This window comes from Streptomyces johnsoniae (assembly GCF_031845565.1).
GTDB classification, from domain to species: domain Bacteria; phylum Actinomycetota; class Actinomycetes; order Streptomycetales; family Streptomycetaceae; genus Streptomyces; species Streptomyces johnsoniae.
In genome coordinates, this window is record NZ_JAVREV010000026.1 from 1 (window position 1) to 57,671 (window position 57,671).

The 57,671-nt window shown below is 71.7% G+C and carries 44 protein-coding genes (1 of these 44 running past the window's edge); 17 read left to right on the top strand and 27 right to left on the bottom strand.

Features of this window, described 5'->3' with window-relative positions:
* Positions 1-28: 28 nt before the first annotated feature.
* Together RM779_RS31595 and RM779_RS31600 are read right to left on the bottom strand one after the other, a co-directional pair.
* Positions 29-262: a hypothetical protein gene (locus RM779_RS31595; RefSeq protein WP_049575784.1), complete on the bottom strand. Its 234-nt coding sequence runs from the start codon at positions 260-262 to the stop codon at positions 29-31.
* 182 nt (positions 263-444) lie between these two features.
* Complete coding sequence (locus RM779_RS31600) at positions 445-1,902, bottom strand: MFS transporter (RefSeq protein WP_311621228.1); 1,458 nt, start codon at positions 1,900-1,902, stop codon at positions 445-447.
* Between the two features lie 108 nt (positions 1,903-2,010).
* Between RM779_RS31600 and RM779_RS31605 the strand changes: the two genes are divergently transcribed.
* Entirely contained in the window at positions 2,011-2,895 is an 885-nt protein-coding gene (locus tag RM779_RS31605; RefSeq protein ID WP_311621264.1) for a helix-turn-helix transcriptional regulator, read from the top strand.
* Positions 2,896-2,953: 58 nt separating this feature from the next.
* Here the strand turns inward: RM779_RS31605 and RM779_RS31610 are convergent, their stop codons facing one another.
* From RM779_RS31610 to RM779_RS31630, 5 genes are all read right to left on the bottom strand, one after another.
* Positions 2,954-3,598 (bottom strand): histidine phosphatase family protein, encoded by a 645-nt coding sequence (locus RM779_RS31610; protein WP_077061412.1) that lies wholly within the window; start codon positions 3,596-3,598, stop codon positions 2,954-2,956.
* Positions 3,595-4,041, bottom strand: coding sequence for a ribosome silencing factor (gene rsfS, locus RM779_RS31615; protein WP_311621229.1), 447 nt, complete (start codon positions 4,039-4,041; stop codon positions 3,595-3,597). The genes RM779_RS31610 and rsfS overlap by 4 nt, the downstream gene beginning before the upstream one ends.
* Before the next feature lie 75 nt (positions 4,042-4,116).
* Positions 4,117-5,952, bottom strand: coding sequence for an LCP family protein (locus RM779_RS31620; protein ID WP_311621230.1), 1,836 nt, complete (start codon positions 5,950-5,952; stop codon positions 4,117-4,119).
* Between the two features lie 21 nt (positions 5,953-5,973).
* Complete coding sequence (gene nadD / locus RM779_RS31625) at positions 5,974-6,597, bottom strand: nicotinate-nucleotide adenylyltransferase (protein ID WP_077061410.1); 624 nt, start codon at positions 6,595-6,597, stop codon at positions 5,974-5,976.
* 7 nt (positions 6,598-6,604) lie between these two features.
* Positions 6,605-6,763, bottom strand: a complete 159-nt coding sequence (locus RM779_RS31630; protein WP_311621231.1) for a hypothetical protein — start codon at positions 6,761-6,763, stop codon at positions 6,605-6,607.
* Between the two features lie 228 nt (positions 6,764-6,991).
* Here RM779_RS31630 and RM779_RS31635 point away from each other — a divergent pair, with 228 nt between their 5' ends.
* Positions 6,992-8,170: a M48 family metallopeptidase gene (locus tag RM779_RS31635; protein ID WP_311621265.1), complete on the top strand. Its 1,179-nt coding sequence runs from the start codon at positions 6,992-6,994 to the stop codon at positions 8,168-8,170.
* On the opposite strand, the gene RM779_RS31640 is transcribed toward RM779_RS31635, so the two are convergent.
* The 5 genes from RM779_RS31640 to proB form a co-directional block, all read right to left on the bottom strand.
* Complete coding sequence (locus RM779_RS31640) at positions 8,136-9,227, bottom strand: SCO2583 family membrane protein (protein ID WP_311621232.1); 1,092 nt, start codon at positions 9,225-9,227, stop codon at positions 8,136-8,138. The genes RM779_RS31635 and RM779_RS31640 overlap by 35 nt on opposite strands.
* Before the next feature lie 175 nt (positions 9,228-9,402).
* Positions 9,403-10,035: an SCO2584 family spore wall biosynthesis protein gene (locus RM779_RS31645; protein WP_311621233.1), complete on the bottom strand. Its 633-nt coding sequence runs from the start codon at positions 10,033-10,035 to the stop codon at positions 9,403-9,405.
* Between the two features lie 49 nt (positions 10,036-10,084).
* Entirely contained in the window at positions 10,085-11,383 is a 1,299-nt protein-coding gene (locus RM779_RS31650) for a glutamate-5-semialdehyde dehydrogenase (protein WP_311621234.1), read from the bottom strand.
* Positions 11,384-11,412: 29 nt separating this feature from the next.
* The gene (locus RM779_RS31655) at positions 11,413-11,811 is read right to left on the bottom strand and encodes a hypothetical protein (protein WP_394813439.1); all 399 of its coding nucleotides are present in this window, start codon (positions 11,809-11,811) and stop codon (positions 11,413-11,415) included.
* Between the two features lie 193 nt (positions 11,812-12,004).
* Positions 12,005-13,243 (bottom strand): glutamate 5-kinase, encoded by a 1,239-nt coding sequence (gene proB, locus RM779_RS31660; protein WP_311621235.1) that lies wholly within the window; start codon positions 13,241-13,243, stop codon positions 12,005-12,007.
* 202 nt (positions 13,244-13,445) lie between these two features.
* On the opposite strand from proB, the gene RM779_RS31665 reads away from it, so the two are divergent.
* Positions 13,446-15,596 (top strand): hypothetical protein, encoded by a 2,151-nt coding sequence (locus tag RM779_RS31665; RefSeq protein WP_394813440.1) that lies wholly within the window; start codon positions 13,446-13,448, stop codon positions 15,594-15,596.
* 241 nt (positions 15,597-15,837) lie between these two features.
* Here the strand turns inward: RM779_RS31665 and RM779_RS31670 are convergent, their stop codons facing one another.
* A complete protein-coding gene (locus tag RM779_RS31670; RefSeq protein ID WP_311621236.1) occupies positions 15,838-16,482 on the bottom strand; it encodes an alpha/beta hydrolase family protein in 645 nt (214 codons plus the stop codon).
* Positions 16,483-16,561: 79 nt separating this feature from the next.
* Between RM779_RS31670 and RM779_RS31675 the strand changes: the two genes are divergently transcribed.
* Entirely contained in the window at positions 16,562-17,647 is a 1,086-nt protein-coding gene (locus RM779_RS31675; protein WP_311621237.1) for an acyltransferase family protein, read from the top strand.
* Positions 17,648-17,732: 85 nt separating this feature from the next.
* A complete protein-coding gene (locus tag RM779_RS31680; RefSeq protein ID WP_311621238.1) occupies positions 17,733-19,937 on the top strand; it encodes a protein kinase domain-containing protein in 2,205 nt (734 codons plus the stop codon).
* A 54-nt stretch (positions 19,938-19,991) separates the two neighbouring features.
* Here the strand turns inward: RM779_RS31680 and RM779_RS31685 are convergent, their stop codons facing one another.
* The 9 genes from RM779_RS31685 to RM779_RS31725 all read right to left on the bottom strand — a co-directional run bounded on the left by RM779_RS31685 (position 19,992) and on the right by RM779_RS31725 (position 34,460).
* Positions 19,992-22,763 (bottom strand): CDP-glycerol glycerophosphotransferase family protein, encoded by a 2,772-nt coding sequence (locus RM779_RS31685; protein WP_311621239.1) that lies wholly within the window; start codon positions 22,761-22,763, stop codon positions 19,992-19,994.
* Between the two features lie 6 nt (positions 22,764-22,769).
* Positions 22,770-24,866, bottom strand: a complete 2,097-nt coding sequence (locus tag RM779_RS31690) for a hypothetical protein (protein ID WP_311621240.1) — start codon at positions 24,864-24,866, stop codon at positions 22,770-22,772.
* Positions 24,863-26,368 carry a bifunctional cytidylyltransferase/SDR family oxidoreductase gene (locus RM779_RS31695; protein WP_311621268.1) on the bottom strand — a complete coding sequence of 502 codons (1,506 nt, stop codon included), beginning with the start codon at positions 26,366-26,368 and terminating at the stop codon, positions 24,863-24,865. Before RM779_RS31695 ends, RM779_RS31690 begins: the two co-directional genes overlap by 4 nt.
* Before the next feature lie 171 nt (positions 26,369-26,539).
* A complete protein-coding gene (obgE, locus tag RM779_RS31700; RefSeq protein ID WP_311621242.1) occupies positions 26,540-27,982 on the bottom strand; it encodes a GTPase ObgE in 1,443 nt (480 codons plus the stop codon).
* A gap of 180 nt (positions 27,983-28,162) precedes the next feature.
* Positions 28,163-28,420, bottom strand: coding sequence for a 50S ribosomal protein L27 (rpmA, locus tag RM779_RS31705; protein ID WP_311621243.1), 258 nt, complete (start codon positions 28,418-28,420; stop codon positions 28,163-28,165).
* Between the two features lie 14 nt (positions 28,421-28,434).
* Positions 28,435-28,755, bottom strand: coding sequence for a 50S ribosomal protein L21 (rplU, locus tag RM779_RS31710; RefSeq protein ID WP_311621244.1), 321 nt, complete (start codon positions 28,753-28,755; stop codon positions 28,435-28,437).
* Between the two features lie 232 nt (positions 28,756-28,987).
* Positions 28,988-32,821 (bottom strand): Rne/Rng family ribonuclease, encoded by a 3,834-nt coding sequence (locus RM779_RS31715; protein ID WP_311621245.1) that lies wholly within the window; start codon positions 32,819-32,821, stop codon positions 28,988-28,990.
* 197 nt (positions 32,822-33,018) lie between these two features.
* Complete coding sequence (locus RM779_RS31720; protein WP_311621246.1) at positions 33,019-33,810, bottom strand: TIGR03936 family radical SAM-associated protein; 792 nt, start codon at positions 33,808-33,810, stop codon at positions 33,019-33,021.
* Between the two features lie 104 nt (positions 33,811-33,914).
* Positions 33,915-34,460 carry a GNAT family N-acetyltransferase gene (locus RM779_RS31725; protein ID WP_311621247.1) on the bottom strand — a complete coding sequence of 182 codons (546 nt, stop codon included), beginning with the start codon at positions 34,458-34,460 and terminating at the stop codon, positions 33,915-33,917.
* A 243-nt stretch (positions 34,461-34,703) separates the two neighbouring features.
* Between RM779_RS31725 and RM779_RS31730 the strand changes: the two genes are divergently transcribed.
* Positions 34,704-34,898, top strand: coding sequence for a hypothetical protein (locus tag RM779_RS31730; protein WP_311621248.1), 195 nt, complete (start codon positions 34,704-34,706; stop codon positions 34,896-34,898).
* A gap of 266 nt (positions 34,899-35,164) precedes the next feature.
* Here RM779_RS31730 and RM779_RS31735 read toward each other — a convergent pair whose 3' ends face one another.
* A complete protein-coding gene (locus RM779_RS31735) occupies positions 35,165-35,887 on the bottom strand; it encodes a FadR/GntR family transcriptional regulator (protein ID WP_311621249.1) in 723 nt (240 codons plus the stop codon).
* 395 nt (positions 35,888-36,282) lie between these two features.
* On the opposite strand from RM779_RS31735, the gene RM779_RS31740 reads away from it, so the two are divergent.
* Positions 36,283-36,633, top strand: a complete 351-nt coding sequence (locus RM779_RS31740) for a hypothetical protein (protein WP_311621250.1) — start codon at positions 36,283-36,285, stop codon at positions 36,631-36,633.
* A 251-nt stretch (positions 36,634-36,884) separates the two neighbouring features.
* Complete coding sequence (locus RM779_RS31745; protein WP_311621251.1) at positions 36,885-38,123, top strand: glycoside hydrolase family 53 protein; 1,239 nt, start codon at positions 36,885-36,887, stop codon at positions 38,121-38,123.
* Positions 38,124-38,213: 90 nt separating this feature from the next.
* On the opposite strand, the gene RM779_RS31750 is transcribed toward RM779_RS31745, so the two are convergent.
* The 3 genes from RM779_RS31750 to RM779_RS31760 all read right to left on the bottom strand — a co-directional run bounded on the left by RM779_RS31750 (position 38,214) and on the right by RM779_RS31760 (position 41,218).
* Positions 38,214-39,125 (bottom strand): SMP-30/gluconolactonase/LRE family protein, encoded by a 912-nt coding sequence (locus tag RM779_RS31750; RefSeq protein WP_311621252.1) that lies wholly within the window; start codon positions 39,123-39,125, stop codon positions 38,214-38,216.
* A gap of 113 nt (positions 39,126-39,238) precedes the next feature.
* Positions 39,239-40,384, bottom strand: a complete 1,146-nt coding sequence (gene dgoD / locus RM779_RS31755; protein ID WP_311621253.1) for a galactonate dehydratase — start codon at positions 40,382-40,384, stop codon at positions 39,239-39,241.
* Between the two features lie 57 nt (positions 40,385-40,441).
* On the bottom strand, positions 40,442-41,218 hold the full coding sequence (locus tag RM779_RS31760; protein WP_311621254.1) for an SDR family NAD(P)-dependent oxidoreductase: 777 nt from the start codon (positions 41,216-41,218) through the stop codon (positions 40,442-40,444).
* A 974-nt stretch (positions 41,219-42,192) separates the two neighbouring features.
* Between RM779_RS31760 and RM779_RS31765 the strand changes: the two genes are divergently transcribed.
* The 9 genes from RM779_RS31765 (at position 42,193) to RM779_RS31805 (ending at position 55,879) form a co-directional block, all read left to right on the top strand.
* A complete protein-coding gene (locus RM779_RS31765; RefSeq protein ID WP_077061394.1) occupies positions 42,193-42,387 on the top strand; it encodes a hypothetical protein in 195 nt (64 codons plus the stop codon).
* Positions 42,388-42,578: 191 nt separating this feature from the next.
* Positions 42,579-45,629, top strand: coding sequence for a lantibiotic dehydratase (locus tag RM779_RS31770; protein ID WP_311621255.1), 3,051 nt, complete (start codon positions 42,579-42,581; stop codon positions 45,627-45,629).
* A complete protein-coding gene (locus tag RM779_RS31775; RefSeq protein WP_311621256.1) occupies positions 45,626-46,873 on the top strand; it encodes a lanthionine synthetase C family protein in 1,248 nt (415 codons plus the stop codon). Before RM779_RS31770 ends, RM779_RS31775 begins: the two co-directional genes overlap by 4 nt.
* 342 nt (positions 46,874-47,215) lie before the next feature.
* Entirely contained in the window at positions 47,216-49,591 is a 2,376-nt protein-coding gene (locus RM779_RS31780; protein ID WP_311621257.1) for a beta-galactosidase, read from the top strand.
* The gene (locus RM779_RS31785) at positions 49,588-50,901 is read left to right on the top strand and encodes an ABC transporter substrate-binding protein (protein WP_311621258.1); all 1,314 of its coding nucleotides are present in this window, start codon (positions 49,588-49,590) and stop codon (positions 50,899-50,901) included. The genes RM779_RS31780 and RM779_RS31785 overlap by 4 nt, the downstream gene beginning before the upstream one ends.
* Complete coding sequence (locus tag RM779_RS31790) at positions 50,901-51,842, top strand: carbohydrate ABC transporter permease (protein WP_311621259.1); 942 nt, start codon at positions 50,901-50,903, stop codon at positions 51,840-51,842. The genes RM779_RS31785 and RM779_RS31790 overlap by 1 nt, the downstream gene beginning before the upstream one ends.
* Positions 51,839-52,726, top strand: a complete 888-nt coding sequence (locus tag RM779_RS31795; protein WP_311621260.1) for a carbohydrate ABC transporter permease — start codon at positions 51,839-51,841, stop codon at positions 52,724-52,726. The genes RM779_RS31790 and RM779_RS31795 overlap by 4 nt, the downstream gene beginning before the upstream one ends.
* Positions 52,727-52,772: 46 nt before the next feature.
* The gene (locus RM779_RS31800) at positions 52,773-54,068 is read left to right on the top strand and encodes a cellulase-like family protein (protein ID WP_311621261.1); all 1,296 of its coding nucleotides are present in this window, start codon (positions 52,773-52,775) and stop codon (positions 54,066-54,068) included.
* Between the two features lie 194 nt (positions 54,069-54,262).
* Positions 54,263-55,879 carry a recombinase family protein gene (locus tag RM779_RS31805; RefSeq protein ID WP_311621262.1) on the top strand — a complete coding sequence of 539 codons (1,617 nt, stop codon included), beginning with the start codon at positions 54,263-54,265 and terminating at the stop codon, positions 55,877-55,879.
* A gap of 1,705 nt (positions 55,880-57,584) precedes the next feature.
* On the opposite strand, the gene RM779_RS31810 is transcribed toward RM779_RS31805, so the two are convergent.
* Positions 57,585-57,671, bottom strand: the 3' end of a protein-coding gene (locus RM779_RS31810; RefSeq protein ID WP_311621263.1) for a hypothetical protein. It continues 150 nt past the right edge of the window; 87 of the gene's 237 nt are visible here — the last part of the coding sequence; its start codon lies off the right edge, out of view; it ends in the stop codon at positions 57,585-57,587.

The following is a 57,671-nucleotide window of genomic DNA, read 5'->3' on the forward strand; positions in this document are numbered from 1 at the left end:
GGGTGGGCGGGGGGTGGGTGGAGGGGGGTCAGACGCTGGCGAAGGAGTAGAAGCGCTTCAGCGCGCAGTGCTCGTCGAGGAGGCGGCCGTAGATCGGCTCGCCTTCCAGCTCGCGGTAGACCTCGATCGGGTCGCCCTTGATGATCAGGGCCCGCGCGCACTCCACGCACCAGTACTGGTAGGCGACGTTGACCGGCTGGAGGTCGCGGACGATCGGGGTGCCGGCTCCGCACCAGTCGCACTTCCTGCTGTGTGCACCCACGCCGTATCAGCTCCACCCTCGGTTGCGGGCCGTGCACACGAGGCGAACCCCTCCGTCGAGCCGGGCGACATGCGCCGGTGGTCCAGCTCCGGCGCCCTGACGATTCTGCCACGTCAGCGACTGCCCGATAAGCCTTGCGATCCCGTCCCCGCACCAAGAGAGACGGGATCGATACACCCGGCTCAGCGCCCCCGCGGGCGGCGTACCGCGCCTGCTGCCGCTCCGGTCACTCCGGTCACGGCGAGCACGGCCGACGCGGCCCAGACGCCCTGCGCCGTGGAACCGGTGGCTTCGGCCCGGTTCAGGAACAGGGTGCCGACGGCCGCGATGCCGACGAGCATGCCGAGCTGGGTGGCCATCGCCGTCACCCCGCTGGCGTCCGCCGCGTCCGCGGGCGCCACCAGGCCGAGCGCGCGGGTCAGGGTCGGGCCGTAGGCGAACGCGAGACCGCAGCCGTTCAGCGCGAACGCCATCGGCAGCAGCGCGCCGCCGCTGTCCCCGTTCCGCAGCAGCAGGCCGGTCCACAGCAGTCCGGCCGCCGAGAGCAGGAAGCCGGTGGCGGGGAGTGCGGCGTGCAGGCGCGCGGGGAACGCGCGCCACAGCAGGGAGGCCGCGCCGAACGCGAGGGCCGTCGGCACGAACAGCAGCCCGGTGCGCAGCGCGCCGTACCCGAGGCCGCCCTGCGACGGCGGCCCCTGGAAGTGCAGGGAGAGCGTGAACAGCACCGCGCCGTTGACGGCCATGGCGAGGAAGATCCGGGTGGCGGCCACGACGACCCCGGGGCTGGTCAAAACCCGCGGGGAGATCAGCGGGGCGCCGCCGCGGCGCGCGATGAGCGTCTCGTACCGGGCGAACAGCCCGGTCAACACCGCGCCGAGGGCGAGGGAGAGCAGGCACCACGCGGGCCAGTCCCGCTCCTGGCCGAGCACGAGCGGCACCGTGAGGGCGAGCACCGCGGCGGTGAGCAGCGCGAGGCCCGGCAGGTCGAGGCCGCGGGCGCGGTCCGTGCCACCGGGGCGGCGGAGCGGCACGGCCCACAGGCCGACGGCCAGCAGCACCAGGCCGATGGGCACGTTGAGCAGGAAGATCGGCCGCCAGCCGAGGCCGAACAGGTCGGCGTTGATCAGGACGCCGCCCGCGACCTGCCCGGCCACGGCGCCGGTGGCGAGCACGGCGGCGAACAGCGTCAGCGCCCTGGTCCGTTCCTGCCCGTGGAAGGTGCGCTGGATCAGGCTGAGCACTTGCGGCAGCATCAGCGCCGCCCCGGCGCCCTGGGCGAGGCGGAACGCGATGAGCGACCCGCTGCCGGGGGCGAGGCCGCAGGCGAGCGAGGCGGCGGTGAACACGGCGAGCCCGGCGAGGTGGAGCCGTCCGGGGCCGTACCGGCCGCCGAGCCGCGCGCCGGTGATGAGCAGCACCGCGTAGGCGATGGTGTAGCCGGCGACGACGAGTTGAACGGCGGCGTCCGAGGCGTTCAGGTCGGCCCGCAGGCCGGGCGCGGCAACGTTGACGATGAAGACGTCGAGCAGGGCCATGAACTGTCCGGCGAGGATGGTCGCGAGCAACAGGCCGCGGCGTTCCGGACGTTGGCCGCCGGTTGCCTGGCCTGCGGGGGCGGGCGCTGTCGATGTGGTGGTCATGGCGTCAGCGTGCGCCGCCCCTGATACCGGTAACGAGAGCCCGTTGATACTGGTAGTGACAGCAACTGGCGATGACGGCCGGGCGGCGGCAGGCTGGGGGACGTGACCATGTCGACAGTGGCTCGTGGGCCGGCGGCGGAGCGCCGGCGGCCGGCGCTGGCCGCCTTCCTGCGCAGCAGGCGGGCCCGGATCACGCCCGCCGATGTCGGGCTGCCGCCGGGGGTGCGGCGGCGCACGCCGGGGCTGCGGCGCGAGGAGGTCGCCCAGCTCGCGGGGGTGGGGGTCACGTGGTACACGTGGCTGGAGCAGGGGCGCCGGATCAACGCGAGCGCCCAGGTGCTCGACGCGGTGGCGCGCACGCTGCGCCTGGACGCGGCCGAACGGGAGCACCTGTTCCACCTGGCGGAGGTGCCGTTCGCCGGGGGCCACGGCGACGACACGGACGCGGCGGCGGTCGGGGCGGACGTGCAGACGGTGCTGGACGCGCTGGTCCCACTGCCTGCCGTGGTCTACAACGCGCGCTACGACGTGCTGGGGCAGAACGTCGCGTACGCCGCCGTGTTCCTCGGCGGGCCGGGCGGGCCGGGGGCCCCGGTGCGGCCGGGCGGCGGGCCGAACGCGCTGTGGAGCCTGTTCGCGGGCCGCCTGGAGGACTGCCCGCTGGTCTTCCGGGACAGCGAGCTGAAGATCATGGTGGCCACGCTCCGCGCGGCCTACGGCAATCATGTCGGCGAGCCCGCGTGGGAACGCTTCCTGCGGCAACTGTGCGAGAAAAGCGCGGAGTTCGCCGGTCTGTGGGCGAGCGGCGACGTGGTGCCGCCCGGGCCGCGGCTGAAGACGTTCCGCCACCCGTTGGTGGGCCACATCAGGCTGCGGTCGGAGTCCATGTCGATCAACGGGATACCGGAGGCCCGCATGGTCGTGTACGTGCCGGCGGACGAGGAGAGCCGGCGGCACATCGGGACGCTGAGCGACCGCGCCCGCCGGTCCTGAAGCGGCGCCCGCCGGTCCTGAGGCGGCGCCGGGCAGGCGGCCGCGCGACCGACGTCCGTCAGACGTCGTCGCCGAGGACCGGCTCCGGCAGGGAGCCCGCATTGTGCTCCATGAGCCGCCAGCCGCGCACACCCTCGCCGAGCACGGACCAGGCGCAGTTGGACAGCCCGCCCAGCGCCTCCCAGCTCGGCGACGGCAGGCCGAGCAGCCGGCCGATCGTGGTGCGGATCGTGCCGCCGTGGCTGACCACCACGAGCACCCCGCCGGACGGCAGCTTCTCCGCGGCGCGCTCGACCAGCGGGGCCGCCCGGTCGGCGACCTCGGTCTCCAGCTCACCGCCGCCGCGCCTGACCGCCTCGCCGCGCTTCCAGGCCGCGTACTGCTCGCCGAACCTGGCCATGATCTCGTCGTGCGTCAGGCCCTGCCAGGCACCGGCGTAGGTCTCGCGCAGCGCCTCGTCGTAGGTGACCTCCAGCCCGGTGACGGCGGCGAGCTCGGCCGCCGTGTCCCGGGTGCGCCGCAGGTCGGAGCTGATGATGCTGTGCGGTGTGAGGGAGGCGAGCAGCCGTGCGGAACGCTTCGCCTGCGCGCGGCCCGTCTCCGTCAGGTCCACGTCCGTGGTGCCCTGGAAGCGCCGCTCCAGATTCCACGCGGTCTGTCCGTGCCGCCAGAGCACGATGCGCCGCGTCCCCGGGGCGCTCAGCTGTCCTCACCGCCCCGCACGCCCGCCTCGGCCGCGCGCTCCTGCTGCGCGTGCTCGGCGGCCCTGCCCCGGGTGGCCGCGGCGTCCTCGGGCAGGGGGATCGCCGGGCAGTCCTTCCACAGCCGCTCCAGGGCGTAGAAGACGCGCTCCTCGGCGTGCTGCACGTGGACGACGATGTCGACGTAGTCGAGCAGGACCCAACGGCCCTCCCGCTCGCCCTCCCGGCGGACGGGCTTGGTGCCGAAGGTCTTGAGCAGTCGCTCCTCGATGCCGTCGACGATCGACTTGACCTGCCGGTCGTTGGGTGCGGAGGCGAGCAGGAAGGCGTCGGTGATGGCCAGCACGTCGCTGACGTCGTACGCGATGATGTCGTGCGCGAGCTTGTCGGCGGCGGCCTGGGCGGCGGCCTCGACCAGCTCGGTGGCGCGGTCCGTGGCGGTCACAGGTGCGGCAGTCTCCTCGGTGTCGCGGGCGTCGGCCCCTGCTGTTGAAGCCAGGGTCTCACGGCGCACTGACGGTCACTGTCCATAATCCCCGCCCAGGACGATCGTCACATCGGCATTTCCCGCGGCGTCACCCTGAGTGACGACGTCTTCCGGCAGGCCGAGGGTCGCGGCCACTTCGAGCGCGGTCGCCTGATGGGCCTCGTCGGCGTACGTCACGCTCGACTCGGCGGCCTGCTCGTTCCCCGGGCGGCTGTCGGCGACCGTGAACCCGCCGTTGACCAGCGCGATCCTGGCGGTCTCCGCGGCGTCCTCGCTGCCGCTGGCGTCCCTGATGCCGATGCGCGGCACGGCGCCGGCCTCCGTGTTGCTGACGGTGCCGCCCAGCACGTCCGCGACCAGGCCGTCCGCGGTCTCGTCGCTGATGGTGCCGCCGCTCTCGACGGGCAGCGACTCGGTGCCGTGGCCGCCGTCCTGCGCGTAGCCCGCGAGCCGGGCGAGGCTGATGCCCAGCTCCTCCTCGGTCAGCGACGGGTCGGTGATCTGGGTGAGGCTCTCCACCACCTGCGTGGCGCCACTCTCGTCGCTCGGCAGCTTCAGCAGCACGGCGTGCAGCACCTGGCCGAAGCGGGCCAGCTGGGCGGTCTGCGGCTCGCCGTCGCCGCGGTGGGAGGCGTAGGCGATGGCGTCCCTGCCGTCCATCAGCACGTCCTCGCCCTGCTCGACGAGGGGGCCCTCGTCCTCCTCGCCGCCGGGCACCTCGGTGTCCGTGGTGACGGTGATGCCGCCGACCAGGTCGACCAGGATCTCCAGGTAGGGGGTGTCGAGGCGCCAGGTGCCCTTGATGTCGGCGCCGAGCAGGGTGCCGAGGGAGTCGCGAACGGAGCCGGCGGCCTCCTCGGTGACGGCCTGGCCGAGCGTCGTGGCCCCGCCGTCCGGGGTGACGGCCAGCTCGTTGGGCAGCAGCAGGGTGGTGCCCGTTCCGGCGGTCTCGTTCGCGACGAGCAGGGCCGTCGCCGTTTCGTCGGAGTCCGTCTGCCGCAGGTGGACGACGATCACGTCGCGGACCTCCGCCCCGGCCGTCGCCTCGTCGCCGCTGTCGGGCCCCGGCACGCCGGGCAGCCGGTCGGTGGCCCACAGGAACGCGGTGCCGCCGAGCACGGCGAGGACCAGCACGATGATCAGCAGCCGCCGCCTGCTGCGCCCGCGGCGCTTGGCCTCCTCGCGGCGCTCGGTGCGGCTCTCGCTGAACTTCAGCCAGTCGATGACGTCCTCGGAGTCGTCGTCCTGCTCGTCGACGAACGCGAACTGCTCGGTCCCGTAGTCCGCCCCCCCGAAGTCGTCGGCCGGCGGCCTGCGCTGCTGCGGAACGGCCGCGGCGGGCGGCTCGTCCACCGCGGGCGGCGGTCCCGGCGCGGCCGGGGGCACCGGCGGCTGCTCGCCGGTGCCGCCGTCGTGGTGGTGCCCGGGCACCCCCGCCCAGCCCTGGCCGTAAGTCTGGTCGTGGCCGTAAGTCTGGTCGTGGCCGTGGGCCTGGTCGCGGCCGTGGGCCTGGTCGCGGCCGTGGGCCTGGTCGCGGCCGTAGTCGAACGTCTCGGTGACGGGGGGCTGCGGGCCGGTGTCCTGCGGGCGGCCGTAGCCTTCGTACCCGCCGTAGCCTTCGTAGCCGCCGCCCTGGTAGCCGTCCCACACCGGGGGCTGCTGGCCGGTGCCGTAGTCGTACTCCCCCGAGACCGGGGCGTGCGGGCTCTGCGGCGCCTGGTTGCCGGTGTCCCAGACGGGGGGCTGCTCCCCCGTTCCGTAGTCGTATTCCCGCGGGGCGGGCGGCTGTTGCTGAGCGGTCCGGTACAGCGGGCGCCCGTACTCGTCATAGCCGTAGGGCTGACCGTACGGATCGTGTCGGTCGTTCACCACTGCCGCCCTTCAGTCCGTTCAGCGCTCAGGCCCCGCGAGGTCCCGGTACAGCGCCCGCTTGTTGATGTAGCGCACCACCCCGTCCGGCACCAGATACCAGACGGGGTCGCCGCGGGCGACTCGCTCCCGGCAGTCGGTGGAGGAGATGGCGAGCGCGGGCACCTCCACCAGCGACACGCCGCCGCCCGGCAGGCCGGGGTCGGCGAGCGCGTGCCCGGGGCGGGTCACGCCGATGAAGTGCGCCAGGGAGAACAGCTCTCCGGCGTCGCGCCAGCCCAGGATCTGGCCGAGCGCGTCGGCACCGGTGATGAAGAACAGGTCGGCGTCGGCGTGTTCGGCCCGCAGCTCGCGCAGCGTGTCGATCGTGTACGTCTTCCCTCCGCGGTCGATGTCGATCCTGCTGACGGAGAACTGCGGGTTGGACGCCGTCGCGATGACCGTCATCAGGTACCGGTCCTCGGCCGGGGAGACGGCACGGTGGCCCTTCTGCCACGGCTGGCCGGTCGGCACGAAGATCACCTCGTCGAGGTGGAAGCGCGCCGCCACCTCGCTCGCGGCGACCAGGTGTCCGTGGTGAACGGGGTCGAAGGTACCGCCCATCACACCGAGCCGCCGCTTCGCGGGCCCTATCGGCTCCTGCATGGCCGGCCTAGCGGTCGCGGTTGAGCCGCGTGGTGATCCACAGGAGCAGGAGCAGGGCGGCGAGTGCACCGCCGCCGATGGCGTAGGCGTTCAGGCTCTCGTGGCCCCCCTCCTCCGCGAGGGTGCGCACGGCGGAGGCGGCGGGAGAAGTGGTGAGCTGCGTCATACGCGGACCTATCCGGGAACGGGACTGCTTGGACTCACTGTCATCGTATGCGGAGGACTATGCCATGGCCTCTTGCCCCCATCGCTCCCGTGCGGTGCAGTGAGGGGCAACGCACAGCCCGGAAGCGGACGAGGGGGCCCCATGACGGACAATGCCGACAGCGCCGACAGCGCCGAGCGCGCCGACAGGACCGGCCACGGCGGAAACGGCGGGGGAACGGGCGAGGGAATGGGCACGGGAACGGGCGCGGGCGCGGAACGGCGGCGCTTCCCCGGGATATCCTCCCGCGCCTACGAGCACCCGGCCGACCGTTCCGCCCTGGTGGCGCTGCGCAAGCTGACCGGCTTCGACGCGGTGTTCAAGGCGCTCAGCGGCATGCTGCCGGAGCGCAGCCTCCGGCTGCTCTTCCTGTCGGACTCGGTGCGCGTGAGCGAGCGGCAGTTCGCGCAGCTGCACGAGCTGCTGCTGGACGCCGCCTACGTCCTCGACCTCGACCGGGTCCCGGCGATGTACGTCACGCAGGACCCCCGGCCGAACGCCATGTGCATCGGCCTCGACCAGCCGATCATCGTGCTGACCACGGGCCTGGTGGAGCTGCTCGACGAGGCGGAGATGCGGGCGGTCATCGGCCACGAGGTCGGGCACGCGCTGTCCGGCCACGCCGTCTACCGCACGCTGCTGCTGTTCCTGACGAACATGGCGGTGCGCGTCGCCTGGATACCTCTGGGCAACCTGGCGATCATGGCCATCGTCACCGCGCTCCGCGAGTGGTTCCGCAAGTCCGAGTTGTCCGCCGACCGTGCCGGGCTCATCGTCGGACAGGACCCGCAGGCGTCGGTGCGCGGCCTGATGAAGCTGGCCGGGGGCAACCACCTGCACGAGATGAACGTCGACGCCTTCCTCGAACAGGCCGACGAGTACGAGGCGGGCGGCGACCTGCGCGACTCGGTGCTGAAGATCCTCAACGTGCTGCCGCGCAGCCACCCGTTCGCCGTCGTGCGCGCCGCCGAGCTGCGCGCCTGGGCCGCCGGACGCGACTACCAGCGGATCATGGACGGCCACTACCCGCGCCGCGACGAGGACGGCGGTGCCTCGGTCAGCGACTCCGTGCGGGAGTCGGCAGGGCACTACGCACAGCGGGTGCGCACCGGCAAGGACCCGCTGGTCAAGCTCGTCAACGACGTGGCGGGCGGCGCCGGTGAGCTGGGCGGGCGGCTGCGGAACTTCGCCACCGGCGCGGCGCGCTCCGCCCGCGACGCCGCCAGGGGCCCAAGGGACACCGCGGAGGGCCGCGGCGAACCGGGCTCAGGCGAACCGGGACGCGCCGAGGGTCAGGGCCCCGCGGACCCGCAGGGACCGAAGGAGCAGGGGCCTAGTGACCCGCCGGATGGCTCGGCAGGCCGCTGACGGCGAACGTGCCGCACAGCGCCGCGCGTTCGCCGTCGAGGTCGTACGGGTCGGTGCCCTCGGACGCCCGCTGCTCGGCGCTCTCGCCCGCGAGCAGCGGGCGCAGCGCGGCCGAGGCGTCGGCGGCGCAGTCCATCGGCCCGGCCAGGGTGTCGGCCCGGCGCAGCACGAGCGTGCGGTCCCGCAGCTCCTCCTCGCCGAACTGGAGCCGCAGATCCCGCTGAACGGTGAACAGCGCGACCGGTGCCTCGGCCACGCCCGCCGGGCGCAGCGCGTAGACGAAGACGTGCCGGCCGTCGACCTGGAGCACGTCCTCGGAGATCTCCGTGAACGTGAACGCGCCGTCCACCCGCACCTGGTGGTCGACCAGCACCGCCTCGGCCGCGTCGAAGAGCACCAGCCAGTCCGTGATGCCGCCCGGCACCGGCTCCCGGTCGTTCAGCGCGCTGTCGAACTGCTCCTGCTGCTCGGCGCCGAGCAGATCGCGCACCGGCACGGTCGTCGTCCCGGCCAGCACGTTGGGCGTCATCGCACTGGCCACCACGTACTCCTTGGCCAGCGTCAGGGCGGTCAGGACCTGCTCCTGCGAAAAGTTGTCCGTGGGCCGCGGGTCGGGCAGCCCGACGCCGCCGGCCCCGGCACCGAAGCCCTCCGCCGGAGTGCCCACGTACAGGTTCGCCGGATCGGCGACGGCGGGCACTTCGCCCTCGGGGGCCAGCGCCACCATCGCCGCGGCGGGGCGGTCGGCCGGCACGACGGGACGCGCGGCGTACGGGTTGTTGGCGCCGAGGTAGATCGCGGCGGCGAAGGCCATCAGAATGATCAGGGCCAGGACGATGCCCTGCTTCGGCACCACCCGGCCGCTGCCGGGCACGGGCTCGGGGGTGCGGCTGCGCACCGCGGTGGTGTGGTCCTCCAGCCGCTGCTGGGCCGAATACTCCTGCAATCGGGCAGCCTTGACGAACGACTCGTCGAAGACGGTCGATGGGTAGTCTCCGTCCCCGGCTCCCGGGGCACCCCCGGGGGTGCCGTCCGGAGGATCAGTTCGCCCGGCCACGCTTCAAGCGTAGGTCGCCCGCCGGGAGGTAAGAAGCCCTCGCGGCCGCGGAATTTGACGACCGGCCGCGCGCACGTGCCGCGGGCACCGGCGTACGGGCCGCGCGCGGACCGCGCGCGAACGCACCGTTCAGGACCCGGCTCAGGAGCCGGTCAGGACCCGGCTCAGGAGCCGGTCAGGACCCGGCGTCGGGGTAATCGGCGTCGACGACCGTCTGTTCCCCTTCGTCGCGCTCGGTGTCCCTGGTCTGCGCCTGCCCCGCGCGCTGGACGGCTATGAGGGCGAAGGCGATGACGCTGATGCCCATGACCATGGCCAGCACACACGCAACGGGCCGCTGCCAGCGGGCCGGACGCCAGGCCGGCGGCAGCGCCTCGCGCCCGCGCGGCCCGCGTATCCCCTCGCCGCGGCCGGGCCCGTCCCCGTACCGTGCGTACCCGGCGCAGGTGCCGTATGCCAGATCATCCTCGTCGTCCTCAGCGGGCAGATACCGCGTGTAGTCGGAACGGTCGAACCGCCCCTCGTCGTCCGGATCGTCCCCGCCGTCGAACCCCGGCAGCCCGTCCGACGTGCCCGGGTCGAGGTCGGGGTCCCGGTAGAAGCCCAGCTCCGAGGCGGCCTCCGCCTCGGCGCGCTCCATCGCCGCGTACAGAATCCGCTCGGCCGCGGTCGGCTCGTGTATCTTCGCGGCCTCGACGAAGTCGTCGTCGAGGACCACGGCGGCGAACGCCTCGTCGGCTGCCCCGCGGTCTGCGCTGTTGGGCCCGTCGCCGTCGCGAAACGGCGGGCCCCCCACGTCGTCCGGCACACATCCAGCCTAGAAGGAATGTGCCCGCAACGGGAGGGCCGTCCGAAATTCACTCCCGGGTGTGACCGTCTCCCGTCACCACGTACGTGGTTGAGGTGAGCTCCGGCAGCCCCATCGGGCCGCGGGCGTGCAGCTTCTGCGTCGAGATCCCGATCTCGGCACCGAAGCCGAACTGCCCGCCGTCGGTGAAGCGGGTCGACGCGTTGACCATGACCGCCGTGGAGTCCATCAGCGACACGAAGCGCCGGGCCGCGGCCGTATCGCGCGTGACGATCGCCTCCGTGTGGCCCGAGGTCCAGCGGCGGATGTGCGTCACGGCCGCGTCGAGCGAGGGCACGACCGCGGCGGCGATGTCGTAGCTGAGGTACTCCGTCTCCCAGTCCGCGTCGGTGGCGGGCACGACCTCGGCGCCCGGGCCCCGGCCCGCGTTCTGCCCCGCCTTCTGCCACGCCTCGTCGCCGTGCACCGTCACGCCCGCCTCGCCGAGCGCGGCCAGCGCCCTGGGCAGGAAGCGGTCGGCGATCCCCGCGTGCACGAGGACCGTCTCCGCCGCGTTGCACACGCTGGGCCGCTGGGCCTTGGAGTTGACCAGGATGTCCACGGCCATGTCCAGGTCGGCCAGCTCGTCGATGTACACGTGGCAGTTGCCCACGCCGGTCTCGATCACCGGCACGGTCGACTCCCGCACCACGGTCTGGATCAACGAGGCGCCGCCGCGCGGAATCAGCACGTCCACCAGGCCCCTGGCCCGCATCAGCTCGTGCACCGACTCCCGGCTCTCGCCCGGCACCAACTGCACGGCGTCCGCGGGCAGTCCCGCCGACTCCACCGCGTCCCGCAGCACGCCGACCAGCGCCTCGTTGGAGGAGTACGCGGACGACGAACCGCGCAGCAGCACCGCGTTCCCCGACTTCAGGCACAGCGCGGCGGCGTCGACCGTCACATTGGGCCTGGCCTCGTAGATGATCCCGACGACACCGAGCGGCACGCGGACCTGCCGCAGCTCCAGGCCGTTCGGCAGGGTCGAGCCGCGCACCACCTCCCCGACCGGGTCCGGCAGGGCGACGACATCGCGCACGTCCGCCGCGATGGCGGCGATCCGCTGCGGCGTGAGCGTGAGCCGGTCCACGATCGCGTCCGAGGTACCGGCGGCGCGCGCCCGCTCGATGTCCTCCGCGTTGGCCTCGACGATCTCGGCCGCGCGGTCGGTGAGTGCCCCGGCGACCGCCTCCAGCGCGGCGTCCCGCGCCGTGCGCGGCAGCGGGGCCAGCTCGGCCGCGGCCGCCCTGGCGCGGCGGGCGGTGGCGATGACGGGAGAGGTACCGTTCGAATCCGCGGTGTCACTCATGCCGGAAGCCTAGCCGCAGCCGGGGCGCTTCAGAACGGGTGCACGCCCACCGGAACGGCCGGCGGCGGACCGTAGCCCTCGGCGACGCGCTGGTGGTACGTCTCCCGGCCGATGACCTCAAGACCGACGATCTCCCACGGCGGCAGTTTCGCCGTGCGCCGGTGCTCGCCCCACAGCCGCAGCGCGACGGCGGCGGCGTCGTGGAGGTCCCGGGCCTCCTCCCAGTACCGGATCTCGGCGTGGTCGCTCGCGTAGCGGCTGGTCAGCAGGAAGGGGTGGTCGTCGGCGAGGCGCTCAAGGCCGCGCCGGACATCCGGCAGCGGCGCCTCCTGCCCCGCGACGCTGAGCGTGATGTGCCACAGCCGCGGCTCGTCGGCCCCTGCCCCCTCCCGTCGCTGTGCTTCCCCGACGCTGGCCAGTCGTCTCACCGGCAGCCTCCTGACATGGTGCTGAAGTGGTGCGGTGTGGTGCGGTGTGGTGTGGCGCGGCACCACGCAAGAGTGGACCAGCTCGCGTGCCCGGACGTGGCCGTTTCCCGGAACCTTCCGTGGAAAGACTGGTCTTTCACAGATCCGGCACCGGACCGGCCGCCCGCACGGGTACGCGCCCCCACCGAGGGAGTTATGCCCGCAACAGAACCAGGTCATCGCGATGTACGACTTCTCTTTCGTATGCCGGGCCGAGCTCGCGAGCGAGTTCGCGAGTGGAACGCCCGATCAGCTGCGGGATCTCCCTCGCGTCGAAGTTGACCAGTCCGCGGGCGACGGCCCGGCCCGACTCGTCGCGCAGCTCGATCGGCTCCCCCGCGGCGAAATCGCCCTCGACGCCGGTGATCCCCGCGGGCAGCAGCGAACTCCCGCGCTCCGTGATCGCCCGCACCGCACCCGCGTCCAGCACGACCGCCCCGCGCGGCGCGGAGGCGTGCGCCAGCCACAGCAGACGGCCCGCCGAACGGCGCCCGGTGGAGCGGAAGAACGTGCCGGTGGACGCGCCCGAGAGGGCGTCCGCGGCCTGGCTCGCGGACGCGAGCACCACCGGGATGCCGGCGCCCGTGGCGATCGCGGCGGCCTCCACCTTGGTGGCCATGCCGCCCGTGCCGACGCCCGCGCGCCCCGCCCGGCCCAGCTCCACACCGGCCAGGTCCTGCGGCCCCGCGACCTGCGCGATCCGCCGCGTTCCCGGCCGGGACGGGTCGCCGTCGTACAGCCCGTCCACATCGGAGAGCAGCACCAGCAGATCGGCGCGCACCAGGTGCGCCACCAGGGCCGCCAGCCGGTCGTTGTCGCCGAACCTGATCTCGTCGGTGGCCACCGTGTCGTTCTCGTTGACCACGGGGAACACGCCCATGGCGAACAGCTGGTCAAGCGTGCGGTAGGCGTTGCGGTAGTGCGCGCGGCGGCTGGTGTCGTCCGACGTCAGCAGGACCTGCCCGACGCGGCGGCCGTAGCGCGCGAACGAGGCGGTGTAACGGGCGAGCAGCAGCCCCTGCCCAACGCTGGCCGCGGCCTGCTGCCGCGCCAGGTCCGCGGGGCGGCGCGACAGACCCAGCGGGGCGAGACCTGCCGCGATCGCACCGGAAGAAACCAGTACGATCTGCCTCCCGTCCTGTTTCACCAGCACATCGACGAGTGCGTCCACCCGGTCGGCGTCCAGCCCGCCGGCCGCGGTGGTCAGCGAGGATGAACCGATCTTGACGACGACCCTGCGAGCCTCGGCAACCTCCCGCCGCCCCGCCCCCCGCGGCCCGGCGGCCGCGCTCGCGTCGCTCGCAGCACCGTCCGGCTCGCTTCTCCGCACCCGCGGCGACCGCTCCGACCGCCCCGCCCCCTGCGGCCCGGCGGCCGCGCTCGCGTCGCTCACTGGGCTACCCCTGCGTTCGTTCGTTCCCGGCGCTACCGGACTGCCGTCCGTAATGTATGCCACCCGCGTGAACAACCGCGCGCTCATATAAGCGCCCCACGAGCGCCCCGCGCCCTCGCATCTCCCGGCGCCCGCGGCGAATTGCCGCGCCCGCCGCCCCGGCCTACGCTCGGTATCGAGCAAGCACATATCCGTATGCCGGGTGATACATCCCCAGAAGATCACCACCCTCAACCGGAGCCTCACTGTGCCCGCAGGACCGTCGCCCCGCCGCGGCGCGCCATGGTTCGCGCTCGCCGCCCTGCTGTGCCTCTTCATCCTCCAGTTCATCGGCGCCCTGCTGCCGAACGGGCCGCTGCTGTGCGCCGCCACGGCCGGCGGCCTCGCGCTCGACCTCAGCCTGCGCCACTGGCAGCCCGGCCTCCTCACCGTCATGACGCGGCTGCACGGTGACGAGGCGGTCAGACAACTGCTGCGGGACCTGCTGATCGTGATCGGTCTCGCGCACCTCTCGGGGATCGACACCGTGCCGCGGCTGGTGCTCGTCGGCGGCCTCCTCGCCTGCTACGCGGCGCACTTCGCCTGCCGGGCGCTCGGCGTCGTGGTCCGCAGGACCCGAACGCTGCCGATCGTCACCCGCAACATCGACACCAGCGCCCTGCGCCTGTCCCCCGCCCCGCCGCGGCCACTGATCAGGCCGGGCCGCCGGATGCCGCTGTTCGCGGTGCCGGGCACCACCGGGCTGATGGCCACCGTGCTGACCGACAGCGCCGGGTGGGGGCTGCTCGGCGTCGGGGTGTCCCTCGCGCTGTTCGCGGGCTCGGCCGCGTACCTGGCGACGTGGCTCCTGCCGGGGAAGCGGCCGCCGGACGAGCAGCGCATGCTCGCCTGGTTCCGCGACTGGCTGGCGGAGTACCGGCCCGAGGTCGGGATCTACTTCTCCGGCGGGAACGGCACCGCCTACCAGGCGAACATGTGGCTCTCCACGCTGGCCGCCCTCGACGGGAACGCGGTGGTGGTGCTGCGCGAACGCGGCATGGTGCAGCAGATCGCCGCCACCGACGTACCGATCGTGTGCCTGCCCCGCGTCGCGCACCTGATGCTGCTCGAACAGTCCTCGCTGAAGATGCTGCTGCACCCCGCCAACGCGCCGAAGACCTCGCAGATCCTGCGCGTTCCGTCCATCAAGCACGCCTTCACCAACCACGGCGAGAGCGACAAGCTGTCCAGCTGCAATCCCTACGCCAAGGTGTACGACCAGGTGTGGGTCGCCGGGCCCGCCGCGCGCAAGCGGTACGCGCTGGCCGACGTCGGCGTCGACGACCGGGACGTGGTCGAGGTCGGGCGGCCGCAGCTGGCGCCGATCCGGCCGTACGCCGGGCCGCCCGACCCGGCGGGTCCTGTCAGCGTGCTGTACGCGCCGACGTGGGAGGGCTGGACGGACGCGCCGGGCAACACCTCGGTACTGCTGGCCGGCGAGAACATCGTGCGGGCCCTGCTCGCCGATCCCCGGGTCCGGCTGCTGTACAAGCCGCACCCGATGACGGGCACCGTCAACCCCCGCGCCGGCGAGGCCGACGCCCGCATCCGCGCACTCATCGCGCGGGCGAACGCGACGCCCCGCCGCCCGGCGGACGCCGAGCGGGGCGCGGTGACCGTGCCCACGGGGCGCGGCACGCGCGGCACGCCCCCGCGAGCGGCGCGCGCGCCGCTCGCGGCCGAGCTGGCGCGCCGGACCGCGGAGCTGAACGAGCTGACGGCGCGCGCGTTCCGGCCGGGCGCGGACGAGGTGGAGCGCATGATCCGGCAGACCGCACCGCCGCCCGGCCGGGCCGAGGCGGTGGCGGCGGCGACCGAGGCGTGGCGGACCGCGTTCTGGGCCGCGCAGCCCGCGCGTGCGCACCTGATCCTCACCGGTTCCCGGCCGGACATCTACAGCTGCTTCAACCAGGCGGACCTGCTGATCTCGGACGTCTCCAGCGTCGTCGCGGACTACCTGGCCAGCACCAAGCCGTACGCGGTGGTCAACACCAGCGGTCTGAGCGAGGCGGACTTCCACGCCGCGAACCCGACGACCCGCGCGGCCACCGTCCTCGGCCCCGACGCGCACGGCATCCCCGCGCTGCTCGACGGCGTGCTCGACCCGGCCCAGGACGCGTTCGCGGCGGAGCGGACCAGGCTGAAGGAGTACCTGCTCGGGCCGTCCCAGCCGTCCTCGCGGGTGCGGTTCCAGCAGGCGGTGCACGCCCTGTGCGCCGCCGCGGACGCCCGCAGGGCACGGCAGGCGCGTCTCGCGGGCGGCGGGACGGAGCTGCCGATACCGCGATCGACCGGCCACCCCGCGTCCCGCTAGGTCCTGTCCTGCCGATCTTGTCGGATCAGCCCGCGGCTCCCCCAGGCTCCTCCCCCAGACTTCGTCTGGGAGGTGCCCCCAGGGAGGTGCCCCCAGATGCGGTGCTCCCCCAGGCCCTTGGGGGCCTGGGAGGCCGCCAGGCTGGGGGAGTGCCGTAGCTGGGGGCACCTCCCGGACGGAGTCTGGGGGAGTCGTGGGCCCGGCAAGATCGGCAGGACAGGGCCTAGGGTCCGGCGCGAGATCAGCCTTCCGCCAGGACTCCGCCCGGCCGTGGTTCCAGCCATCCGGCGATACGGGCGACGGCCGCCGCGAGCGCCTCCTGCTGTGACACTGCCGCCCGCTTCGGCACGGCGAACCCGTGATCGGCGTCGGGCACTTCGATGATCTCGGTACCGGCCGGGAACTCGGCGGGCCTGCCGAACGGGTCCCGGCCGCCCTGCACCACCAGCACCGGAACGCCCGCGCCGGTCAGCTCGCCGGCCCTGGACCGTTCCGGCTTCCCCGGCGGATGCAGCGGGAACGACAACGCCAGCACGGCGCGCGCGCCGGCTCCGAGCGCCGTGCGGCAGGCGACCCGGGCGCCCGCGCTGCGCCCGCCCGCGACGACCGGCAGGCCCGGCCGCGTCAGGGCGGGCCACAGCGCGGTCCAGGCGGTGTCCAGGGTCCGCGGGGCCGGGGCGACCTTCTTGCCCGCCACTCGCCAGGGCTGCTCGACCAGCGCGACGGTGACGCCGAACGCGGGCAGGGCGTCGGCCAGCGCCCGCAGGTCCGGCGCCTCGATGCCGCCGCCCGCGCCGTGGCCGAGGGCGAGGACGGCACGCGCGTCCGCGGCCGTGTGCCAGGTGATGCGGGCCTGACCGACGGGGGTGTCCACAGTGCGGCTCATGCGCCCAAGTCTGCGCCCGCCCGGCCGCCGCTCCCCCACGGGACACCCCGGCGTCACCTCCCGTTAAGGTGCGGGAGTGATGAGCAGTGCACGTGCGACAGCCCAGATTCCCCGGCAGCCGGGTGACGCCGCGGCTCCGAAGCAGCGCGACGCGTTCTTCGACAACGCCAAATTCCTGGCGATCGTGCTGGTCGCGGTCGCGCACGCCTGGGAGCCGATGCGCGGCGACTCGCGCACCGTCACCGCGCTGTACATGGCCGTGTACGCCTTTCACATGCCGGCGTTCATCGTCATCGCCGGCTACTTCTCCAGAAGCTTCGACGGCAGTCCGCGCCGCGTGGCCCGGCTGATCACGGGCGTCGCGGTGCCCTACGTCGTCTTCCAGCTGGCCTACACGTTCTACATGCGGTGGCTGGCCGAGGACACCAGCACCTACATTCCGCTGTTCGAGCCCAAGTGGCTGATGTGGTTCCTGCTGGCGCTGTTCATATGGCGGCTCACCGTTCCGGTGTGGCAGGCGGTGCGCTGGCCGCTGCCGCTGGCCCTGGCCATCGCGGGCGCCGCCACCGCCTCGCCGACGCTCGGCGGCGACCTCCAGATGCAGCGCGTGCTCCAGTTCCTGCCGTTCTTCGTGCTCGGGCTGTGCCTCAAGCAGGAGCACTTCGCGTTCGTGCGCCGGGGCGCGGTGCGGCTGCTGGCGCTGCCGGTCTTCGCGGTCGCGCTCCTCGTCGCCTACTGGGCGGAGCCGCGCATGGAGTACCAGTGGTTCTACCACCGCGACACCGCGCAGGAGTTCGGCCAGCCGTGGTGGGCGGGCTTCGCGATGACGCTGCTGCTGTTCGCGTGCGCGGTGGTGCTGACCGCCTGCTTCTTCGCCCTGGTGCCGGGCCGCACCACCTGGTTCTCCGTCCTCGGCGCCGGCACCCTCTACGGCTACCTGCTGCACGGCTTCTTCGTGGCCGGCGCCCGCGAGAAGGGCTGGTACGACGCCGAAGTGCTCCAGGAGATGTCGACCTTCCTGCCCATCACGACGGTGGTCGCGGCGGTCGGCGTCACACTGCTGTGCACGCCGCTGGTCCAGCGGATCTTCCGGCCGCTGATGGAGCCGAAACTCGCCTGGTTCTTCCGCCGCCGCTCCGCCGGACACCGCGCGGACGACCGGTAGTTCGGCGGCCGTCCCCCGGGCGGGCAGCGGTGGGCGACGGGCTTCTCGGGGGCTGAGGTTGAATGAGTCTCGTTCTCATAGTGCGGTGCCCGAAGTGAGTTGGGGGAACGAGACGGTGCGTGTACTTGCGGGCCGGTATGAACTGGTGCGATTCGTCGGCCGGGGCGGCATGGGGGAGGTCTGGGAGGGCCTGGACCGGGTGATCAGACGCCGGGTCGCGGTCAAGATGCTGCCGCACCACCAGGACGAGGCGAGCACGGAACGGTTCTTCCGCGAGGCGCGCGTCGCAGGCGGGCTGAGCCACCGCGGGGTGGTCACCGTGTACGACATGGGCCAGGACCCGGACGACGCGACCCTGTTCCTCGTCATGGAGTTCGTGGACGGCCGGGACCTGGCCGCGCTGCTGCACGAGGACGGGCCGCCGCCGGTGCCCACCGCGCTCGACTGGGCCGCGCAGACCGCCGCCGCCCTGGCCGCGGCGCACGGGGCGGGCGTCGTGCACCGCGACCTCAAGCCGGGCAATCTGATGCGCACCGCGGGCGGCGAGATCAAGGTCCTCGACTTCGGGATCGCCCGTTTCGTGGCGGCCACGAACAAGTCCAGTCAGGTCATGGGAACGCTCGCCTACATGCCACCGGAACGATTCGCCGAGCAGCCGGGCGATGCCCGCTCCGACCTGTACGCACTCGGCTGCGTGCTCAACGAACTGCTGACCGGGCACACGCCGTTCGAGGCCACCGAGCCGGTGTCGATGATGACCGCCCACCTGTACCGGACGCCGACCGGGCCCGGCACGCGGCGCGACGGGGTATCCGCGGCGCTCGACGCCCTGGTGCTGCGGCTGCTCGCCAAGGACCCGGCCGACCGGCCGGCCTCGGCCACCGAGGTCCACGACGAGCTGCGGCGCCTGGGCGAGGAACCGCCGGTCGCCCCGGCGGCCCCGGCGCCACCCGCTCCGCTCCCCACCGAGGGCGCGCCGACCGCCCCTGCCGCCCCGCACGCGCTGCCCACCGCGACGGCGCCGCCGCCCAGGCCCGGCCATCAGCCGTCCGTGGGCCGGTTCCCGGCACTCGCACCCGCACCGGCACCGGCACCGGCATCGGCACCGGCGGAACCGTCCCCGACCCGGCGCCGGGTGCTGAGCCTGGGCATCGGCGCGGCCGTCCTGGCGGCCACCGGCACCGCCGCGGTACTGCTCTCGCAGGGCGACGAGAAGGACACCCCGCCGACCGCCGACGGCAACGGCGACGGGGCCGGCGACCCCGCCCCCTCCGAGGTCCTGGACGACCGGCCCTCGGCGCCCGCCTCCCGCGCCTGGGTCTTCGAGCTGGCCTCGATCCTCCCCACCGCGCCCGTGGTCTCCGACGGTGTGCTCTATGCCACCGGCGACGGCACGACGCACGCCGTCGGCCCGGAGAACGGCGTCAGCAGGTGGGAACGGGAGACCCCGGGCAGCCTCTCGTTGGCCGCGTTCGGCGCGGTCGTGTACGTCGCCTGCGCGGACGGGCGGCTCTTCGCGATCGAGGGCGGCACCGAGAAGTGGGTGTTCTCCTCGGGCAAGGAGGGCAGTGCCGAGGTCGTCGCGGGCGAGGAGATGGTCTGGCTCGCCGCCAACGAGGCGCTGTTCGGCATCGACGCGGCCACGGGCGAGGAGAAGTGGCACTTCACCGCGGAGGAATGGATCGACCACACGCTCACGGTGGCCGCCGGCACGGCGTGCTTCAGCAGCCGTGACGGCCTGCTGTACGCCGTGGACGCCGCCACCGGCGCCGAACGGTGGGTCGTGTCCGGCACCCGCATGTCACGGCCCGCCCACGCCGACGGCGTGCTCTACGTGGTGCGGGGCAGCGACACCGTGCACGCGCTTGACGCGGCCAGCGGCGACGAGAAGTGGTCCGCGCCGCTCGATGAGGAGGAAGGGCTGTGGGGCCCGTCGCCGCCGACGGTGGCGGACGGAACGGTCTACGTCGGGGGCAGCTCGCGTCTGGCACACGCCTTCGACGCGGAGACCGGCGAACGGAAGTGGACCTCCGACGACGCGGGCGGCCTCGCGGGCAGCGTTCCCGTCATCGCCGACGGCATGGTGTTCGTCGCCGGCCTTGAGGACGACGAGGGCCCGGTGTACGCCCTCGACGCCGCCTCCGGCGAACAGCGGTGGCGCTACCCCACCGGCGCCCAGGTGGGAGGCACCGCGACCAGCGGCGCCCCCGCCGTCGCGGACGGCCTCGTGTACGTGACCAACGAGCTGGGCGTGTTCGCGATCGAGGCCGCCGACGGCCGGGGCCCGTGAGGGCCGTCCCCGCCGCCGGGCCACCGGACCCGGCGGCGGGGACGGCCCGCGGCCTCAGCCCTGCCGCTTGCCCCACTCCAGCATGCGGTCGACCACCTGCGCGGTGGCCCGCCCGTCCGCGGGCGTGCAGAACTTCTCCGCGAACGCCGCGTACCGGTCGGCGTACTCCTTCTCCACGGCGTCCAGACCGCGGATGGCGTCCACCAGCTCCGGCGTCGTCTTGACCAGCGGTCCCGGCGCGGTGCCGGTGAAGTCGAAGTAGAAGCCGCGCAGCGTGTCCCGGTAGTGCTCCAGGTCGTAGGTGAAGAACACCATGGGCCGGCCGGTGTGCGCGAAGTCGAACATCGACGAGGAGTAGTCCGTGATCAGCACGTCCGAGATCAGGTAGAGGTCCGAGATCTCCGCGTACGCCGCCACGTCCCGCACGAACCCGTCCCTGGCGCCCGTGATGTTGTTCAGCATCTTGGGGTGCTTGCGGAACAGCAGCACGTACTCGTCGCCGAGCCGCCGCTCGAACTCCTCCAGGTCGAGCTGGAGATCGAGCTTGAACTTCTTGCCCGTGCCGAAGCGCTGGTCGTCACGCCAGGTCGGCGTGTACAGCAGCACCTTCTTGCCCTCGGGCAGCCGCAGCGTCTTGCGGACGCGCGCCGCGATCTCGTCCCTGTCCTCCCGGTAGAAGACGTCGTTGCGCGGGTAGCCGGTCTCCAGGATCTCGTTCGGGAAGCCGAACGCGCTGCGCATGATCGGCGTGGTGAACGCGTTCGGCGAGGTCAGGTACGTGAACTGCTCGAAGCGGCCGGGCAGCGTCGCGATGTACGCCGGGTTGGCCTTGGAGGTGCCGAGCAGGTCGGCGCCCATCTTCTTCAGCGGCGTGCCGTGCCACGTCTGGACGAACAGCTGGTCCTCGCGCCGCTTGATCCACGACGAGATCATCACGTTGGTGACGAGGTAACGGCTGCGGGCCAGCGCCTCGTGCCATTCGGCGCTCTTCCACTCCACGGTGCGCATCCCGGGCGGCACGACGGCCTGCTGGTCGTTCGTGCCCCAGATGTGCTCCACGTCCGCGCCGCGCCGCACCAGCTCCTCGTAGATCGCGCGCGGCGAGTCGGAGAACTGGCGGCCGTGGTAGCAGTTGTAGAACACCGCGTTGCGCAGCGGCTTCTCCCGGTCGCGCACGTACTGCGCGCGCAGCCGCCGCTGCCGGTACTTGCCGCGGTCCTCCTCGCGCAGCGGGGAGCCGGCGGCGAGGAAGATGCGGTCGAAGAAGCGCCGTTCGACGGTGTACGTCCGCGCGGCGCCGCGGTGCTGGAGCGGGAGCGAGTCGACGAGGTCGCCGCGCAGCTTGACCGGCACGTCGTTCTTGCGGTCCGCCTCGCCCTCCTCGCGGAACGACAGGTACCAGCGGCCCTCGCGCAGCGACTGCTCGCCGTCGTAGGACTCCATGCGGTCGGGGCGGACGCGCACGGTGAACCGGCCGTCGGCCGACTCGAACGGCAGGGACTTCTCTTCGAAGTACTTGCCGTGCCGCAGCACCAGTTCGAGCCCTTCGGACGGCCCGGTGAAGCCGCCGCGCAGAACCAGTTCGCCCTCGGGCGTCCAGCTCATGTCGTCGACGACGGCCTGCCGCGCCCGGTCGTGCAGCTTGAGCAGTCCTGGCCCGTCGGTGGTCACCGCGATCTCGCGGCCGTCGGGCACCAGGTACTGACCGGGCAGGAACCCGGCGCGCACGGTCGCCCTGCGCGTGTCGCCGCCGGGGAACTCCAGCGTGGTGACGAAGTCCTGGGTCGGCGCCGCGGACCACTCGGCCACCGAAAGGTCGGCCAGCGGGATATCGGCGGCACAGCCGCCGCCGGGCGTCTCCTCGACGTCGTAGGCCCGCTTGAACTCACCGCCCTTGTGCTCCACCAGCAGCCGCACGGGCCGCTGCCCGGCCGGGGTGCCCGGCACGTGCACGTTCAGCCGCAGCGCGTCGCCCGCCGCCTCGTGGGACGCCACCTCGGCGGCCGGCGTCTCGACGGTGAGCTGCATCCTCTCCTCGGAGAACCCGGCCACCAGCCGTACGCCATCGGCGAGTTCACGCGCCTGGGAGTGCCCGGCGCTGCCGATGTCGGTGCGGTCCACCGAGCCGGTGCGCACGACGCCGGGCGAGGGCAGCGCGAGCGTCAGCTGCCAGACGCCCGGCTGCCAGCGCCCGCCGGTGCGCAGCTTCTTCGGGTCGATGACGATGTCGAAGCCGGACTCGTCGTAGGCGTGCAGCGCCTGCCCGGAGTCGCGCGTGGCACGCAGCTCGTGGCGCTGCTTGACACGCACCGGAACGCGCCGCCTGGCGCCCTGCTGCCGCAGCCACGCGAAGCGCGGCATCAGCGCCTTGCCGTCCGCGGGCACGTTCTGCACGAACGCGTAGCCGCGCACGACCAGCCTGCCCTCCCGCCACAGCACCTCGGTGGCCTTGGCGCGCACCGGCAGCTCGCCCGGCTGGATGCGGACCACCTCGGCGGGCAGCGAGCCGCTGTCGAGCCCCGGCACCTCCACGCGCGGCCTGAGCCGGCCGGCGACGAGGAACGACGAGGCGCGGTACTCGCGTTCGTGAGCGAGGACCGTCAGCAGGTCGTCGAGCCGCCGTTCGCGCGCCAGCTGCCACTTGATGCGCATGAGCGGGGGCAGCTTGCGCAGCTTCTTCTGGTCGGCGCCCGCGAGGAACGCGCCGGCCTCGTCGAAGAACGTCTCGCGCTCCTCGGCCGAGGACTCGGGCAGCCAGTGCATGGACCGCCGCAGCTCCGCGGGCAGCATGTCCTCGGGCTTCTTGACTGGCTTCTTGGGAGGCACGGGGGCTCAGCCTTCCTGTGCTGGTACGGGTCGTAGGGGCGCGTCGGCCGCGGCCGGCACGGCCGCCGCGGCGGCCGTCTCGACGATGCCCTGAGCGGCGTTGCGGGCCTCGGCGCGCTCCGCGAGGACGCGCACGGCGCTGTCGAAGCGCGACAGCGAGGTCGGCTCGTCGGGGCCGAGCAGGTAGTGCTTCAGCTCACCGCGGGCCGCGGTGAGCGGGTCGGTGTCGGGGGCGTGCACCGCCTGGAGCAGCTCGTCGAGCCCGGCCGCGTCGTTGTCGAGGATGACGGCCGCGCGCACGGCGGTGTTCTGCCGCCGGAACTCCTCGGCGCCCAGGGCGGCCGAGTCGGTCACGGCGTACGGCTTGCCGCTGGCGATGAAGTCGGACACGACGCTGGAGATGTCGGAGACGAGGGCGTCCGACTCGTTGAAGCAGTCGAACAGCAGCGGCTCGGGACCGGTGATGACGCGGTGCTCCCACCAGCCGCGCGCGCTCCAGTACGCCTCGTTCCACTCCGCGCGGCGGCGCTCCTCACCGGCCGCCTGGTCGGCGGGCGTCATGGCGTCGCGGGACACGGACGCGTCGTCCCAGGCCGCGGCGAGTACCGTGCCCGCCCCGCCCTGCTCGGCCATGGCCCGCAGGCGCGCCTGGGCGCGTTCGCGTTCGGCCGCGGTCTCCTTGGCCGCCTCGGCCCAGCGCGGGTCGGCGGCGCGCTCGGCGCCCGCCTGCTGCATCATCGCGACGATCCGCTGGTGTACCGCCCCGGCCTCGGGATTGCGCGAGCCGGTGAACGGGTGCGGCTTGTACAGCACGCGAACGGGCCGCTCGGCGGCCAGCAGCCGCCGGATGATGTTCTCCCCGGCCAGCAGCAGCGAGGTGTTGCCCGGCTCGTCGGTCCAGCCCTCCCACGTCGGCGCGTACAGCACCGTCGGGATACGGCCGGCGGGCACGCCGCTGGCCGGCGCGATGGGGGCCAGCTGCGGGCGGCCGACCTCCACGATGTCCTCGTCCCGGACCCCGACATCGGCCAGCGCGTAACGGTCGCGGCCGGCGCGGCCCGCGGTCCACACCTCGTCGTACGCCTTGGCGTACGGGTTGATGCTGGCGATCTTGTCGCTGTCGCCGTGCCCGATGAACACGTGCTTCATGGTGGGCACGCGCAGCAGGTGCAGGTTCTTGCCGACGTTCGCCGGGTAGAGGCCGACGCGCAGCATCGACAGGTCCATGTTCATCAGGTCCACCGCGCTCGGCACGCACACCACCGGCACGGTGGTGGTGGCCAGGCGCGTCAGTATGGACCGTTCCCGCAGGATGACCAGCGGCCTGGCGTCGAGGCCCGCCATGGTGTCCAGCCACATGTTGACCTGGTACGCGGAGTCCTTGGAGCCCGAGAAGTACAGGGCGACGGTCGGCCGGTGCGTGCGCAGCCAGCCGTCGAACCATTCGAGCGTCTGCTCCTTGGGCGGCGGCAGCCGCTTCGCGCGCAGGAACGGCAGCAGCGCCACCAGGTAGAGCAGCACAAGGCCCACCGACACCGCGGTCCCCGCGTAGCCGAAGGCGGCGGTGTCCGCGGCCACGGCGAGCACGAGGCCGGCGAACATCGGGACCTCGGTGTGCAGCACCTTCTCCACGGCGCGGTGCGTCAGCCAGCGGGGCGGGCCGTCCGGCACCGGCAGCGTGGACAGGTCGATGTTGCGGGTGGCGATCGGCAGGCGGCGCTTGCGGCGCAGCGTCATGATCAGCGCCGTATGCGGCGCCTGGAGGCCGTAGCACGCCAGGAAGCCGACGATCGCCGCGTAGAAGATCGTCTCGCCCGCCCAGTCGGTGCGGGCCAGCAGCAGGACGAGCAGCAGCTGGCGCACCAGGAACCGCACGGTCAGGCCGACCCTGGCCTTGCCCATGCGCACCAGCAGGTAGCTGCCCCTGCGGTGCAGGTAGTGGTCGCCCGCGTAGGAGAGCACCGCGGCGACGGCGAAGGCGCCGGTGGCCGGCAGCAGCGCGGTCACGAGCATCCCCGCGTAGCCGGTGAGCAGCACCAGCGCGGCGGTCAGCTCGGGCCCCGAGGCGACGCCGACGAGCCTGCGCAGCAGTCCGCCCGTCATGCCACCTCCCCGTCGACCTGCACGTCCAGGGCGGCGGCCAGGGCCCGTTCGAACGAGCCGGCCTGGCTGGCGTCCGCGGTCGGGTCCTGCTGGCGGACGTCGATGACGTGTCCGGTCATCGGCGAGAGCAGCACGTCGAGCGAGGTGCGGGCGACGGCCTCGGAGGACAGCAGGGTGCCGGCGGGCTCCTCGCCGAACGCCTTGGTCCGCATCGGCGTGGCCGTCCGCTCCGGGTTGACGCAGTTGACGCGGATGCCGTCGCCCGCCCACTCGTCGGCGAGCGCCTGCGTGAGGTTCACCATGGCGGCCTTCGTCGACGAGTACAGGCTGTACTCGGCGCGGCCCCTGGTGTAGCTGCTTGAGGTGTAGAGCAGCAGCTGGCCGCCGCTCTCCGCGAGGTACTTGTGGGCGGCGCGGGCGATGCGCACGGGCGCCAGGTAGTTGACCTTCAGCGCCTCCTCGATGGCGGCGTCGTCGGTCTCGGCGAGCTTCCCGATGCGCAGCACCCCGGCGGTGTTGACGACGAAGTCGATGCGGCCGGTCTCGGCGTAGGCCCGCTCCAGGGCGTCGGAGACGTCCTCCTGCTTCTCCACGTGGGTGCCGGTGGTGGAGCGCCCCAGCGCGTAGACGGCCGCGCCGTAGCGCTCCGCGAGGTCGGCTATGTCCTTGCCGATGCCGTAGGAGCCGCCGAAGACGACGACGGTGCGGCCGGTCAGCTGCTCGCGGTAGGCGTCCTCGTCGGACTGGGCGGGCGCGGCGGTGGAGGCCAGCTGGAAGAGCTTGTCGGCGATGAACACGTCCACCGGCTGCGTGACCTTCATGTTGAACTCGTCGCCGGAAACGACGTGGATCGGCACGTCGGGCAGGTACTTCAGCACCACGGAGCAGTCGTCCGTGGCCTGGAAGTTGGGGTCCTCTGCGGCGATCTCGTAGGCCCGGCGGATCGTGGAGAGGCGGAAGGCCTGCGGGGTCTGCCCGCGGCGCAGCCGCGAACGGTCCGGGACGTCGGTGATGAACTCGCCGTCCTCCCCGTGGGTGCGCGTGACGATGATGGTGTCGGCGGACGGTATGGCGACGTCCACGGCCCGGTAACGGTCCAGCGCCGCCACGCAGTCGCTGATCACCCGGCGGGACAGCAGCGGGCGCACGGCGTCGTGGAAGAGAACGTTGCGGTCCTCCCCCTCGGCCAGGCCCTCGCCCAGCACCTCGATGGCGCGCCGGGTGGTCTCGTTACGGGTCGCCCCGCCCTCGACGACGCGGGTGACCTTGGTCAGACCGCCCTTGGCGACGATCTTCTCCACGTCCCGCGCGTAGCCGGGAGCCATCATGACGAGGACGTCGTCGATGTCCTCGGCCTCCTCGAAGATGGCCAGCGTGTGCTCGATGACGGCTTTGCCCGCGACCTTGATCAGCTGCTTCGGTATCGAAAGCCCCACGCGCTGACCCGTTCCACCGGCGAGCACGACTGCGGTGGTGTGTGGGGACGGGCCGTCTGGATGGATGGTCAAGGAAGCTCCTGCCGGGTATCAAGAAGTGTCGCCTACGCGAGGAGAAGGTTAACCCCAGTAGAAGCTTGACCCCTAAGCCGGATGAACCGTTGTCGGCCGTTACCGCTTTGTGACAGCCCGGATCACCCAGCGAGGCCACCCGCGAGTCGCACCATGCCCGTTATTTCAGTCAAATGGGTCGAATTCCTCGAATTCCCGCTGAACGGCGTCCCTTCGCTGCGCCTCGCGGTCCCGGCGGCGGGCGGCGGCCGGCCGCACCACGTTCAACCGGTGATCCTCGCCACGCCGGCCGAGCATCTCCGCGCCGCCGCTGACCGACGGCTCCCAGTCGAAGACCACAGCGTCCTCGTCCCCGCCGATGATCACGCCGTCGCCCTCGTGCGCGCCCGCTCTGATCAATTCGTCCTCGACACCGAGCCGGTTCAGCCGGTCGGCGAGATAGCCGACGGCCTCCTCGTTGGCGAAGTCCGTCTGACGCACCCAGCGCTCCGGCTTCTCGCCGCGCACGCGGAAGAAGCCCTCGCCCTCCGGGGTCACGGTGAAGCCCGCCTCATTTACCGCCTTCGGCCGGATCACAATGCGCGTCGGCGTCTCCGCCGGCTTTGCCGCGCGGGCCTCGGCGACCAGCGCACCGAGCGCATAGGAAAGATCGGCAAGACCCTTGCGCGATACCGCGGAGACATCGAATACCTGGTGACCTCGGGCTTCGAGATCGGGACGCACGATGTCGGCGAGATCCTGCCCCTCCGGGATATCCGTCTTGTTGAGCACGACAAGGCGCGGCCGGTCGTCGAGACCGCCGTACTGGGCCAGCTCCGCCTCGATCACGTCGAGGTCCGTCAGGGGGTCGCGTTCCGATTCCAGCGTCGCGCAGTCGAGCACGTGCACCAGCACCGAGCAGCGCTCCACGTGCCGCAGGAATTCGAGGCCGAGGCCCTTGCCCTCGCTCGCGCCCGGGATCAGGCCCGGCACGTCCGCGACCGTGTACACCGTGCTCCCGGCGGTGACCACGCCCAGGTTGGGCACCAGCGTGGTGAAGGGGTAGTCCGCGATCTTCGGCTTGGCCGCGGAGAGCACCGAGATCAGCGAGGACTTCCCGGCCGAGGGGTAGCCGACGAGCGCCACGTCCGCGACGGTCTTCAGCTCCAGAACGATGTCCCGCTCCTCGCCCGGCTCGCCGAGCAGCGCGAAGCCCGGCGCCTTGCGCCGCGGCGAGGCGAGCGCCGCGTTCCCCAGCCCGCCCCGGCCGCCCTGCCCCGCGACGAACCGGGTGCCCTCACCGACCAGGTCCGCCAGCACCTCACCGTTCCCGTCCAGCACGACCGTGCCGTCCGGGACCGGCAGCAGCAGGTCCTGACCGTGCGCCCCGGTGCGGTTGCCGCCGCCGCCCGGCTTGCCGTTGGTCGCCTTGCGGTGCGGCCTGTGGTGGTATTCGAGCAGCGTCGTGACGTCCCGGTCGACGACGAGGATCACGTCCCCGCCGCGCCCGCCGTCGCCGCCGTCAGGGCCGCCGAGCGGCTTGAACTTCTCGCGGTGCACCGAGGCACAGCCGTGGCCGCCGTTCCCCGCGACGGCATGCAGCTCGACGCGATCGACGAAGGTGGTCATGACGGTGCCTCCAAGCACAAACGATCGGCCGGAACGAAAGCCGGCGATCTGGGAACGACTAGCGACGAACGACGAACGACGAATGCCGAACTGTCTGAGGGGTAAACACGGGCGAGGGCGGACCTGCTTCCCGGCGTGGGAAGGCGGTCCGCCCTCGGAGTGTGCGTCGGTCGGCTGCGGCTACCGCGCGGCCGGCACGATGTTCACGACCTTGCGGTCACGGTGCTTGCCGAACTGCACGGTGCCCGCCTGGAGCGCGAACAGCGTGTCGTCGCTGCCGCGGCCCACACCCTTGCCGGGGTGGAAGTGGGTGCCGCGCTGGCGGACCAGGATCTCACCGGCGCTCACGAGCTGACCGCCGAAGCGCTTCACACCGAGGTACTGCGGGTTGGAGTCACGGCCGTTCCGGGTGGAGGACGCGCCCTTCTTGTGTGCCATGTGTGCTCAGTCCCTTACTTCGAGGCCGGGGCGGGGATGTCGGTGATCTTCAGCTGGGTGTGCAGCTGGCGGTGACCCATCCGCCGACGGTAGCCGGTCTTGTTCTTGAACTTTTGAATCCGGATCTTGTCGCCCTTGTGGTGGTCGACCACCTCGGCCTGGACCTTCACCCCGGCCAGCACCCACGGGTCGCTGGTGACGGTCTCACCGTCGACGACGAGGAGGGCGGAGAGCTCGACGGTGTCGCCCACCCCGCTCGCCATCCGGTCAACCTCGATGACGTCGCCCACAGACACCTTCTGCTGACGGCCGCCGGTGCGCACGATCGCGTACACGCGGAACTCTCCCTCGCTCGATACGGAACCCCTGATGCCAGCAGCGGGCGGCAAACCCGGCCTCTCCCGGACGGACGCGGAAAGGAGCGTGCGCCGCGCGGGAGGATGAGTGCTCAGGGGGATGGCGGGCCTGATGACACGCCGATCGCCAAGGATACGGAGGCGTCAACAAGCCGGTCAAATCAGCCGGGTCCGCCGCCGCTCCCGCGGGGGCGGCGGCGGACCCGGGCACTCACTCCGCGGCCGTGGCGGACACCGAGGGCGGCTGCTGCTGCTCCGCCGCCGACGTGGACTTGGCCGCCTTCTTCGCCGTGGCCTTCGTCGCCGTCTTCTTGGCCGCGGTCTTCTTCGTCGCCGTCTTCTTCGTCGCCGTCTTCTTCGCGGCGGTCTTCTTGGCCGTCTTCTTCGCGGTCTTCTTGGCCGCGGTCTTGGCCGCCGACTTGGTTGCCGCCTTCTTCGCCGACTTCTTCGCCGCATTGGCCGTCACGACCGTCACGACCGCCTCGGTGGCGCCTTCCGGCGAACCGGCCGGGGCGGACGCCCGCCGCACGGCCCTGCGCCGCGGCGGCGCCTCGGACACGGTGCCGGTCTCCGGTTCCGGAACGGGCTCCGGCTCCCGAACGGGCTCGGGCTCGGTGGCCGCGACCACGACCACCGCGGGCTCCTCCGCGCTCCTCGGCGCACCGGCCGGGACGGAGACCTTACGGCTCCCACGCCGTCTGGCGGGCTCGGGCGCGGGCTCCGGCTCAGGCGCGGGCTCGGGTGCGGGCTCCGGCTCCTGCTCCGGCTCCTGCTCCGCCGCGGCGGACGGCTGCTCCGCGGTGACCACGGTCACCGCGCCCTCCCCCGCGGGACCGGCGGGCGCGCTCGCCTTGCGGGAGACGCGGCGCCGCCGCCGCGGCTCGGGCGACGGCTCCACCGGCTCCTCGACCGGCTCGACGGGCTCGACCGGCTCGTCCCGCTCCACCGTCTCCGGCGGCACGATCGGCTCCACCGGCTCGGCGCTCTCCGCGACCGCGGCCGGCGCGGGCTGCGCCTCCGCGGCCGCCGGCTGCGGCTCCTCCGCCGCGGCGGCCCGCGCCCGCTTCCTGCTCTTCTTGCCGCCGCCACCGCCACCGCCGCCGGGCGCGTGCACGTGGTCCGCGTGCACGATGACGCCCCGGCCGTTGCAGTGCACGCACGGCTCCGAGAACGATTCGAGCAGCCCCTGCCCGACCCGCTTGCGCGTCATCTGCACCAGGCCGAGCGAGGTGACCTCCGCCACCTGGTGCTTGGTCCGGTCGCGGCCCAGGCACTCGAGCAGCCGCCGCAGTACCAGGTCACGGTTGGATTCGAGCACCATGTCGATGAAGTCGATGACGATGATGCCGCCGAGGTCGCGCAGCCGCAGCTGGCGCACGATCTCCTCGGCCGCCTCCAGGTTGTTCCTGGTGACGGTCTCCTCCAGGTTGCCGCCCTGGCCCGTGAACCTGCCGGTGTTCACGTCGACGACGACCATCGCCTCGGTCCTGTCGATGACCAGCGAACCGCCGCTCGGCAGCCACACCTTCCGGTCCAGGGCCTTCATCAGCTGCTCGTCGATGCGGTACGTGGCGAACACGTCCACCTCCGACGTCCACCGCTGGAGGCGCTCCTGAAGGTCGGGCGCCACGTGCGCGACGTACCCGTGGATCGTCTCCCACGCGTCGTCGCCGCTGACGATGACCTTCGAGAAGTCCTCGTTGAAGATGTCGCGGACCACGCGCACCGTCATGTCCGGCTCGCCGTAGAGCAGCGCGGGCGCGTTGCCCTTCTTCGCCTTCTTGCGGATCTCCTCCCACTGCGCCTGGAGCCGCTCGACGTCCCGGGTCAGCTCCTCCTCGCTCGCCCCCTCGGCCGCGGTGCGCACGATGACGCCCGCGTTCTCCGGAACGATCCGCTTCAGCACCTGCTTCAGCCGGGTCCGCTCCGTGTCGGGCAGCTTGCGGCTGATCCCGGTCATCGACCCCTCGGGCACGTACACCAGGTACCGGCCGGGCAGCGAGATCTGGCTGGTCAGCCGCGCGCCCTTGTGACCGATGGGGTCCTTGGTGACCTGAACGAGGACCGGCTGCCCGGACTTCAGCGCGCTCTCGATCCGGCGCGGCCCGTTCCCGAGGCCGAGAGCCTCGAAGTTGACCTCGCCCGCGTAGAGCACCGCGTTGCGGCCCTTGCCGATGTCGACGAACGCCGCCTCCATCGACGGCAGCACGTTCTGCACCTTGCCGAGGTACACGTTGCCGACGTAGGAGGCCGACTGCTCCTTGTTCACGAAGTGCTCGACGAGGACGTCGTCCTCCAGCACCGCGATCTGCGTGCGCTCGCCGCTCTGCCGCACGATCATGACCCGCTCGACGGACTCCCGGCGCGCCAGGAACTCCGCCTCGGTGATGATCGGCGCGCGGCGCCGCCCCTGCTCGCGGCCCTCGCGGCGGCGCTGCTTCTTCGCCTCCAGCCGCGTCGAGCCCTTGATCGACTGCACGCCGTCCGAACTCTCGGTCGCCTCGTCCCGCTTGCGGCGCGGCTCCCTGACCTTGACGACGGTGCGCTCCGGGTCGTCGCCCCCGGCGCCGTCGCCCGAATCGCCGCTGCGCCGCCGGCGCCGGCGCCGACGCCGCGAGGAACCGCCGCCCTCCGCCTGCTCCTCGGCCTCCGCCTCGGCGTCCTCGTCCACGTCCGCGTCCGAGTCCTTCGCGGTCTCCGCCGCGCCGGACTCCGGCTCGGCCTCCGCCCCGGGTGTGGTCTCCTCCTCGCCGTCCCCGGCGCCGGTCCCCGCGACTGCCGCCGCGGCACGCTCCGCGGTCTCCCCGCGGCGCCGCCGCCGGCCGCCGCGGCGCCGCCTGCGGGCCGGACGGTCGGCCTGCGACTCGTCCTCCTCCTCGGCGACGTCCTCGATGTCCTCGACGTCCTCGACGTTCTGCTCGTCCTCGTCCTCGGGCTCCTCCGGCCCCGCCGCCTCCTCGGGCTCGGCTGCCGGAGCGGCGCTGCGCACCGCCTCCTCGGCGGCCCGCTGCGGAGTCTGGAACATGGGCGCCTGGAACACCGGCGCCTGGAACACGGCGGTTGCCACCGGCACCGCCGGGGGCGGGGGCGTGTCGCTCTCGTCCGGCACGGCAGCCGCCTCGGCCTCGTCCGGCACCTCGGCCACGGCCTCCGGCTCCGCCGCCTCGCGCGCGGACCGCCGCCGCCTGCGCGACGTGGGCGCCTCCACGGCCTGCTCCGGCTCCTGCGCGGTGATCTGCGGCTCCTCGGCGGGCGTCTCCGCCGCCTCGCCCGCCGCACGCGCCGCCCGGCGCCTGCGCCGGGGCGCGGCGGGCTCGGGCTCGGGTTCGGCGACCGGTTCCGCGGCCGCGGGCTCCTCCACCGCCTCGGGCACGGACGCGGTGCGGCGCCGCCGCCGCGCGGGCGCGGCCTCCGCGTCCGCCGGCTCCTCGGCCGCCGCACGACGCCGCTTGCGCGCGGGCGCCGCCTCCTCCGCGGACGGCTCCTCGGCCACCGCCTCCGCGGCCACCGGCTCAGGCGCCGACACAGCACGCGTCGCACGACGCCGCTTCCGCGGCGCAGCACCCTCCGGCTCCGCCTCCACGGCCACCGGCTCCTCGGCCGCCGCACGACGCCGCTTGCGCGCGGGCGCCGCCTCCTCCGCGGACGGCTCCTCGGCCACCGCCTCCGTGGCCACCGGCTCAGGCGCCGACACAGCACGCGTCGCACGACGCCGCTTCCGCGGCGCAGCACCCTCCGGCTCCGCCTCCACGGCCACCGGCTCCTGCTGCGGCTCCTGCTGCGCTTCCGTCTCCGGCTCGGACGCGACGCGCGTCACACGGCGCCGCTTCCGCGGCGCAGCCTGCTCGGCCTCGTCCGTCCTGCTCTCCTCCACCGCCACCGCCACCGCGGCCGGGGGGCCGGCCGGGCGGGTCGCCGCCCGGCGGCGCCGGGGCGGGAGGGTGTCACTCGGTGTGGTGTTCTTGTCCGTTGTCGTAGTGGTCGCGGAGGTGTCCCCGGTGCGCTCGGCACCGTTCGGCCCCACGGATTCGTTGGCCTCGTGCATGCGGGCGGTTCTCCCGTCACGCTCCCGGGCGCCTCACCGCCTAGCGGGCGCCGCTCGAGAGCTGTCGTATTACTCGCCGGTTCCGGACCACTGGGTCCGGCTACGGCGAAAGTCTGCTGGTCGGTGCGCCGCCCGGAACAGCCCGGCCCGAGTGGCTCCCAGGCCCCCGGCCGTTCTGCGGCACAGCAACGGCATCGCTATCCGGTGACCCCCGGCGCCGCCGCGGCCTGCTGTCCGGCGGCCCTGGTCAGGGCGGCTTCGGCAGCGTCGCGGTCAGGCGCGAACGGGTCGGTCACCGTGCCGTTCTCCTCATCGAGTGGCCCCTGCGCCAGCCTGGTCACCGCTACGGGGACCGGCGGCGCCAGGTCGGCCTTAGCGCGGAGACCGGACAGGACGTCGTCGGGTCGTACGGCAGGGGTAAGGTGCCGTACTACCAGGCGCAGTATCGCACAAGGCTGGGTGTCAGGCCCATGGGACCCACCTGCTGCCGTTCCCGGCGACACCGTGGCGAGCGACACGACGGCGGCGCGGGCGTCGAAGGCCCGCAGTCCCTTCTTCGTCCGCCGCTGCACCTCGACGGCCTCGGCGGCCAGAAAAGCGGCGACCGCGCGATCCGCGTCCAGGGGCTGCACGCCGTCCAGCCGCAGCTCCCACTGGGACGCCTGCAACTGCTCGGCGAAGTCGGTGGTGCGGGCCTCCACCATGTCCACGATGTCGAGGCCGTCCGGCAGCGAGGCGTCGAGACGGGCTCTCAGCTCCTCGACGTCGCGCCGCTCGGTCAGGGCGATCTCCAGGTACTCCGCCTCGCTCGCCGTGCCGGTCGGCGCGGCGTTCGCGTAGGAGACCTTGGGGTGCGGGGTGAATCCCGCGGAGTACGCCATGGGTACCCCGGCCCGGCGCAGGGCGCGCTCGAAGGCGCGCTGGAAATCGCGGTGGCTGGTGAACCGCAGGCGGCCCCGCTTCGTATACCGCATCCGGATGCGCTGCACCGCGGGAGCGGGCGGCGGGCCTACGGGCTGTCGCTTGCCCAGTGGTCTTCAGTCCCTCGTACGAAACTCTCCGGCCCGGTCATGGGCCGTTGCTTACTCCCAGGTTACGTCCCACCGGTGGCTATCCAGTACCGCAGCTTCTCCCCCCGCCGGTCCTCGAAGACCCCGCCGCACGCCTCGATGACCTTCCGTGACGCCACGTTGTCGTGGTCACAGGTCACCAGCACCGGGTCGTGCCCGAGCCGGCGGGCGAGCGGGAGGGACGCGCGCAGCATGCCGGTGGCGTGGCCGCGGCGGCGCGCGGAGGGCCGCACGTCGTAGCCGATGAGCCCGCCCCAGTCGAGCAGCCGCCGGGTGAGCCGGTGGCGTATGGACAGGCGGCCGAGGAACGTGTCCCCTTCGACCCACCACAGGATGGTGGCACGCACGAAGCCCGGCGGTGGCAGGGTGTCGCTGCGGGCCGCGGCTATGTTCTCCGCGACGTACTGGGCGAACGTCTCGGGGTCCTGCCATCGGCGGCCGAAGACGGAGATGTCGCGGCCCAGCATGGAGTTGTCCTCCAGGGTGCCGCGCCCCTCCGCCTCGAACTCTTCCACCGCTTCGAGAAACGAGGCGTGGACCGCGGTGGTGGGCTGGATGAGCTGGGGCACGGCCTCATCGTCCGCCGCACCGCCCGCCACGGCAACCCGTACCCGGCCGGCGGCCGGCGGCTTCTTCCAAGACCCGGAAACCATCACGACCGTCCTGCCCTCACCCGCGCCTGAGCGGGGACGGCGGCCGCCCCGCCGTGGATCAGGCGACCCTACACGGCCCGCGCGGCTCCCGGCCCCTTCGGCGGCCTTCAGCCGAGCTGCTCGGCCACTCCGGGGCCACGGACGCAGCGGAGCCGCGACGTGTTCGGCGCCGCAGGCCTGCAGGCGGGCAACGACGTCGTCGACGGCGAACATGACGCGGCGGATACCCAACGCGTTCGCCGGCTCCTGGCTGATGCCCACCGGCCGGTGGGTCCGCAGCCGGGCGATGTCCTGCCGGACGCCGTGGAGCCCGATGACACGTTCCACCCGGCACCCCGCACACGGCGCCAATGACGCCAGTTACGCTTCGTCACTACCGCTTATGGGGACAGAGCTTTCACCTCGTGCCAGGCAGGCGTCGAAGCGCTCGCGGAAATCCTCGCGGCCCTGGGCATGGACGTGGCCCCGGTAGACCCGGTAGGCAACGGTGCTCACATGTGCCCGACAGACCGGGCACAGGCTCAGCGGGCAGAACGCGCGGGAGCGTGAGCCAGGGTGCAGGGCTGGTGAGCCGGGCCTCGCGCCGCACCGCAGGCCCGTCGGTGAGGGCGGAAGAGGTGTCAGGACTGGTGCGCCGTAGAGGCGCTGCCGGTGATCCGGTCGAGGTCGTGGGTGGCCTTGGCGAGGAGGTCGAGCATGGCGAGCTCCGCGCGGGCGGGGTCCTGGTCGCGGATCGCATCGAGGACGGCCCGGTGGCTGGGGACGGGGTCGTTGGCCTGATCGTGGGAGTGGACGACCCGGTCGCGTTCGCGTAGCCCGGGCTCAAGGAGGAGGTCCATGCGCGCGAGCATCTCGTTGCCGGTGGCACAGAGCAGGGCGCGGTGGAACGCGGCGTCGGCCTCGGCGGCGTCCGCGGAGAAGTGAGCGCGGGCATGGGTCATCGCGTCGAGCGCGGTCTCCAGCGCTCGCAGATCGCCTTCTGTCCGGTTGAGGGCCGCACGGTGAGCGGCGGCCGGCTCCACGATCGCGCGCACCTCGGCGAGGTCACGCATGAGGCGCTGTCCGGCGCCACTCTCGACCTGCCAGCGGATGATGTCCGCGTCGAGCAGGTTCCAATTGCTGCGCTCCCTGACGAAAGTTCCACGCTTCTGGCGCGCGTCTACCAGGCCCTTGCCGGCGAGCACCTTCATGGACTCGCGCATCACGGTGAGGCTCACGTCGAGTTCTTCCCCGAGGCCACGCATGTCGAGAGTGGCTCCCTCGGGCAAGTCACCGCCGACGATACGCAGGCCGAGGACGCGGACGACCTGCCCGTGAACGCCTCTTCCGGTGTACGACGCCATGGCGGGTCTCTCCTCGGGGTCTGCGCGGGCCCCAGATGTGGAGGCCTGGCACACCCACCCTAACAGTAGGTATTAATTATGAATACATCTTGACACTGCCCGGGGCTCCCTCCACGATGAACGCACTCCACCGAGCCGCTGCCCCGCAGGAGCCGCCTGTCATGTTGTCTCCGCATGTCCACGAAGCAGCCGCGCCCCTGGCGGGGCACCCGCCCATGGGCAGTTCAACCACCGCGTCGCACACACTGACCGTCGACAGCCAGACCCTGCTCCGGGACGGTCGTCTCTCGTCGCGACCCACCTGTTCCGGAACCAGCACGAGAACGAGCGCGGCACGTTCCGCTTCGACGGTGACCTCGACGTGCGCCGCTTTGTGACGCTTCGACAAGGCCGCCGTGTACCGCGTCACCATTCCGGCATCGGCTCTGGAAGGCGACGGGGAGGTACGGCTGAGGCTGCATTACACGGGCGACGCCGCCCGGGCCCGCATCGGCGGCCGGCTCGTCGCCGATCATTTCTGGTACGGCCCCGAGTGGGAGATCGGACTCCGCCGCTTCGCGGACGCGGCCGCTCGGCACGGTGCGGAGATCCGCGCCCTGCCCCTGGACCCGGCGTCGCGCATTTACGTCGATGCCTCGGTACGTGAAGGCCTGGACCCGGCTCGCAACCGGGCCGCGGTCGAAACCGCCGAACTGGCGGGTGCGCCACGCGTGTCCCTGCGTGGTGCGGGTGACGAGCGAGCGTGACCGCGAGGCGGAACGGCCGTCTGCCGGACGCTCGCGGGCCGGCGCGGCGCGGTTCGGGCGCGCACCGATAGGTCCGGCGCCGCCGTGCCGGCCCTGAGACCCGCCGGGTTGCCCCTGGATGTGGCAGGACGCCTCACCGCTGCGCGCCGTATGGCTCCGTGACTGATGCGCCTGCCCCCGATACCGGACCGTTGAGCGCCGCATGGCGCGTTGGTTCGGCTGATCCGACACGAGAACAGACGGAGGTCTGTATGTCATATGCACGACAAAGAAGTCGGCTGCGGGCACGCCTCACCGCGTTCGTACTCGCCGCCGCATGCCTGGCCGGACTCGCCGGCCCGGCGGGCGCGGCCACGCCGCACGACCAGGGCCACGACCGGCCCGGGCGCCCTGTGGCCGACGACGGATTCGCCGCCGGTGGTGACCTGACCATGCTCAACTGGGTCGAGGACAGCGGGGGCAGGTACTACGACGAGAACGGGCGACGTGTCGATCCCGTCCAGCTCATGGCCGCCAACGGCATGGACCTGGCCCGGCTGCGTGTCTACACGGCCACGGGGCCCGACCACCCGCGCATCGGCTACCCGGACTCCTACCTGCCCGAGGGCTACCAGGACAAGGCCGACATGCTCGACCTCGCTCGCCGGGTGACGGACAACGGCATGGAGACGCAGCTGACGCTCCACTACAGCGACTACTGGAGCAACGGCGCCATCCAGGACATCCCGAGCGAGTGGCGGGACGTCACCGACCTCCCCGACGACCAGGCGGTCGCCGCTCTCGAAGAGCATGTTCGCGACTACACCCGCGAGATCATGCTCGACATGAGGGACCAGGGAACCGTCCCGGCGTACGTCTCCCTGGGCAACGAGATGCAGGGCGGCATCCTTTTTCCCTATGGGACGACAACCTCGGAGCAGGGTTGGGAGAACCTGGCCCGGTTCCTGCGCGCCGGGTACGAGGCCGTCAAGGAGGTCTCCCCCTCGACGCAGGTGATCCTCCATCTCGACGACGCGGGCAACATGGACAAGTACGAGTGGTTCTTCTCCACCGCCGACGCCCATGGCATCCCCTATGACGTCATCGGCGCGTCGTACTACCCGTTCTGGACGCGTAAGGACATCCCGACCGTCTGCGCGTTCTTCGAGCAGCTCCACGAGCGCTTCGGCCGGAAGATCATGGTGATGGAGACGGGCATCAACTGGAACCAGGTCACTCATGACGGTGTCGAAGGACAGCTCACCGACAACGGCCCGGTGCCGTACCCCGAGACCCCGCAGGGACAGGCGGACTTCCTCACGGACCTGTTCAGGCAACTCAAGGAGGTGGACGACGGCGCGGTGATCGGTGACATCTACTGGGACCCGGTCATGATCCCCGCGCCCGGAGTGGGCTGGGAGGTCGGGCAGCCCAACGTCGTGAGCAACACCACGCTGTTCGACTTCCGGGGCCGGGCACTGCCCGCGCTGAGCGCCTACCGCACGGCATGACCGCCGGCGCCGGGCCCCGCTCTGCCTCAAGGCTGCCTCAAGGGGCGGGGCCCGGCGCACGTGCGGGCGTGGCACCAGGCCCGCTCTGTGTCAGGCGTGCGCGTCGGCGAGTGCGGCGGAGGCATACGCGGCAGGCGGGGCGACGACGGAGCACGGAGCGCCGAGCACCGCCCCGTCGCACGGGCCCGGGTCTTCCAGACCGAGCGAGGCGGTCGTCACGACGAGGCGGCGCCCGGTCAGGCAGACGCTGGAGGGCTGAACGGCCGGCACCTCCACGATCTTCAGCAGACGCCCGTCGGGGGCGTACCTCCTGACCTGTCCGGCTCGCCAGATCGCCGACCAGACGCAGCCCTGCGCGTCGACCGTCATGCCGTCGGGACTGCCCGTGTCGCGATCGATCTCGAACAGCGGCCGGCGCCCGGACAGTCGGGCCGTGCCGGGATCGACGGTGAACGCCTCGACTGTGCCGAGGGCGCTGTCGGCCAGGTACATGGTCCGCCCGTCCGGGCTGAAAACCGGGCCGTTGGGGATCGTCAGACCGTCCAGCACCGTTGTCACCGTGCCGTCGACGTCCAGTAGGTGCAGGGCGCCCGACCCCGGCGTGGCGTCATACGCCATGGTGCCGGCCCACATCCGCCCGGCCGCATCGCACGCCGCGTCGTTCATGCGCTGTGCGCCGCCCTCCCGGCGCGGCAGCGGAAACTCCCGAAGGACCCGGCCGGTCGGGTCAAGCACGGCGAAGGCCATGCCGGTCGCCGCGAGCCACCCCGCCCGGTCGCCGGTCAGCGGCAGGGGAGCGACCGCGCCCAACGGATCGGACAACCTGGCCAGCTGGGCCAGTTCGCGGCCCGGAACAGTCGGCAGCCGCAGCAGCCGGCCGGTGAGTATGTCCACCAGAACAACGGCGCCGTCGGGCAACAGCCGGGGCCCCTCACCGAGTCGGAGCCGCTCCGGAGTGATGGGGCGGAACGGGCCGATGTCCGTAGGTCCGTACACGGTCATGAGAAACCTTTCGCGTAAGCCGGGACAGGGAGCGCGGATCGTGCGAACGCGGCCGTCCCTCGGCCGGCGGGCCGACACGGGCTGTGCGCCGTGGAGTCACTCGCGGCGGAGGGTCACCATTCGGCGAACGAGCCGTCGGTGTGTCGCCACACGGGGCTGCGCCAGTCCGGCGCGCTTCCGTCGGCACGGCGTACCGCCTGCTCGTCGACCTCGATGCCCAGCCCCGGGCCGAGCGGGCGCCGAATGTGGCCCTCGTCGAACCGGAACACCTCCGGCCCGACGACGTAGTCCAGGACTTCGGCGCCCTTGTTGTAGTGGATGCCGATGCTCTGTTCCTGGATGAGGAAGTTCGGTGTGCTGAAGGCCACCTGCAGACTCGCGGCCAGCGAGATCGGCCCCAGGGGGCAGTGTGGCGCCAGCAGCACGTCGAACGTCTCCGCGAGCGACGCCAGTCGCCGTACCTCGGAGATGCCTCCCGCGTGCGACAGGTCGGGCTGCAGGACGGCGATGCCCGCCTGGAGCGCGGGCAGCGCCTCGGTGCGTGAGTAGATCCGCTCGCCGGTGGCGATCGGGACCGATGACGCGGAGACCACCTCGTCGAGCCGGTGCGCGTACTCGGGCAGGACGGGTTCCTCGACGAACAGCGGATGCAGCTGGGCGAGATGCGGCAGGATGCGGCGGGCGCTGGCGGCACTGAACCGGCCGTGGAAGTCGAGGGCGAAGTCACGTTCGGGACCCAGTGCCTCTCGGGCGGCGGTGGCCCGTTCGATGACGGCGGCGACGTCCGCGGCGGTGGCCATCCTGTTCATCCGCCCGGAGGCATTCATCTTGACGGCCGTGAAGCCCGCTTTCACCTGCGCCTTGACGGCATCGGCAATGTCGGCCGGCTCGTCACCACCGACCCAGCTGTAGGCACGGACGCGATCACGCACCGGCCCGCCCAGCAGCACATGTATCGGCGCCCCCAGCGCCTTGCCCGCGATGTCCCACAGCGCTTGGTCGAGGCCGGCGACGGCGCTGGAGAGCACCGGCCCGCCCCGGTAGAACGATCCCTTCGTCATCACCTGCCAGTGATCCTCTATTCGCATGGGGTCCCGGCCGATCAGGAACTCGGCGAGCTCGTGGACGGCCGTGCGGACCGTGGCGGCGCGGCCCTCCACGACGGGTTCGCCCCAGCCCACCACGCCCTCGTCGGTCTCCAGGCGGCAGAACAGCCAACGGGGCGGGACGGCGAACGTCTCAACGCGAGTGATCTTCAAGGGGCGGCTTCCAGGGCAGGTGGGCGTGGCTCGGGGTCGGCCGCGCTCGGACATGGCTCATGCGGAGTTCTTCAGCACGCTCCAGCCGCCGTCCACCACGAGCGAGGCACCGGTCACGAAGGAGGCGTCGTCACTGAGCAGGAAGGCGATGGCCGCGGCGACCTCCTCGGGCGCGCCGAGACGACCCGCGGCGGTCTCCCGCGCCGCGGCCCGGCGGTCCTCCTCGGCGATGCCTTCCCAGGCCCCGGTGAGAACCGGCCCGGGCAACACGCTGTTCACCCGGAACCGGCCGCCGTATTCGACGGCCAACTGCCGTGCCAGCCCGGTGAGTCCGGCCTTGGCCGCCGCGTAGGCGGGCCGCCCGGGCAGGCCCACCAGGGCGTGCACCGAGGAGACCAGCACCATGCTGCCGCCCGTCGCTTCCAGGTCGTCGAGGCAAGCACGCGCGCCGAGGAACGAGCCGGTGAGACTCACGCCCAGCTGCCGGTTCCATTCCTCCACGCTGGTCCGGTGGGCCGGGGCGATCCGAACGCTGTAGGCGTTGCTCACCAGGGCATGGACGGGCCCGAAGGCCGACCTGGCGGCTCGCACCGCCGTGGCCCAGGAATCTTCGTCGGAGACGTCGCAGTGCTGGAATCGCGCGCTGCCACCGGCTTCACGGATGGCGGTGACGACGTCCACGCCCGATTCCTCGTCGATGTCGGCGACGAGGACCCGGGCACCCTCGGCGGCCAGCCGGTGAGCGGTGGCGGCACCGATGCCGGACGCCGCGCCGGTGACGAACGCACAACGCCCGGCGAGGCGTTGGGCGGAAGGGGCGGGAGCGGGACACACGGGAGGACTCCTGCGGGGACCGGGGGCAATACCAGGCAAATTAAATATTAATTATTCCCCCTGTCAAGGGGTCAATTAACGAGCGACCACGTTTGGCACTTGCCATCTCGACACTCGAAGCGGCCCGGTGCATGCGCGCGATGCTGAAGCTATGGAGGTCCAGGTCCCGGCCATGGCGGACTGCCCGCACAGCGCTGTGGCGGCCGGGGCTACGACTCCCCGGCGGAGGTGGGGCAGCGGACCAGCAGTTCGCCGTAGGCCGTGCTCATGCCCGCCGGAAGGTATGCGACGCCCACCTGCGCTCAGGAAGCTACCGACAGGTGACTTGTCGGCTGCTTCACCGCTCGTCAACGGCACCCCGGCGCGGGTGCGACGGACCGCCCGCCGGGGTAGCGGGGACCGCTCCGGCATGAGGGACGGTGTGCGGGGGTCTGTGCCCGAAACCGGGCGCGGACAGATACTTCCGGAAGGTGAACGGATCGAGCCGGCACCTCGGCGGACCTGGGGACGCCGACGCATTCCGCCTGCCCTGCACGGCAGCCGGGTGGCAGCGCGCCGAAAGCCGTTCTCGGGCCGGGAAAACAGAGATGCCGCCGATTCCGCGCCCACTGGGCCCTGAACCGGCGCCCCGGCACATCCGATTCCCTTCGAAAACCCTCGGGAAACACGACAGGTGAACGGGACCGCGCCTATTCGGGCCGCGCATTCGCCCCGTGCCGTGACGCGGCGCCTCCCGAATTCACCGGCCGCGTTCACCTGCCACGAGAGACGCGCCACAACGAGCGAGGAAGGCCCCAAACAGCAGATTAAGGGCATGGACCCAAGAAAGCGCACATAGGGCCCCACCGCAGAGCAAGTACCGGTCTTTACTACGCTCTTGAAAGCCCGTCACTTGCTTCGTACAGTGTCATGGTCATCGCTGAGGCCCGGCGCATTCCCAGGCCGGACCCCGGGCTCACCGTGAAAGGAATCGCATGTCAACCTCTGTCGCGGAACCGACCACCGAACTCACCGATTCCGACTTCGACCTCGACATCCGCATAGAGCTGAGCGACCTGGAGGACGGTGACGGCTTCGCGCAGGCGAAGACGGTCTCCTTCCCCAACGGTCCTTACACGAGTGACTGCTCGGTCTGTATTCCCGCGACCACGGCAATCTTCTGTTCGTGATTGAGCCGTGACGGCAGGGGCGCGGGCCGTTCACCGGCTCCGCGCCCGCGCCTTTCACCATGTGGCGCACCACACTTCCGCCGGGCGGGTACGAGGCATGGAAAAGGCAGAAGCAGACGCGGAAAAACAGGCAGGGAGAATCCGGTCCATTGTCAGGGGACGACGTTTCTTTTCGCTTTGCCGGTCCCGGCATGCTGCGCATCCCGCTGCTGCCGTACTCCTGGGTCGAGCGGACCGTCACAGCGGCCGAGGGCCTCGACCCGCGTGACCGCGCGCAGGTCGAACGCTACGTTGCCACGCTGATCGCCGACGAACGGGTCCGGGAGGCGCTGCTGCTCTCCAGCCCGTCGCTGTACCGCGCCATCCGCACACTTCAGGCGGGTGAGCCGATGAAGCCGGCGGCGCTGCGCAAGCTCGCGCTGGGAACGACCCGGTACGTGCTGCGGGCCGCCGGCCGCCCCACCCCGTTCGGCCTGCTGGCCGGGGTGGCGCCCGTCGCCTTCGGGGACGCGTGCCGGGCACGCGTCGGCGAGCGGCACCGCGTCGCGGTGCGGCCGGACGGCGACTGGCTGGTAGGGCTGCTCTCCGCCTGGGAACGCGACCCGGCGCTGCTGCGCAAACTGCGGGTGATCACCAACGACCTGGGCTTCGCCCGCGGCGACCGGTGGGTTCTGCCGTTCACCCCCGTGACGGACGAGGGCCGCGCGGCGGCGGCCCGCACCAAAGAGGTCTCCGTGCGCCACACCGCCGCGGTACGGCTGGCTCTGGAGGCGGCCGAACAGCCGTGCACGGGCGGGGAGATCGCCGAGCGGCTGACCAGCGCGTTCCCCACGGTGGCGGCCGGCAAGGTGGACGGGCTGCTGGCGGACCTCGTCCGGCGCGGCTTCCTGCTGACCGAACTGCGCCCGCCCCTCGCCCGGGCCGACCCGCTGCGGTACGTGCGTGAGGTCCTGGCCTCGGTGGCGGACCGGGAGAAGGAGGACGCGGTCGCCCGCATCGCGAAGGTGCTGGCGGACTGTGCGGGCGCGCCGCTCGGCGCGGGAACGGGCCGCTGGGACACCGCGGAGCGGGCATTGTGGGACCTGCACCGGCACGACGGGACCCTCCAGACCGACCTGCGGATCGACGCCGAGGTGATCCTGCCCGAAGCGGTGGCGCGGGAGGCCGAGTCGGCCGCGACGGCGCTGTGGCGGGCATCCGCCAAGAACGAGCGAAAGCCCCATCTGGCGGACTATCACAGGGCGTTCGTGGAACGGTACGGCGTCGGCCACGCCGTACCGCTGCTGGAGGTTCTCGACCCGCACTCCGGGCTCGGCCCGCCGGCCGGCTACGAGAATCCGGGCGGCGAACGGCGCATGGCGCCCGCCGCCGCGGACGACCGTGGCCCGGCGCGCGACGCGGTGCTGACCGATCTGGTGCTGTCCGCCGCCGCGGGGAGCGGGGAGATCGTCCTGGGAGACGCCGTGCTGAACCGGCTGGCCGACGCCGCGCCCGACACCACGCCGACCCCGGCGGAGCTGTGCGCCCAGGTGACCGCCGTGTCCCAGGAGGCCCTGGCCCGGGGAGAGTTCCGGCTGATCCTGTCCCAGACCACCGGCTCGCCGACCCCGGGCGCCCTGTTCGGCCGCTTCGCCTATCTCTTCGACGACCCGGAGCCGGTGGCGGCACTGGCGCGGGACGCCATGGCGACGACGCTCCGGGAAGGGGCCACGCCGGTCAGCCTGGACTTCCAGGTGCTGCCCGGCGCCGCGAACGTCACGCGCGCGCTTGCCTGCTGGCCGGACCGGCTGACGGTCGGCTCGTTCCCCCACCCGTCGTCCGAGGGCCGTGTGCGAGGCGCGCGGGACGTCGCCCTGGCCGCCGACGAGGAGCGGCTGTTCTCCGTGGACGCGGCCACCGGGCGGGAACTCGTCGCGCATACCGCCACCGTGCTGTCCATGGGCTTCACCTCCGACGCCGTCCGCCTGCTGCGCGAGATCTCGTCGATGGGCCGTCCGACCTGGTCCGTGTGGGACTGGGGGACTATCGGCTCCGCCACCCGTCTGCCCCGGGTCCGCCACGGCCGCACGGTTCTGACTCCCGCGCGCTGGAAGATGACCGATCCGGCGCTGACCGACTCCTCGGCGTCCGACGAGGAGTGGGGCCGCGCCCTGGACGCGTGGCGGGCCCGCTGGGCCGTGCCCCGGCGCGTCAACGTGGGAACGGTCGATCTGCGGGTGGTACTCGACCTGTCGGCCCCGCTGCACCGGACGCTGTTGCGCCGCCAACTGGCCCGGGACCCGGGGACGGTGGCGTACGAGACGCTGGAGGACGCGGGGTACGCCGAGCACTGGCTGCGGGACGACGAGGGCGGCGCGTACCGCAGCGAGGTGCTCATCCCCGTCCTGCCCCGAGGCCGGGACGCCGGGACGGCCAGGGCGCCCGCCGGCATGGCGCGCCGCGGCCCGGCCCCCCGGCAGGGGAACCGTCACCGCCAGTGGTACTACGCCAAGCTGTACCTCGCCACGGCCGGGCAGAACGAGGTGCTGGTCTCGCATCTGCCCCGGCTGCTGGCGAACCTGCCGGACGGCGGCGGGCACTGGTTCTTCATCCGCTACATCGACCCCGAACCCCATCTGCGGCTGCGGTGCCCGGGAGATCCGCGAGCGCTGCTCTCCGACGTCGCACCCGCGGTGCAGGACTGGGCCGACGACCTGTACCGCCGGAGGCTGGCCGGCCGGCTGGTCGTCGACCGGTACGAGCCCGAGACCGTCCGTTACGGCGGGCCCGGGGCCATCGCCGCCGCGGAACGGTTCTTCCACCACGACAGCCGGACCGTCGTCGGGCAACTGGCGGCCCTGTCAGCGGGCACCGTGGCAACGCCGCCGCCGGTACTCGCGGCGGGACACTACGTCGACATCGCCCGGCAGGTCCACGGGCCGGACTGGCCCGCCTGGTTCCTCGCCATGCCGCGCGAGGAGGAGCACCACCGGTACTTCCGCGAACACCGCGACGAAGCACTCGGCCTGCTCGGCACCGCCCCGCTGCCCGGCACCAGCGCGTCCGGCCCGGCCGGCCTGGCCGAACGGGCCGCGGCGCTGCGGGACTTCCCCGCGGCCTCCCGGCGTTCGGTGCTGGCCGGAGTGCTGCACATGCACCACAACCGGCTGATCGGCGCCAACCGCACCTCGGAGGAGCGTTCCTTCGCGGTCGCCCGCGGCATGGCGCAAACCGAGCAGGCGCGCCGGGAGCACCTGCGGTGAGCGCCTGGAGCGACGAAGCCGTGGTGGCGGAGATCGCGGCACGGGCGAACGCGTGGACTCCGCCCGCCGGCCAGCCGCTCGGCCTCGCCGACGGCACCGTCGGCACGGCCCTGCTGCTCGCCGAACTCAGCAGGCACGATCCGGAGCTCCGCCGGGCCGCCCACGCCCGGCTGACCGACGCCGCGACAACCCTGCTCCCCGTGGCCGGCCGCCTCGGCCCCGGGCTCTACCAAGGAACGGCGGGGCTGGCCTTCGCGATCAGGGCGGCCGTCCGGAAGCCCGGCGACTACGCCACCATCCGCGAGCGGCTGGACACGTTCCTCCGCGAGCGGCTGGGCCGCCTCCTCGCCCTGGAGAAGGCCAGGATGAGCGAGGGTAAGGAACTGGTCCCGAGGGAACGCTTCGACGCGGTGACCGGCGTCACCGGAATCGCCCGCTATTTCCTGGACGACCCGGCCGGGCCGCAGGCCGTCCGCGACGCCCTGCGCTACCTGACCGCCCTCACCGAACCGAGAGTGCACGAGGGCCGCACGCTGCCCGGCTGGGCGGGCCCGCCATGGCCGGGCCAGGAAGCGGACGGCGACACGATCGACGTGGGCCTGGCCCACGGGATCGCGGGCCCGCTGGCCCTGCTCTCCCTGTGCTGGTCGCGGGGCATCCGGGTGCCCGGCCAGGACGCCGCCATCCGGCGCGCCGCCAAGTGGCTGCTGAGCTGGCGCCAGGACGACGAGGCGGGCCCGTACTGGCCCATGATGGTCTCGGCGGCGGACGAGGCCGCGGGCCGGCGCCCGCGCCACGAGCCGCACCGCCCGAGCTGGTGCTACGGCCCCCCGGGAATCGCGCGCGCCCTGCAACTGGCGGGCCTGGCACTGGGCGAGACGGAGTGGCCGCGGGTCGCGGTGGACGCCATGCACGCGGTCCGTCGCCGTCCGGAAGGCCGGGCCGGGCTCGACGACCCGGGTCTGTGCCATGGCCTCGCCGGGCAGGCCCACCTCACCCGCGTGATCGCCCATGACGCCCAGGACCCGATACTGGCGGAGCACGCGGCGAGTCTGACCGACCGCCTCCGCGCCCGCTTCGAGCCCGCGTCCGCGTTCGGCTACCCGACGCGCGGACGCCGACGGCTGCCACCGGCCATCTGGGACGCCCCCACCTTCCTCGAAGGTTCCGCGGGCGTGGCCCTCGTTCTCCACCGGCGCGGGCCGACGCCACCGCGCTGGGACGCGGCCCTGCTGGTCAACTGACCGGCAGCGGACCGCTTTTCCGGCGCGCCGGAACGCTCCACGACGTCCGCCTCCGCGCGACAGGGCGGCTTCCGACCGGCAACGCCGTCCGTGGCAACCGCCCCGTCGTCGCCCCGTCGTCGCCCCGTCGTCGCCCCGACCGCCCGCGCGCACCGCGCGGCCGTGCGCGTGGCGTTCCCCTCTGCGCCGCCGCCCTGCGCCGCGCCTCCCCCGGTGCGACCATGCCAAGCTCGGCACGCAAGGGGGTTCTCTATTCAGAAATTATGATTTAACTTGCGTCCATCGATGACGCCGGCTTGCCGGACAGGCCGACCCGGGCCCGGCGCCGAGGCAAGGAGACCGATGGTGTACAAGTTGAGGCTGGGCCCGCCCCCGGAGCCGCTCGTCGGCCATCTCAGGATGAGCGAGCCCGAAGGGCAGCCGGATCGGATCGTGGCCACCAGCACTCATCTGTTGCGTGGCGGGCGCCCCTGGTTTCCGGTCATGGGCGAGATGCACTTCACCCGTTACCCCCGAGCCGACTGGCGGGAGCAACTGCTCAGCATGCGGGCCGGGGGGGTCGGCGTCGTCGCGACCTACCTGTTCTGGCACCACCACGAGGAACGACAGGGTGAGTTCCGGTTCGAGGGCAACCGCGATGTCCGGGCGTTCGTCGAGTCGGCCGCCGCGTGCGGTCTGGACGCCGTGGTGCGGATCGGGCCCTGGGCGCACGGCGAAGCCCGCTACGGCGGCTTCCCGGAGTGGGTTCAGCACTCGGGCACCAGAACCCGCACCGACGACCCTGCCTACCTCGACCTCGTCCGGCCCTACTACACGCGGATCAGCGCCGAGCTCGACGGGCTCTACCACGCGCAGGGCGGGCCGATCGTCGCCGTCCAGATCGAGAACGAGCTGTACGACCAGCCCGAGCACCTGCGCACGCTCAAGCGAATGGCCCGGGAAGCCGGGATCACCCCGGCGCTGTGGACCGCGACGGCCTGGGGCGGCGCGGACCTGCCCGCCGACGAGTTCCTGCCGGTCTACGCGGGCTATCCCGAGGCGCCGTGGGACGACGCCCATCCGGGATGGGCCCGGCACAACAGGCGGCACTTCTTCTTCACCGCGCTGCGCGACGACCACACCGTGGGCGCGGACCTGCGCCGCCGGCCCAGCGCGGACAAGGGCCCGGCCCTCGACCGCTACCCGTACGCGACCTGCGAACTCGGCGGCGGCATCCAGGTGACGTACCACCGCCGCCCCCTCGTCCCGCCGGAGGACGTGGCCGCGCTGGCGCTCGCCAAGATCGGCTCCGGGTCGGCCTGGCAGGGCTACTACATGTACCAGGGCGGTTCACACGTCACCGACGCCGCGACCACCATGCAGGAGTCGACCGACACCGGCTACCCCAACGACCTGCCGGTCATCAGCTACGACTTCCAAGCCCCCCTCGGGGAGTACGGACAGGTCCGCCCCAGCTACGAGTTGCTCCGGCTGCAGCACCATCTGCTCGCGGCGGCGGGCGAACGACTGGCCCCGATGGGGCTCGTCGAACCCGCCGAGGGCCCCCGAGACCTCGACGACCGGGAGACGTTGCGCTGGGCCGCGCGCACCGACGGGATATCCGGGATGGTGTTCGTCAACACGCATCAGCCCGGCGGGGAGATACTGGCGGCGCACAGCGCCGTCCGGTTCCGTCTCGACGGGCCGGACGGACCGCTTGAGCTGCCCGTCGAGCCCGTCGACATCCCCTCCGGCGCCTACTTCGCGTGGCCGTTCCGCTGGCCGCTGCCCGGCGCGGCAACCCTGGAGTCGGCCACGGCCCAACTCGTCGCCGTCCTGGACGACCTGGTCGTGCTGACCCGCACCGCCGGCATCCCGGTCGAACTGGTCCTCACCGGTGTCGACCCGGCCTCGGTCGAGGGCCCGGGCGTCATCGTGGACGACCTCGGCGCCGACCGCACCCGGGTCCGGGTGCCGCACCCCGGCACGGACGCGCTCATCCGGCTGGACGGGCTGCGACTGCTGGTCCTCGATGAGCACACCGCCCGCCACACCACGGTCGGCGAGCTGTGGGGAACTCGTCGGCTGCTCGTCGGAGACGGCATCCACGTCGTGCCCGACGGACGACACCTGCACATCGAGAGCGGGCCCGCCGGCGGCACCCTGTTCGTCCATCCTGCACCGACCGGCACCGTCGCCCCGCGAGACCCGGTGACCTCGCGGCTCAGGCTGCGCGCCACTGGGGAAAGCGGGATCTTCGCACGGTTCGCGGTGGACGCACCCACGGCCGTGCCCGAGGCCGCGCTGGTCGAACTCGCCGCGGCCAAGGGGCCGGCACCGCAGCGTATCGGCGGTCCGCTGAAGCGCGCCGCCGCTCCCACCGACGACGACTACGCCCTCGCCGCCGCCCATCGCGTCGAGTTCGGCCATGAAGCCTTCACCGCGGCCCACCGACTGCTGCTGCGGCTCGACTGGGTCGGGGACGTCGCCCGCGCCGAGATCGGCGGCACTCCGGTAGCCGACCAGTACTGGAACGGTGCCCCCTGGGAGATTGACCTCACCCGGCACCGAGCGGCCCTGGAGGACGGTGCGGAGTTGGTCCTGCGGCTGCTCCCGTTCGATCCCGCCGCGAAGATCCACGTGCCCGACCACCTACGCCCGGACGAGGTCACCCTGAGACTGCGGGAAGCCCGGCTGGTCCCTGTCTACCGTGCGGCTGTCGGGATCGGTGCGCCGTGAGCAGGCTGAGCCGACGTCGCTTCCTCGCCGTGATGGGCGGGATGGGGGCGCTGGCCACCGGGTGTGCGACCGCGTCCCCCGCCCAACCGGTGACGGACGGCCCGGTCGGTCTCAAGCTGTGGACCCACGACCCGAGTTACACCGCGACATTCCAGGCCGCCCTGAGCGACCGGAGCATCATGCGCGGGTCGGCGTACACGCCCTCCCTTGAGGTGACCGCCGCCTCCGGCTCCGACCTGCTGACGCGCACCATCACACAGTTCATGGCCGACGGCTCCCCGCCCGACCTGCTGGGCATCATCATCTCCGAGTTCCCCCGGGTGATGAAGGGAGAACTCGCCGAGTCCCTGTTCCTGGACCTTTCGGAGATCGCCGAGCCGTTCGGCGACGACCTGCTGCGCCGTGCGCCCTACAGTCTGAACGGACGTCTGTACGGCCTGGACTCCGATACGTCGATCTCGGTCCTCTACTACCGACCCGACGAGTTCGCCAGGGCCGGGCTTCCGACGGACGCGGCCACCTGGGACGAGATGCTCGACATCGGAGGCCGGCTCAACCAGGCCACCGGCAAGTCGATCAGCATCGTCTCGAACGGCGACAACACCTCGCTGTACAACACCTACCTCCAGTTGCTCGTGCAGCGTGGCGGCAGCCCGTTCGATGCCGAAGGCAACCTCACCATCGACACCGACGAGTCCGTCGAGGCGCTGGACCTTATCCAACGCGGCGTCGCCAACGGCTCGTTCCTGGTCGTCGGGGACCCCTACGGCGCCGCGGCGGGAGCTGCCATCAAATCCGGCCTGCTCGTCGCGCTGACCATGCCGTCGTGGTACCGGGTCTACGGCCTTGAGGCCAACGCCCCCGAACAGGCCGGGCAATGGCGGCTTCGGACGTTGCCGCGCTTCAGCGGCGGCGGCCACATCGCGTCCGCCCTCGGCGGCACGGGGTTCGCCGTGTCCGCGGTCAACCCGGGACGCGAGGCCGCGCTGGACTTCCTGCGCAGGGTCTACCTCACCCCCGAGGGCCAACTGCTCCGCTTCCGGACCGGCGGGTTCCTGCCCACCCTGCGTTCGCTCTACACCGCGCCCGACTTCACGTCCCACCGCGACGAGTTCCTCGGCGGCCAGCAGTCCTTTCTGGAGTACAGCCGAGCGGCCGAGGACCTGCCCGAGTTCTTCCTGTCGGAGAACAACGAAGCGCTCGTGGTGGCGCTCGGCGCCCCGATGCTCGGCCTCTACGACGGCGACCTGACCCCCGCCCAAGTCATCCGAAGGGCCACGGATTCCTACCGCCGACAGGTGAGGTCCTGATGACCGTGACCGACACCCCCGACACCAGAGTTGCCCCGGCAGCGGTCCAACCCGCCGCCGGACGACGCGCCTCACGCGCACAGACGTGGGCGCCCTACCTGTTCATCTCCCCGTTCTACGTCCTGTTCCTGCTGTTCATGGTTGTCCCGATCTCGATCGGTGCCTTCCTGAGCATGACCAGCTGGACGGGCGTCGGCACTCCGGAATGGGTGGGGCTCGACAACTACGCCCGGCTGTTCGACGACCCGAGCTTCTACACCGCCGTGTTCAACACGAGCGTGTTCACCATCGGCACGATGTGCGTCGTCCTGCCTCTGTCACTGATGATCGCTTCCGCGCTCAACGCCCGCGGGCTCAAGCTCCGGGACTTCTTCCGCACCATCTTCTTCCTGCCGGTGGTGGTGTCCCCGATCGTCGTGGCGCTGGTCTTCGGCCTGTTCTTCGACCAGCAGTTCGGCCTCGTCAACGGCCTCACCCAATCCGTCCTCGGCAGCTCCGGCATCGAATGGCTGACCTCACCGTTCTGGGCGAAGGTCGTGGTGATCATCCTGGTGTTGTGGCGCTGGACCGGCTACCTGACCATGTTCTTCCTCGCCGGCCTGCAGAACGTGTCCCACGAGCTGCACGAGGCCGCCCAGATCGACGGGGCGGGCCCGATCCGCGGTTTCTGGAGCGTCACCCTCCCGCAGTTGCGCCCGGTGACCGCGTTCATCGGCGTCACCGTTCTGGTGTCCACGGCGCAGATCTTCGAGGAGCCCTTCCTGCTGACCCAGGGCGGGCCGGGCGAAGCCACCATGTCGGTGGCCCAGTTCATCTACCGCGCCGCCTTCCAGCGTCAGGAACTCGGCTACGCCTCGGCCGCCGGCGTGGTCATGTTCGTCGCGGTCTTCCTCCTCGGGCGGATCGCGATCCGAGTGTTCGGAGCGGGTGACAACCGATGACCACAACCACCACCCCGCCCACCACGCCGACGCCTGCCCGGCGAGGAGCCCGCCGTTCGCGCCCGGCCCGCCCCGGTCGCGTCGCGCTCTACACCGGACTCGTCCTCGCGTCGGCATTCTGGCTGTTCCCCCTGGTGTGGGCCCTCTTCTCCTCCTTCAAGCGACGCAGCGACATCTTCGCCCACCCACCGAGCCTGCTCCCGCCGGACCCGACCCTCGACAACTACACGTCGCTGTTCGACGGGCACCCGTTCTGGCAGTGGTTCCTGATCTCCACGCTCATCGCGCTCGCCTCGACGACCATCACCGTGGTGGTGTGCTCGATGGCCGGGTACGGCTTCGCCAAGTACCGGTTCCGATTCCAGAACGTGCTGTTCAACGTCATGTTCAGCTCACTCGCGATCCCCTTCGCGGTCATCGTGGTGCCGCTGTTCGTGTTCCTGGTGCGGACCGGCACCGCGGACCCGTGGTTCGCGCTCGTCGTGCCCTGGGTGGCGCCCGCCTTCGGGATCTTCATGATGCGCCAGTTCGTGGCACAGTCCGTCCCCGACGAAATCCTCGACGCCGGCCGGATCGACGGGGTCGGCGAGGCCGGCCTCTTCTGGCGGCTCGTCATGCCCCTCATACGCCCCGCGATCGCCGCACTCGCGGTGTGGAGCTTCCTGAATTCCTACAACAACTTCCTGTGGCCACTCATCGTCATAGGCGACCCGGACTCCTACACCCTGCCCCTGGGGCTCCAGGCGATCTTCGGCGCCGAGGGCCGCCAGTACGACATCGTTCTCGCCGGATCGATGCTGGCCGCGATCCCCTCGATCCTGGTCTTCGTCGCCCTGCGCAAACAGCTCATCGACGGCCTCAGCGCCGGCGCGCTCAAAGGCTGACGCCCCCCTCGAACGACGAACGCGCACCCACCGCGGAGAAACAGAGATGTCCTACACACCCGTACCGCTCCCGCGACACCTGCCCGACCGCCTCACCATCAGCCTGTGGGACTTCAGCTGGTACACGCGCACCGGCCCTGACGAGCCCTTCGAGAACCTCGACCGCGCCTTCACCGAGGCCGTCGAGCGCGGCTACAACACCATCCGGATCTGCGCCATGCCCTACCTGATCTTCGGCTCAGGGCTGTCGGGAGAGATGGAGTTCGGCCCACTCGGCGGCGAGTACGGCCAGGGCACCCGCTGGTACGACGTACGCCACCGCGTCCGGCTCGCCCCCAGGGCCCATCTGCTCGAACTGCTGCGCGCCGCCCGGCGCCACGGGGTCGTGGTGATCCTCTCCAGCTGGGAGTACCAGCAGAGCAGTTCCTTCGCCGGTGACCGACGATGGTTCGACGCGCTCATGGCCGTCGATCCGGAGGACCGCCCCACCCGGCTGGCCGACGCCCTCGCCGACGCCTACGAACTCGCGGAAGCCGAAGGGCTCGCCGAGGTGATCGCGTTCGTCGAACTGCACAACGAGGTCCAGGGCGGATACCTCACCGAAGGCCTGCCAGGACGCGAACCGGCCGTCGTGGAGCTGCGGGAGCGCCTCGAACGCGGCCTGGCCCGCTTCCACGAACGCCAACCCGACGTCCCCGTCACGGTCAACTACGCCCGCGTACCGTTGGACGCGTTCCGCGGCATACCCGAGAACATCGACGTCGGCGTCTTCCACCCCTACGTCTACGGAGTTCTCGACGAACTCGTGATCGGCTACGGCCTGCGCTCGACCGACGGCGGATTCGACGAGGAACGCGCCCGTGCCGACCTCATGCGCCCCGGCGCCCCGACGTTCGACCAGTGGCGTCCGCCCGCCGGCGAGGAATGGCGGCTGAAGGCCACGATCGTCGGCAAGCCCGAGATCTACGTGCACGACTGGTGCGACGCCGAGGCCTGGGACCGGTTCCTGTACGAACGCTACGGCGAACACCGCAGGTCCATGCTGCGCACCCTGGACACCTGGATCTCCGCGGCTGCCGATCAGTGCGCCGGACGCGGGATTCCCCTGGTCTTCGGCGAAGGGTGGATCGGCTACACCCCGCTGAGCGGCAACTTCGAGGAAGGGCCCGTCGGTGCGGAGGTCTGCCGGGAGGCCGTCCGCCTCAGCGCGCGGGCCGGGGCATGGGGCACGATCGTGTGCTCCAACGCCGCTCCACACCATCCGATGTGGAACGACATCGCACTCCAGCGCGAGTGCAACGGCACGTTCTCCGGGACAGAGGCGTCGCCAGAACGATCGTGAACTCACGTCGACGCCGAACGGCGGAAGGGCGAACCCCGGTTCGCCCTTCCCACGTCAACGCGGCTCAGCGCCCGACTTCACGACCTGCAGCGGCAGCAGTTTCTTGCCCGTGGGACCGATCTGGATCTTGGTGTCCAGCTGCGGACAAAAGCCGATACGTCCACAACTGCTCTCCATTCACATAACCTGCGCCCATGCGGCGAAGCAGGAACAATCGCAGGACAGCCGAGCACAAGCAGCAGTACACCGTGGCAGCGGAATGGTCGGCCGCCGACCTGGCCCTCCTCGAAGAACTCAAGCGAGCCGAGGACCTTCTTCCGGCAAACGCGCCCCGCGCCCTCCTTTCGGTGCGGCTCTCGATCCTCACCGAGGACACCACATCCCCGGTCCGACAGGAACTCGACCTTCGCTTCCTCGCGCGAGAGCGCGGCTACCGAGTCGTCGGCGTTGCCAGCGATCTCAATGTCTCCGCCACCAAGGTCCCGCCGTGGAAGCGGAAGCAGCTCGGCGACTGGCTCAACAACCGGGCACCCGAGTTCGACATTCTACTGTTCTGGAAGCTGGACCGGTTCGTACGCCGTCTCTCCGACCTATCGACCATGATCGACTGGTGCCTCAAGTACCAGAAGAACCTGGTCTCCAAGCACGATTCCATTGACCTGACCACCACCATCGGGAAAATCATCGTCACCCTCGTCGGCGGCATGGCTGAGATCGAGGCCGCCAACACCAGCACCCGGGTGACGAGCCTCTGGGACTATGCCAAGACCCAGGCCGATTGGCTCGTCGGAAAACCCGCCTACGGCTACGAGACTTTCGAAGACGAGGACGGCAGGGTCCGCCTCCGCATCGACCGGACCGCGCACCGCGCCCTCCACTGGTGCCGACGCGCCGCCCTGCGAGGCATCTCCGCCCGCCGTATGACGATCGTACTCAAGCGCGCCGGCCTGGTCGGAGACGGACTCACCACCTCCACCCTGCTGCGCCGCCTCCGCAACCCCGCTCTCATGGGCTACCGGGTGGAAGAGGACAGGAAGGCCGGCATCCGCCGCTCGAAGCTGCTCCTCGGCCAGGACGGCAAGCCCATCCGGGTTGCTGATCCTGTGTTCACCGAGGAAGAGTTCAACGACCTCCAAGCCGCTCTCGACCGCCGCTCGAAGAACCAGCCCACACGCACGCCCGACGGCGCCACATCCTTTCTCGGCGTTCTGGTCTGCGTCGACTGCGGTACGAACATGACCGTCCACAAGACCACGACCAAGGGAAAGGAGTACTCGTACCTGCGCTGCCGCCAGTGTCCCAGCGGTGGCCGCGGCGCGCCCAACCCCGAAGCGATCTACCAACGGCTGATCGACGACGTACTCACCGTCCTCGGCGACGAGCCCGTCCAGACCCGCGAGTATGTGAAGGGCGATGAGGCCAGAAAACAACTGAAGCGGCTGGAAAGCTCAATCTCCTACTACATGCGGGAACTCGAACCCGGTGGCCGCTTCCAAAAAACGCGTTTCACCCGTGAACAGGCGGAGGCCACCCTGGACAAGCTCATCGCCGAACTGGAGCAGATCGACCCAGCCTCGGCGGAAGATCGATGGGTGAAGGTCGCCAACGGCAAGACCTTCCGCCAGCACTGGGAAGAGGGCGGCATGCAGGCGATGGCAGAAGACCTCCTTCGCGTCGGCATCAAGTGCGAGGTCGCCCGCACCAAGATCCCCAGGATGCGGGCCCCTAAGATCCACATGAAGTTGTCGATCCCCAAGGACGTGAGAGACCGACTCCTGATCAAGGAAGACGATTTCGCCGACCGTTTCTGAGGTGGTGAGCTGCCGGTGCGGGGAGAGTCACCTGCCCCAGCCACCAAGGCGGTTCCCGCTCCGACAGAACACGTTCGTCGACAGCGAATCGGGGAGCCCGGCCAAGGAGTAGCCTGCCTCAACCAGGCACTTCTCCTGGCCGCCCTCGGCTGACTTCCAGAGCTCCAGGACGATACAGCTCCTCGCTACCGTCATGGTCGACCAGAAAAATCTCGCTCTCAATCACCGAAGCCGGCCAGCGGTCTGGTAGCGATGCCACGGTCGGCAGCTCGTTTACCGCGGAACCAGTCGCGCGGGTAGGGGAATCTCCGGAGCTGGCATCATCGCGCGCGTTTCCACCCCTTCGCTCTCTCCCCCCACAGCCCGCCGCGCCGTCTCGCTTCATTTCCCTCCTCCTTGGTCGGCGAACCTCACCTCAACGACCGCCCCAACACCGACCTCGGCGACGAGCCAACGGGCTACCGCACGGCCGACATGAGAAGTGGATGAGCAGTCGATAGCGCCCACCTCACGGCAAGTACCCGGCAACCGCAGGTCTGTGGCAACACCTGCGACTCGGAATCCCCAACCCTCTGAACAGGAGAGCAGGCCGGAGATCGGTTGGGGCATGGTAAAGACTCCTTCTCTGGTCGGCACGGTAAGGAAAGATGACCCGCCGGACGGCGGATTCTCGGCGGTATCGGTGCCACCTGGAGGGCCTGCTCGCGATGTCGAACGCGAAGCCTCGTGTTCGACACATGCGGAGGTTCGGCACATGCGGAGGTTCGGCGTTGGCGGCTTCCGCTCGGAATGAGCGGTCGCCTCGGAATCGACACCGCGAATTTTCTCCACTTCGTCACATAGCAGCGACGCGCTCCGAGACAGCCGCCCATCTACACACGTTAATGACAGTATCCACTGACAGTCGGCTTGCAGCAATTAACAACGGCCGCGATTCACCAGAACCGCCTACAGTCGCCCGCAACCCTGTACACCGTTGTTTATACAGACAGGGGGAACGGCAGGGCACCGAAGTCGAGGTTCTGCCGAGACGAAGGCCGACGCCGAGCACGAGCGAATATCGGATGCGTCGGTGTGCGGAGTCACGGCTGAGGTCGACGAGCCGGGACTCCGCACTGCCGGGCAACCCCGATCCGTAACGATCTGAGGTTGTACGGCAGCCGATCGGACGGACTGGACTGATGAGCGCCCCAGAAAAGTGACAACGCTGCTGCGGTCCAGACAAATGACGTACAGCGAGAGCAGCCGAACTCGGCGCTTCGCACCGGGGAGGTGCAACGAGGCCGACACCGAGGGGCGGGCCTACGCCGTGCGCGAGTCACATCGTTCCCGGGGCGTCAACAGAGCGTGGGCCCCCGCGGATGTGGGGGCAGCGTATTGGCACGAGTCTCTCCGATACCCAGAATCGGGTACGTCATGGCCCCGATGCATCTGAATGCCGGATGCCCGCCAGCACGGTGGAGCCTGTGGTGAGGAAGCTGGTTCGCAGTCAGCCCGCGGGCGGCCGGCCTGGTGAGGGGACAAACCCGTTGACCTCGACGCGCCACGCCTTCCTGCGGGCGTAGGCGTTGCCGTTGATCCGCTGCGAGTCTGCGATGTCGCGGATGAGGTCGGCGCAGATGAAGCGCCCGGTGTCGGAACGCAGAGGCGCAGGCCGAGATGGATCAGACCGGTGGGGTCGTGGGTGCAGTCCACGAACGACTTCTCATCCGGCCAGGCAGCGGGCTGTTCGCCGCGCAGGGCGCCGAAAGGTGTGGGGCGCTGCTGGGTAGGTGTCAATGCTCAGGTGCGC

Coding starts and splice junctions, on each gene's coding strand:
- RM779_RS31600 (WP_311621228.1), bottom strand. CDS start 1,902: ATGACCACCACATCGACAGCGCCCGCCCCCGCAGGCCAGGCAACCGGC.
- RM779_RS31605 (WP_311621264.1), top strand. CDS start 2,011: ATGTCGACAGTGGCTCGTGGGCCGGCGGCGGAGCGCCGGCGGCCGGCG.
- nadD (WP_077061410.1), bottom strand. CDS start 6,597: ATGCAGGAGCCGATAGGGCCCGCGAAGCGGCGGCTCGGTGTGATGGGC.
- RM779_RS31630 (WP_311621231.1), bottom strand. CDS start 6,763: ATGACGCAGCTCACCACTTCTCCCGCCGCCTCCGCCGTGCGCACCCTC.
- RM779_RS31635 (WP_311621265.1), top strand. CDS start 6,992: ATGGGCACGGGAACGGGCGCGGGCGCGGAACGGCGGCGCTTCCCCGGG.
- RM779_RS31650 (WP_311621234.1), bottom strand. CDS start 11,383: ATGAGTGACACCGCGGATTCGAACGGTACCTCTCCCGTCATCGCCACC.
- RM779_RS31670 (WP_311621236.1), bottom strand. CDS start 16,482: ATGAGCCGCACTGTGGACACCCCCGTCGGTCAGGCCCGCATCACCTGG.
- RM779_RS31675 (WP_311621237.1), top strand. CDS start 16,562: ATGAGCAGTGCACGTGCGACAGCCCAGATTCCCCGGCAGCCGGGTGAC.
- RM779_RS31690 (WP_311621240.1), bottom strand. CDS start 24,866: ATGACGGGCGGACTGCTGCGCAGGCTCGTCGGCGTCGCCTCGGGGCCC.
- obgE (WP_311621242.1), bottom strand. CDS start 27,982: ATGACCACCTTCGTCGATCGCGTCGAGCTGCATGCCGTCGCGGGGAAC.
- rpmA (WP_311621243.1), bottom strand. CDS start 28,420: ATGGCACACAAGAAGGGCGCGTCCTCCACCCGGAACGGCCGTGACTCC.
- RM779_RS31715 (WP_311621245.1), bottom strand. CDS start 32,821: ATGCACGAGGCCAACGAATCCGTGGGGCCGAACGGTGCCGAGCGCACC.
- RM779_RS31735 (WP_311621249.1), bottom strand. CDS start 35,887: ATGGCGTCGTACACCGGAAGAGGCGTTCACGGGCAGGTCGTCCGCGTC.
- RM779_RS31745 (WP_311621251.1), top strand. CDS start 36,885: ATGTCATATGCACGACAAAGAAGTCGGCTGCGGGCACGCCTCACCGCG.
- RM779_RS31750 (WP_311621252.1), bottom strand. CDS start 39,125: ATGACCGTGTACGGACCTACGGACATCGGCCCGTTCCGCCCCATCACT.
- RM779_RS31765 (WP_077061394.1), top strand. CDS start 42,193: ATGTCAACCTCTGTCGCGGAACCGACCACCGAACTCACCGATTCCGAC.
- RM779_RS31770 (WP_311621255.1), top strand. CDS start 42,579: ATGCTGCGCATCCCGCTGCTGCCGTACTCCTGGGTCGAGCGGACCGTC.
- RM779_RS31780 (WP_311621257.1), top strand. CDS start 47,216: ATGGTGTACAAGTTGAGGCTGGGCCCGCCCCCGGAGCCGCTCGTCGGC.
- RM779_RS31790 (WP_311621259.1), top strand. CDS start 50,901: ATGACCGTGACCGACACCCCCGACACCAGAGTTGCCCCGGCAGCGGTC.
- RM779_RS31795 (WP_311621260.1), top strand. CDS start 51,839: ATGACCACAACCACCACCCCGCCCACCACGCCGACGCCTGCCCGGCGA.
- RM779_RS31800 (WP_311621261.1), top strand. CDS start 52,773: ATGTCCTACACACCCGTACCGCTCCCGCGACACCTGCCCGACCGCCTC.
- RM779_RS31805 (WP_311621262.1), top strand. CDS start 54,263: ATGCGGCGAAGCAGGAACAATCGCAGGACAGCCGAGCACAAGCAGCAG.